Raw genomic sequence first — 57,671 nt, 5'->3', positions numbered from 1 at the left:
GGACATTGGACATTGAAAAAATCCCTGCCTTTTGCCTTGAATACGAGAAAAAAATTACTGAGCTGGGTGGTCTAGACCTCCAAATTCTTGGTATTGGACGTACCGGCCACATTGGTTTCAACGAACCGGGTTCCGCCCCTAACTCGGGTACCCGTCTTGTAACTCTTGATGATCTAACCCGCAGAGATGCTTCCAGAGATTTCGGAGGTAAAGAAAACGTTCCAACAAAAGCGATTACAATGGGTATCGGTACGATATTCAAAGCTCGCGAAATTATTCTGATGGCATGGAACAGGAAAAAAGCTTCCATCATTAAAAAAGCAGTTGAGGGCGAGATCTCCTCTGATGTTCCAGCGACATATCTTCAGCTTTCAGAAAATGTTGAATTCGTTCTTGACCAGGATGCTGCATCTGAGCTTACACGGTTTAACACCCCGTGGCTTGTTAAGGATTGCGTTTGGGACGGGCCGCTGATCAAAAAGGCTGTTATTTGGCTCGCAAATCATCTGGAAAAACCTATTCTAAAACTGACTGAAGAAGATTATAATAATAATGGTATGGCAGAGCTGGCAACTGAAAAAGGCCCTGTATACAATATCAATATCGACATCTTCAATAAGATACAACATACTATTACAGGCTGGCCGGGAGGGAAACCCAATGCAGACGACAGCCAACGGCCAGAACGAGCTACTCCCGATAAAAAACGGGTTATCATTTTTTCCCCGCATCCAGACGATGATGTTATCTCTATGGGTGGGACTTTTATCCGTCTAGTAGATCAGGGTCATGATGTGCATGTTGCATACCAGACATCCGGCAATACGGCTGTTTGGGACGATGATGCACTTCGCTTCGTGGAGTTTGCGCGTGATTTCAGCAAGTCTATTAACCTTGATACCGCGAAATTAGACGACCTATACCTATCCATGCGTAAATTCCTGGAAACTAAGCAGCCAAATCAGGCTGATACTAGTGAGATTCAAACGCTAAAAGGTTTAATTCGTAAGGGAGAAGCAATCAGCGGCGCACGCTTTGCGGGATTGCCTGATGATCATATACACTTTATGGCGCTGCCATTCTATGACCGTGGAAAAACCGAGCGAAATCCAGTGTCTGAGGACGACGTAGAGATCACTATGGAGCTTCTCCAAAAAGTGAAACCCCACCAGATTTTTGCTGCCGGAGATTTTGCTGATCCTCACGGAACACACAAAGTTTGTTTTGATATTATTGTTGCTGCACTTGACCGTTTGAAAAATGAATCATGGGTGAAAGACTGCTGGCTTTGGATGTATCGGGGTGCATGGCATGAATTTGAAACTCACGAAATTCAGATGGCGGTACCACTTTCTCCTCAGGAGGTTGAAAGAAAAAGGTTTGCCATATTCAAACATCAGTCTCAGAAAGATCGGCCGGTATTTCCAGGTGACGATGCGCGAGAATTCTGGGTTCGTGCAGAAGATCGCACCAGAGAAACTGCAAAATCTTACGACAAACTAGGTCTGGCTGAATACGAGGCGATGGAAGCATTTGTTCGCTGGATTTATTAGACGATCAGTTCTGTTCAATACGTCAGACTTCGAAAAGACACCGGAATAGCCTAACATAATAATCAGTTTGATTTATTTCGCTGCCAAAGCAATCGTCAACAGCAAAAAATATTAACAACGATGAAAAAAGCGCTGTCTTTTTTAATACTTTTTGTTCTGGGGCTGAATGTCCTGGCTCAGCATAACAGTAAACCGAATATTATTGTCATTCTTACTGATGACCATGCAGTGCAGTCTATCGGTGCATATGGCTCAAAGTACGGTGCAACTCCAAATTTGGACCGACTGGCCAAACAGGGGGCTGTCTTCAATAAGGCTTTCGTTGCAAATTCCATTTGTGGCCCAAGCAGGGCAATTCTGTTAACAGGTAAATACAGCCACATAAATGGTTTTAAAGACAATCACGATAAGTTTGATGCTTCACAGGATGTATTTCCAAAAAGATTGCAGGCAGCCGGTTTTCAAACCGCATGGGTAGGAAAGTGGCACCTTTTGTCGTATCCTCAAGGGTTTGATTATTGGAACATCTTGCCTGGACAGGGCCAGTATTACAACCCTTCTTTCATAAGTATGAAAGGTGACACTAGTCGTGTCGAGGGGTATTGTACCGATGTTACCACCGACATCGCATTGAGTTGGCTGAGCAAGCGTGACGAGTCCCGGCCGTTCTTTATGGTCGTAGGTGAAAAAGCACCCCACCGGACGTGGATGCCAGATATCCAGGACCTGGGAAAGTTCGATGATGTGAATTTTCCACTTCCCGCCAATTTTTATGACAGCTATAATAATCGCATTGCAGCGGCCATGCAGGATATGTCGGTAGAAAAAACCATGAAGATTGGATACGATTTGAAAATGAAAAGTGATCCTGACAATCTTGCATCAGCATTTCTGGCAAGGATGAATCCGGATCAAAAGCAGAAATGGAATGCATATTATGATCGCATCGAGGAAGATTTTTTGAAACAAAAACTTACTGGAAAAGCGCTGACAGAATGGAAATTTCAGCGTTATATGAGGGATTATTACAGTACCACACTTTCGCTCGACCGTAATATTGGAAAAATTCTTGATTTTCTTGATCAAAACAACCTGGCGAAAAACACAATCGTTGTTTATACCTCAGACCAAGGCTTTTATTTAGGTGAGCATGGCTGGTTCGACAAACGATTTATGTATGAAGAATCAATGCGAACTCCCTTTATAATTAGATACCCGGGAGTTATTAAGCCGGGTACGGTTTCTAATCAGATGGTATCAAATGTAGATTTCGCACCTACCTTCCTGGAAGCAGCCGGCGTAGCTATCCCTACGCCCATTCAGGGTAGGTCTATGATGCCATTACTGAAAAATCCGAAGGCCATCATCAGAAGTTCGGCATACTATCATTTTTATGAATATCCTGGCGAGCATAGTGTATTGAAGCATTTCGGAATTCGAACCAGCCGTTATAAACTCATACGTTTCTATGATCATAAAAACTTTTGGGAGCTTTATGATCTCCAAACAGATCCTCATGAGATGAAAAATCTGTATGGACAACAAAAATATCAAGCCATCACGCTCGACCTGAAGAAACAGCTGAAACAGTTATGTGTGGACAACAAGGATGAAGAAGCGTTGAAGTGGTTGGAATAATCGGGCAATGAGCTGCGAGAAATGAGCCTTGAGCAGCAAACGAGAACGGGTTATACCAATTAGATCTAAATAGTCTTTCTTTTAATGCTTTCGTGTGCCGAAAATTCAAGGCTCATGACACAAAGTTCTTAGCCAAATATTTAACTCCCCCCTTTTTTATTCGCCAAAAAAAATGCAGATTTAGTATTCAATTAGCGCGACCAAAATGGCGAAACCTGCAATTTTACAAACTTCACCTCCAAGATTATTATCTCTGGATTTTTTTCGTGGATTGACCGTAGCTGCGATGATCCTGGTAAATAACCCGGGAAGCTGGGGCCATATTTATGCCCCCCTTGAGCACGCCGAATGGCATGGCTGTACACCTACAGACCTTATCTTTCCTTTTTTCCTGTTCATCGTCGGAGTTTCGATAAGCTTTGCTCTGGGGTCAAAAAAAGAGCAGGTAAAACATTCTACCCTTATCGTTACCGCATTGAAAAGAGCATTGATCTTATTTGCTCTGGGCCTGTTTCTCTCCCTTTTTCCACGCGTATTTACTGAACCTATTGAAGCCCTGAAAGTCGTCCGCATTCCTGGTGTATTGCAAAGAATCGCGGTGGTATTTTTTGTGTCAGCTGTAATATTCATCAAAACATCCCAAAAAACTCAATTAAGAACCTTCATTATTTTGCTTGTTGGCTACTGGTTGCTAATGACGGTAATCCCAGTTCCAGGAGTTGGTTATGCCAATTTAGAAAAGGAGACTAATCTTGGAGCATGGCTGGACAGAACGCTTTTAACAGAAGCGCATCTCTGGCGTTCAGCGAGAACCTGGGATCCCGAAGGAATATTAAGCACCCTTCCAGCAATTGCAACCGGGTTATTTGGTGTTATGATTGGATCATGGCTTAGGAGGAAAGATAAACCCGACGCAGTAAAAATATCATGGATGTTTTCAATTGGTTTACTCGCAGTTATCATGGGGCTAATTTGGGATCTTTTCTTTCCTATAAATAAAGCCCTGTGGACCAGCTCATTTGTTTTATATACCGGCGGCCTGGCGACACTTGGACTGGCATTATCCTACTGGCTTATAGACGTTCAGGGTTATAAGAAAGGTACTACTCCCTTCGTTGTGTATGGTGTAAATGCAATTACAGTATTCTTCTTATCCGGATTAATACCAAGGATTCTTAATATGATTAAAGTTGAAATGCCTGACGGATCGCAGGCGGGGGCTAAAGAATGGATGTATCAGACATTTTTCACACCTTACTTTTCTCCAATAAATGCATCATTGGCAGGAGCAATTACGTTCATTTTGATTTGGCTTGGTATCCTTTGGTGGATGTACAGCAAAAAAATTATTATTAAAGTTTAAAAGAAAACATCCAATTATTTAAAAAATGAGAAATATATTCAAAATCTATATTAGCGCTGTCGCGATATTGATTTCAATTGAGAGTAGTGTTACTGCTCAAACTACTTCTAAGACAGTCCAACAAACTGCAAGTGAAATCATACCTCTCGATCCTGCGATCAAAGTGGGAAAACTTCCAAATGGTTTTACGTACTATATCCGCAAAAACGTAGAGCCAAAGAATCGGGTCCAGCTTTATTTGGCCAATAAAGTTGGGTCTATATTGGAGAATGACGATCAGCAGGGTCTTGCGCATTTTATGGAACACATGGGATTCAACGGCACGAAGAATTTTCCCAAAAATGATCTTGTGAACTACCTTCAAAAAGCCGGAGTGAGATTTGGAGCAGATTTGAATGCATACACTAGTTTTGATGAAACGGTTTACCAGCTCCCAATTCCTTCTGATGATCCGGAAGTTTTGAAGAATGGCATACAGATTATGCGCGACTGGGCTCAGGATGCGACGCTTGATCCAGCAGAAATTGATAAAGAAAGAGGTGTTGTTCTTGAAGAAAAGAGGTTGGGTAAAGGTGCACAACAGCGCCTGCAGGACAAATACCTTCCGATGATATTCAATAATTCCAGATATTCGAACCGCTTACCAATAGGTACTGAAGAAGTTTTGAAAAACTTTACTCCCGCTACCATTCAGCAATTTTACAAGGACTGGTACCGACCGGATATGCAGGCACTTATTGTCGTCGGAGACATTGATGTAAACGCAATGGAAGCGATGATAAAAGCCAAATTCTCAGATCTGAAGAACCCTGCGAAGCCCAGAGCGAGAACAAACTACGCCATTCCGCTGATCAACAAAAATCAGTTCATGGTTGTAACGGACAATGAGTTCCCTGTAACAGTAGCACAAATCCTGATCAAGCACCCGGAGTCCAAATTAATTACTAAAACAGACTACAGAAATAGTATTGTAAGATCACTTTTTAATCAAATGATTGGTGCCCGCTTTGGTGAGCTGACTAAGCAGGCCGATCCTCCTTTCCTGCAAGCCGGTGCAAATATTGGCGGTTTTTTGGCCGGCCTCGATGTTTACAACGCTTTTGTAGTGGCTAAACCAGGCGAATTGGAGCGTGGATTCAAAGCGGTGCTCACCGAGACAGAGCGGGTTCAAAAATTCGGCTTTACCCAAACGGAATTAGACCGTGCGAAACAATCCTACATGACCAATATGGAGTCATCATTGAAGGAGAAAGATAAAACATCATCAGATCAACTTGTAAATGAGTATGTCAGGAATTTCCTCGAACAGGAGGCAAGTCCGGGGATAGCATATGAATACGAATTAGCAAAAACCTTTACGTCAGGCATTACTCTTCAGGATGTAAATCAATTATCGAAGCAGTACATCACGGATGTAAATCGTGATGTTATAATCATGGGGCCTGAGAAAGACAAAGCAACTCTACCTGGTGAAGCCACTGTTAATGGTTGGATCAATAATGTAAAACAGGAGAAAATTACTGCCTTTGTGGATCAGGTTTCCGATAAGCCATTGCTGGGCACCCAACTTGCTGGTGGGAAGATAACCTCTGAAAAGAAGATCGCCGAGTTAGGGATAACGGAATTAAAATTGAGCAACGGGGTTCGGGTATTTTTAAAACCAACGGATTTTAAGAATGATGAGATCAATTTCACAGCATTCAGTCCGGGCGGGAGCTCCCTATATAGCGACGCTGATTACCAATCGGCTAGTGCTGCGACAGCAATTGTCAGAAGCGGCGGAATTGCTGAATTCAATTCAGTGCAACTACCGAAAATGCTTACTGGGAAAATCGTGTCTGTAAGTCCTTACATAGGTGAACGGTTTGAAGGAATTTCCGGATCTGCCGCACCAAAAGATTTGGAAACTGCTCTCCAACTAACTTACCTGTACTTCACACAGCCGCGCAAGGACGCGGAGATTTTTAAAGGTCTTATTACCCAAAGTAAAGGCGGTCTTGCGAACCGTGAGAATGATCCCAATTTAGTTTTTGCTGATTCTGTTTCTGCGATTTTAGGTGGGTATAATGTTCGACGGACCGGCCCTTCCATTGAAAAAGTAGACCAAATAAATCTTGACCGCGCAATTGAAATTTATAAAGACCGCTTTGCGGATGCTAGCGATTTTACATTCACATTCGTCGGAAATTTCGAAACTGAAAAAATAAAGCCAATGCTTGAGCAGTATCTGGGATCACTTCCGTCAACAAACAGAAAAGAAAGTGCAAAGGATTTGGGAATAAAAATCCCAGCTGGAAAATTAGATAAGAAGGTCTATAAAGGAAAAGAACCTAAAGCGAGTGTAAGACTTGTGTTTAGCGGAGACCATGTTTACAATGAGAAAAACAACAATCAGCTTGAGGCACTTGCAGAAGTATTGTCTATAAAGCTCATCGAACGCCTGAGAGAAGATGAGGGCGGCGTTTATGGTGTTGGTGCACGGGCATCATATTCAAAGCTTCCACAGGGAAGATATACTATGACGATAACATTTGGCAGCGCCCCGGAAAATGTCGAAAAACTTATTGCATCAACACTTGATGAAATCAACAAGATCAGACAAAATGGTGCACAGCCAATAGATCTGGAGAAATTCATAGCAGAAGAAACAAGAACTACCGAAACTCAATTAAAAGAGAATGGCTTCTGGCTTAACTATATCAGCAGTCAGCTACAAAATGAGGAAGACCCAAAACAGGTATTGACATATCTGAATTCATTAAAGGAACTAACACCAGCAGCCTTAAAAACAGCTGCGAATACCTATCTAAGCGGTAATAACTTTATTCGCCTGGTTTTACTTCCTGAAAGCAAATAACTTTTTTCCATGGCCCGGCACCCAAAATGCCGGGCTTTTTTTTAACCAGTTCGGACTAGCATTGACCTTACATATTCGGATCCGCACCCATTTCCCAACTAATGGCTTACCACGTAGAAAAATTCCATTGATATGTAATATCTTTAAATCGTTAATGTGAGTATCAAACTCGCTAATGAATCATTTTACAAGCTATGTTCTTAAATAAAATTAAATCCGAAGAATCTGGAATTTTGCTTTACGGTATAACCCCTCCTAAATCAGAGACTTCACCCGAGCGGATTGCGGAAATTGCTGAAAAAACGCTTACGAGGCTTGTTCCTTTAGATCTAGACGCCCTTGTAGTATATGATGTGCAGGATGAATCCGCCCGTACTTCCGAGGAAAGACCCTTTCCGTTCCTCAAAGCCCTGGATCCATTAACCTTTGCCAAAGAATTCCTGCAGGATCTTCATATACCGAAAATAATATATCGGCCTGCCGGGAAATTTTCTGGCGAGGAATTATCCGAATGGCTTGAAGATCTTCACAACCACAACTTCTACCCCGTTTTTGTGGGGATTCCCGCTCCTGATTATCCTGTAAAAACAAGTTTGCCCGAAGCATATAAAATCTGGAGTAGGCATGCCGATACTTCCGTAATTGGGGCGGTCACGATTCCTGAACGACATGAACTTTTAAAAGATGAGGATAAGCGCATCCTCGACAAAGTAAATTGCGGAGTGTCCTATTTCATCTCCCAATGTGTGTTTAATGTTGGATACGCAAAACAGATTATCGAAGACCTAAGCTGTACTTGCAAAAACGAGAACAGGAAGCTTCCAACTATTATTTTTACTTTAACAGCGTGCGGTTCGGCTAAAACACTTCATTTTATGGAATGGCTTGGGATCCACCTCCCTGAAGAGTTGAAGGAAGACCTTAAAACCTCAGAAAATATTCTGGAAAAATCTGTCAATATTTGTCTGGAGATCGCATCAGAACTCGCTAACTTTTGTGCAGAAAGGGATATCCCATTTGGATTCAACATTGAAAGCGTTGCGATAAGAAAGGAAGAAATCGAAGCGTCTGTCGACATGGTCAATAAAATTTCCGAAATGCTGAAGGAAAGAGGCCTGCGTTCGTCGAAACAAATACAGGCGGAAATAGCTGAGTGACAGACTTTACAGGCTGGAAATTACTGGGCAACTCTTGCTTCTGCAGTATTGGATACCGCGCTCTCATTCTTTAAACGGTCTAAAGTAGTTACTGCATATACATAAATGTTGTTCGCACTGACTGAGTTGTCGGTAAAGGTTGTTTGAGCACCATTAAAGCTGATATTCACGATATTCGCTGGATTATTTATATCTAACGTTTGCCCCTTCTTTATTCTGTATACTACAAACCCGTACGCTTTTTCTCCATCCTCAGAAATAGTTCCTGGTTTCCAGCTTAGCTGCACTCCTTTTGCAACTGTTTTTGCTGTGAGTTCAAAGGGCGGATTTGGAGACACTACGTCCAACCAAAGCATTACAGGTTGAAGAGCGGGGTACCGGTAAAAGTCATTACGCAAGGAATCTTTAACTCCTGCCATATTATTGGTAACAGATTTCGAGCTAAAGAATACACTACCCTGAGCTCTGGGATTACTTCGAAGATAACGGATCTGATCAGGGATTTGCCTGCGGTCACTCCACCCCTGACGATTTTCCATCGAGCGGTAAACACCCTGCCCAATGTAAACATGTTTGCCAAATGAATTTGCTGTCCACCAGTCTACAAGCTTATCATAGGGAGCTACTTTGTACCCAAACGGGAAATAAATCTGCGGATTTATATAGTCGAGCCAGCCTTCTTGTACCCATTTTCTTGCGTCTGCATACAACTTTCCATACCCGTCAAAACCATTGCTTTCAGAACCCTCAGGATCCTGGCTGAGATTTCTCCAGATACCAAAAGGGCTAATACCGAATTTCACATATTTCTTCGTGGCGTGAATGCTGTCTGACAATACATGGATTAATGTATCAACATTATTTCGACGCCAGTCAGCAACATTCTTGAATTTTGAGCCATACTTATAATATGCTTCGCTATCGCGAATTACCTGGTTGTCTTCCGGATATGGATAGAAATAGTCATCGAAGTGCACACCGTCAATATCATAGTTCTTCACAACATCCAACACTACCTGGACAATGTACTCTCTTACTTCGGGCAAGCCTGGATTAAATAGCTTTTTCCCTCCATAGGTGAAAAACCATTGTGGTTTTTGCTTTGTGATATGATTCGGACTTGTATGTGAATCAACGAGATTTAAGGTAGCTCTATATGGATTAAACCAGGCATGCAACTCCATACCTCGTTTATGAGCTTCAACAATAGCGAACTCCAGCGGATCATAATAAGGTGCAGGAGCCTTTCCCTGAACACCGTTTAAATAGCGGCTCCACATTTCCCGTCCTTTACCATAAAATGCGTCGGCTGCAGGTCTGATTTGAAACATAATTGCATTTATCCCCGTCTTTTTATGATCGTCGAGAATCCGGATCAATTCATCTTTTTGGATCTCTGTGCTTAGTCCAGGTTTTGATGGCCAGTCTATGTTTGCTACAGTTGCAACCCATGCACCCCTGAACTCACGTTTAGGAGCATAATTTCCATCGGTTTTAACAGTTTTGACTTGGGAACACACGGATAATGAAAAACTACAGAGCAGTAGCAGGAAAAAGATGGGCTTTTGAATCATAAAATTGGCCAGGAATGAATGTCAAAGATAATTAAACTGATTATGGCTATCCGGATTTTTCTAAACTAATACATCTCATACGCACTTTCATGAAAAAAATTGCGCCAGCCAGCTCTAAATTAACATCAGCAAATAATGACAATCAATTCAGGAATGTTAACTTCGTGTTCATTAGGACAATAAATTTGCCCTTTGTAAAGTTTAAATAGTAACGATTTTACATGGACATTTAATTAATAGACAGACGATTGAACATGGAGAACCAAAACCAGGAACAACCTATCCGTAAAGACTCAAATAAGATATATTTCTTAGTCGTAGTAATACTTGCCCTTCTCGGAACCAACGCATATCTTTTTTTCAAAGACAAAAAAGCGAACGACCGCATAGTCACAATAAGCGACGAGAAATCGGTAATGCAAACCGAAATTGATAAAATTGAAGCGGAACTGGATAATGCCTCAGCAAACAATATTAAGCTTTCTGAACAAATGCAGAATGATCAGTCCTTAGCGCGAGAAAAAATTCAGGAGCTTCGTACGGCATTAAGGAAAGGGGAACTGACTCAGGGGCAGCTGGAGAAGGCTCAAACAGATATAAAGCAATTGCGCTACTTCGTCACTAAGTATACTGCGGATATTGAGGTTCTCAGAAAACAGAATATCACACTTACCAGTGAGCGGGATGTACTTAAAAGTGCTGTCGATTCGGTCAGTTCAAAAGCGAGTGATTTAGAGCGTCAAAATCAGGAACTAAATACAAAAGTTCTGGCCGCGGCAGCGTTAAAAACGGGGAACGTGTCTGTCAGCGCCTTCGAAATTAGAAATAATGGCAAGGAAAACGGCGTTACCCGCGCAAACACCGCCGAGAAGATAAGAATTAATTTCTCTGCCGTAAATAATTCAATTGCGGAAAAAGGCCTTCATGATATTTACATCAGGGTTATCGACCCAAGTGGCAACCTGATCATATCAAATTCGGGTGGAATGTTTACAGCCGATGACGAAGAACTTCAATATACCTATAAAACTGCAATTGAATTTGCAAACGACGGGAAAGCCTATTCGATAGACTGGGCAAACCCTGGAAAATTCACTAAAGGGACTTACACAGTCATGCTTTATGCAGATGGGTATACTATGGGTAAGGGTGCAGTTACCTTGAGGTAAGTGGTAATTATTTGAATTAAGACAGAACTGTAAGATATTTTGAATTTCAACAGCACTATAAAACTATCGCTGAGTGTGATTGTATTATAGCTGATCAATACATTATTATATGACTTTATCAGATCAGCAGTTCCGGGAAGAATTTAAACCGATAGTTATTCCATCATCTTACGACCTAAGCGATTCGCTCGAAAACAGGGCAATATTTGCACTGGCAAGCCTTGGCGAAGCAAATGGAGATGAAGTCTTTGAAAAAATCCGTGAATACGAACCTGGGATTAAGGAGGTCACGATCAAATTTATTAAGCAGTATTTATTTACTCTCTATGAAAAAGGCCTGTTAAAAGGTAATAAAGAAGGCAGCAGTATTAAATATAACCTTAGCAAAATCACTGATCCCAACAAAGGTTATGTAGACCCCGATTTGTTAGCTCCCGGCCTGGACTGATACTTGTTTTTACAGGGCGCCTCCAGGTATAAGATCCGCATAGCAAAATTGGATAGTTACAATCAGTTTACCAGGTACTATCTTGAACTAGGCCTGCACATCAACCATGGGAATTCGAATAAAGAATGTCGTTCCCTTTCCTGGGAAAGTGTTGAAGGTAATCACTCCATCTATATTCTCAATGGCTTGCTTAACGAATGCAAGACCCAGACCGGTTCCTGAGCTTTTGGTAGTGAAATTAGGAGTAAATATACTTTGTCCAAGTGCTTCAGGGATACCCGAACCGTTATCGCGGATCTCCACGAGAACCAGATTTTCTTTACAATACATTACTACATCAACAATGCTATCGACATTATCCAACCGTGCCTCGATTGCATTTTTTATCAGATTGTTAAAGCATCGTAGCAACTGATCCCGGTCTGCCCGCACGTTCACCTCGCGTTCACAATTATCTTCAAATTTTATCGTAGTATGTTCTGATTGAACATATAGTTCAACAGACTGGGCAAGTACCTCTTTCAAATCAACATTGTTGAGAACGATTTCGGGCATTTTCGCGAAGTTTGAAAACTCTGAGGCGATGTGTGAAAGACTCTCAATTTGCTCAATAAATGATTTACTAAACTTCTCAAATTTCGCGTCGAAATTTGGATCCTTTTCCTTCCAGGATCTGTCAAGCAATTGAACTCCCAGCTTAAGTGGCGTTAAAGGGTTTTTGATTTCGTGAGCGACCTGCTTAGCCATTTCTCTCCAGGCATTCTCCCGTTCAGACCTGGCAAGCTTTTGAGCGCTTTCTTCCAGGGCAGCGATCATCGTATTATACTCCTTAATCAGGTTTCCGATTTCATCGTTTCTCTTCCAGGAAATGGGTTCATTCTTACGGCCTATCTTAGTTTCACTCAAACTCTGCTGAATCATTGTAAGCGGCGTAGTAATCCGATTGGCCACGAATACAGCGAAGAAACCTATGGCCACAAACACAAGCGCATAAACATTCAGCAGCGCATTTAAAAATAGTCCGATTCTGTCCTCATAATCTTTGACATTAGAAAAATAAGGAAGTCCAAGGTAGGCTATCGGCTCGTTCTTGCTATTTTTTAGAGGTACATATGCTGCGAGGAATGAAAGGTCACCGATTTGCTCCGTATTAATGTATTCCGATTTTTGCAACCTATTGAGATATAAATAAGACAGGGAGTTCATTTTTCTGGCTATCAGGCCATTTTCATAGATTTTAGGTTGTGTAGAATGAATCAATTTTCCTTCGAGATCGAAGAGATTTAGATCGGCGCCATTAATGTCCGCATAGGTATTAAAAGCTAATTCTGCCTGCTCACTTCCGGCTAGGATATCATTGTCGATAAGTTGCTTATTAAAACCTGCGGAAATTTTAGTAATCTTATCTAAAACGGTTTCTTCCTGTTGCTGCCGGTATTGCTTACTTATATTATAATAGGTTATAAGTCCTGTAATGAGCAAAGTAATAACTACCGCAGACACCATAGAGAACTGAATCCTGGTCTTGTAAAGCATTCTGTTTGTAGTTATCAGGTAATTCCAGCGGAAGTTTCTAAACCTGATATCGTAATTTTGCACACTGTACCATAGCCATTGAAGAAGGTATACAAGCATGGCAAAAAATAGCAGTACCAAAAAGATGAAAGATGCTGATGCAAGCTGAGCAAGGAGGTTGTTTACTTCCCGGCTTATCACAATTAGTTTGCGTTGATTCGCCTGATAAATCAAATGATTATACCTCTTCCCATCATCAACATTGTTTACAAATACAAAGTCCTTCACCTTTCCTTTGAAGTCGGAACTTTTAAGGTTGTAAACATATTTACCATGCTGATTCAACAACAATCCATCATTATAATAGGCGTAGGAATAATCTTTAAGTTGCAGATCCTCTTTAATTTTACCGTCGACCAATAATTCCGGAAAAGCACCCATTTGATCGTGACGCTTTGAGGTCAATTCGAGCACGAGTGTCCCCAAAACGCTCGTACTATCCCGAACAGGTAGGAGAGCAAAATAATGCTGAAATCCGAACGTGTTGTTCTTGCGATAAAAATATTCAGATACTTTTACAGAACCTTTAAGCACCAGATTTTTAAAGCTTGACAACGCAATACCCCCATCACCTTTAAAAAACATATCACGTTCGTCGTACTCGTACGCTGCGAAATCATATCGTGATAAATATCCCGCCATATACAATTTTACCAAACGGTTATTTAATGCACCCTGACTGGCAAGCGGATTTTTAAAGTAATCGATCACAAACTTATCCTCAAGGATCTCTTTTTCAATATTGAAAAAAAGCAGAACCGCATTAGGATCTCCTGATGATTCGAGTTTTGTGGCCAAAAGTTTACGACTTTCGCGTTCCTTCAGAAACTGAAACCGTGACAGTTTCAACGAACCGATAACTGCAAATATGAGCAGGCAAATTACGAAGGCACCAGGATTGAACTTACCATTGTATCGGTAATAGGACCACCCGGAAATGAGCAGTATCAGTGCAAAAAGGAAAAAGAAGATATTGAAATTTGAGAAGAAAACACGGTCGATCAACACCAGTAAAAATCCACCCATGAAGATCAACAAACGCTCTTTATTGGATAATGGAAGTGAATCTGACAAGGCAAGAGCTGAATCAATTAAGAGATAGAGATTCAAGCTAGAGAAGCAGAAAATTAAAATTCCGATCCAACTCAGCCAGTTTGAATTTAAGACGTTTGTTACATCGAAACTGATATTGGAATTTGTGACAAGTCCATAAAACAGATCATTTGTAGCAAAGCCGACGGTGCACACCAGAAAACCTAACAGAATGAATATTATGCAGCTTAACAGTTTTCCAAATGGCTTTTTCGTTTGAAGAATCTGGAAACGATAGGAATGTATAAAGGCCAATATCCAGGTGAATGACAACACATTTACAAGGAATTCTCCTAGTGAGGGGAAAAAATAGTTTGAAGCATAATATTTCGGATCTAATATTTCAATGTCAAAGTGATTAGCAAACCATCTGAACTCCAGATCCATCAGCCGGAAGGAAAGAATAAAAACTGCTAGTATTAAAGTCGCAACCCGTGCTTGTCCCCTATTTGCAATACCCGTACACAGGTGAGTCACAAATATGAACGAAAATAGCATTGACAAAATCCACATCCACAGCTCAAGCGATGTATAGAATGTATCTTTTACAATTGGTTTTAACTTAACTGAGAAAAGGTATTTACCCTCAATATTCCGTATATTAAATACGTCTTTATCATTCAAACCGGCTATATCCAGATTGTCCGAAGAGATAAGCTCCTTTGCAAATTCATTTTTGAGATATTCGTTTTGGTAAGGATATCTTGCCTTAATTGGAATAAAACAAATGACTGAAAATTTTCCCTCAGACTTCTTTATCGCTTCATAATAGCCGTTTTCCCAGGGAATAAATGTTGAACCTTCTTTTAGCTGGACGTCGCTTTCAAGGATGATTTTAATCCCGCTCCAAAATTTCTGCTTTCCATCTTCAAAGGTTTGTACATAAATGTTTCTTTTTTCGCTTAATTCCTTAATCAGATATTGTGACCAGACCTCATTATTGGTTATTTTCCGAAGTGAATCAAGGTTCGCAGGATTGTTCAGAAATTCCCTGACGAACACTTCTTTTCGATGGAGGCGTCGCTCAATCTTCTGACCATCAAGATGGAGAACTTCCAGCTTATTAATAGTAAGATTGATCGTCAAAGCGGTGCATGCAAAGCCAATGGCAAGCATCAATAAGAGTAACCGAATCTTAAAATTTCCGCTCAAAAATGATAGTTTAGGTAATGCTATAAAAAGCCGAAAATGCACAAAGATTATGCCCTTTCGGTATTTTGGCTTATCTAACTCAGAGAAGCACTGCTGGTTTCAACAGCACGGTTGACTTTCTTTACAAGCCCTTGTAAAACACTTCCGGGGCCGACTTCTGTAAAAGAGTCCGCACCATGTTCTAACATCTTTTCAATGGTTTGAGTCCAGCGTACTGCACCTGTCAGCTGTGCAATAAGATTATGTTTTATACTTGAAACATCTTTGTAAGGCTTAGCATCAATATTCTGATACACAGGGCAAATCGGCTCTTTCAACTCAGTGGCTTCGATTGCTGCCTGAAGTTCCACCCGAGCTGCTTCCATCAGCGGTGAATGAAAGGCCCCACCAACATTAAGTTTTAACGCACGTTTCGCTCCAGCCGCAGTTAGCAATTCGCAAGCCTTATCGATGCCCTCAATTGTTCCGGAAATTACCAACTGGCCAGGGCAGTTATAATTAGCAGGAACCACAATGTCGCTTATCCTCTGACAGACATCTTCAACGGTAAAATCGTCCAGGCCAAGTATTGCGGCCATGGTAGACGGCCTTATTTCGCAGGCCTTTTGCATTGCATTCGCCCGGGCACTTACCAGGCGCAACCCATCCTCAAAAGTGATAGCATTTGCGGCTACGAGCGCGGAAAATTCACCTAATGAATGTCCGGCAACCATATCCGGCTGAAAATCGTTTCCAAGTTCCTTGGCCAGGATCACAGAATGTAGAAAGATTGCAGGCTGGGTAACATTGGTTTGCTTCAGATCCTCTTCAGTTCCAGAAAACATTATGTCTGTAATCCTGAAGCCTAGTATCTCATTAGCATTTTCAAATAAACTTTTTGCTCTTTGTGAATGGTCGTAAAGATCTTTTCCCATTCCCACAAACTGGGCTCCCTGTCCCGGAAACAAATATGATTTCATATAGCAGAATTACTGATTAGCTGAGATTTGATGTGATAAGTTTCAAAAATTCACCGCGCGTGGTTTCGTTGGCAAACTCGCCTGTAAACGCGGACGTTGTGGTCACTGAATTTTGCTTCTGCACCCCCCGCATTGACATACACAGGTGCTTACATTCAATCACGACTGCAACACCAGCAGGGTTCAAAGTATCCTGAATGCAATCGCGGATCTCATTAGTTAGCCGCTCCTGAACCTGGAGGCGGCGGGCAAAAGAATCTACTACCCGGGGAATCTTGCTCAAACCAACAATATACCCGTTTGGGATATACGCAATATGCGCCTTACCGAAAAAGGGAAGCATATGGTGCTCACACATCGAGAATACCTCTATATCCTTAACTACAACCATCTGGCTATAATCCTCTTTAAACATCGCAGAACGTAGAATCTCATCAGGCTTGGAATCATAGCCGTGGGTAAGGTACTGCAAAGCTTTTGCAACCCGTTCAGGAGTTTTTAAAAGACCTTCGCGCGATGGATCTTCTCCGAGGTCGGCCAAAATTGCTTCGTAGTGAGATGCAATACGATCAATTCTTGCCTGATCATATCTGTCGATCTTAACGTATCCGTCGATCTGTTCTTCATTGATGTCTTGTTTCTGATCCATAGTCTTAAGCTTATGATCCAAAGTATTCTACAGAATTGTTTTCTGTCTCAAAAAGTTTAACACTATGCAATTGTGCACCCTGTTCTTCGATATATGGTTTAAGCCTTTCAAATATTGTTACTGCCAGTATTTCGGTTGAGGCTAATTTTCCCTTCATGAAGTCTACATCAAGGTTTATATTCTTATGATCCAGCTCGCTCGTTACATAGGATGTAATTATAGCCTTTAACTCTTTCAAATCGACTACAAAACCTGTTTCAGGGTTAATTTCCCCCTTTACGGTCACAAATAATTCGTAATTGTGCCCATGCCAATTCGGATTCGAGCATTTTCCAAATGTTTCTAAATTTTTTTCGTCACTCCACTCTTCACGAAACAGCTTGTGGGCTGCATTAAATCTCTCTCTCCTGGTAATATAAATCATGTTAAAAAATTAAAATGCAAATATACTTAAAGTAAAACTTGCCTTAAGTACAAATTAACTCATTTGCGTAACTTTGCTTAATGAAGCTACTCCTTGTTGCCGCTACTCTTCCGGAGATTCAGCCCTTTCTTTCTGCATATTCTATTGAAGGCAGCTCTGAGGAACATTACATTGGCCTTCATTCAGTGAAAGTATTGGTAACGGGTGCCGGGATGGTTCCAACGGCTTATTCATTGGGCAGGCATTTTGCTAAATCTTCTTGCGACCTGGCAATAAATGCGGGCATCGCTGGTAGCTTTGACTTTGATATAGAGCTCGGTGAAGTGTGTTTAGTGAAAGAGGATACGTTTGCAGAACTTGGAGCAGAAGACGGAGACGAATTTTTATCTCTTGATTCCCTGGGATTAGGTTTGACATCACTTTCACATCGTCCGAATCCGGCATTTCGGACTAATCAATTAAAAGAAGTAAGCGCAATAACGGTGAACAAGGTTCATGGACATGAACTATCCATCGCAAATGCCATTGCCCGGTTCAATCCCCAGATTGAAAGCATGGAAGGCGCAGCGTTTTTTTATGCATGTAATCAGGCTGCTGTACCATACATTCAAATTCGTGCTATTTCAAATTATGTCGAGCGCAGAAACCGTGAGAAATGGGATATCGAACTCGCAGTGAAGAACCTAAACAAAACTCTTATTAATCTGCTTGAAGAATGAAATTGAGCCTGGGCTTCTCACCATGTCCGAATGACACCTTTATTTTCGATGCTATGATCCATCAGAAAGTAGATACCGAAGGGTTGACCTTTGATGTTTCATATCAGGATGTGGAAACTCTTAATCAAAGGGCGTTTAACGCTGATCTGGATATTACAAAGCTGAGTTACCACGCCTATGCTTATCTAACAGAAAATTATGTCTTATTGCACTCGGGTAGTGCACTTGGCTTCGGTGTCGGACCCTTATTGATTTGCAACGACCCTTCAATCCTCCGTGAAGGAATTGAAAGTCTTACCTCACGCATCGGTAATCTCAAAGTTGGAATACCCGGCAAAAATACTACAGCAAATTTCCTTTTATCTCTTGCTTTCCCCGAAGCTGAAAATAAGGTTGAAATGAAATTTTCGGAAATCGAGCCTGCATTGCTAAACAATCGCATCGATCTTGGAGTAATAATCCACGAAAATCGTTTTACATACGAAGATAAGGGCCTGTTGAAAGTTATGGACCTTGGTGAATATTGGGAGAAACTTACATCTTGTCCGATTCCATTGGGTGGAATTATGATAAAGCGTAGTCTGCCGGAAGAAGTCAAACAAAAAGTAAATCGCATAATTCAACGCAGTGTGATGTTTGCAATCAAAAACCCACTTTCTGGCTTGGATTTTATAAGGTCCCATGCCCAGGAGATGAGTACGGACGTGATGTATAAACATATAGAACTATATGTCAATAAGTATTCTGTTGATCTTGGCGATGAGGGCCGCAGAGCAGTGAATATATTTTTCGATGAAGCTTTGAAAAAGGGGATAATACCTGACATTAAACAAAACCTATTTTTATAATCAAACCAAATTATAAGAGATGATCATTATAACGGGCGCAGCGGGATTTATTGGAAGTTGTTTGGTCCAGAAGCTAAATGACGAAGGGTTTTACGACCTGGTATTAGTAGATCATTTTTCGAATGACCAAAAAAACAAAAACTTCGAAGGTAAGCGTTTTTCACAGCAGGTGGAACGTGACATCTTTCCGGAATGGCTAAGAGAGAACCAGCTGCTTGTGCAATTTGTATTCCACCTCGGAGCGCGAACAGATACCACAGAATTTGATCGTGATATTTTCGACCGCCTCAACCTCGATTACACTAAAAACATATGGAATATATGCGTCGAGTTTGGGCTGCCGCTTGTATATGCTTCTTCTGCCGCTACCTACGGACTTGGTGAAAACGGTTACGAAGATGATGAGTCGAAAATCCCTTTGCTTCAGCCTTTAAATCCTTATGGCGATTCGAAAAATGATTTCGACAAATGGGCTTTAGCTCAGGAAAGAGCACCTTACTTTTGGGCAGGCTTAAAATTCTTTAACGTTTACGGTCCTAATGAATATCATAAAGGAAGAATGGCTTCCGTGATATTTCACACATACAATCAGATAAAGAAGACTGGAGAAATGAAGCTTTTTCAATCTCACCATCCGGACTTCCGGGATGGGGAGCAAATGCGGGACTTCGTTTATGTTAAGGATGTAATTGACGTTTTATATTTTTTGATGCATCATCGGAAGGATTCCGGGATCTATAATCTGGGCTCAGGCAAGGCAAGAACTTTCCTTGATCTCGCGACAAATACCTTCAAAGCTTTGGGAGAGCCGATTAATATTCAATTTGTTCCAACCCCGGAAGATATCCGGGATAAATACCAATACTTCACAGAAGCGACCATGGAAAAGTTGAAATCTTTAGGTTATCCAAAAGACTTTTATACCCTTGAAGATGGAGTTGAGGATTATGTAAAAAACTACCTCTCTAAAAATGCTTATTTTTAAATGAAGATTGTACTGAGAAAGCTAGAGTTCTTCGCGAAGACTTCCGGTATTTTTTACACTTAGTCTTGAAGAGATCGCTGATGCAACCAGGGAGACGAGTAGTACCGTTCCAAAGACAAGGATGAAATCGGTACCTTTTATCCCAACGGGGTATGAATCAATCAACAGGCTGGCGCCGGCCATTTTGATGAAACCAAAGTGCTGCTGAAGCAGGCAGAACATAAGGCCTGCAAACATGCCAAGACCGCAGCCAACCATGGAGATCATCATTCCCTCAATGAAAAAAATACCACGAATTAGTCCATTATCAGCGCCCAGGCTACTAAGAATAGCTATATCTTTTTTCTTATCAATAACCAGCATGGTCAAGGAACCGATAATGTTAAAAATGGCGATGATCAGGACGAACGTAAGGATCATGAAGATTGCCCACTTTTCTGAGTTTAAAATTTTATAAAGTAGTTGGTTTTGCTGGCTTCTGTTTTTTACTACAAAATCCTTCCCAAGATTTTCGGAAATCTCCTCCTGCAGGTCATCCACAGATACGTCATCTCTGGTGTTAATTTCTATTAAAGAGACCTTGCTTTCCTCTCCTAGTAATTCTCGGGCAAATCCGATTGGCACGATCATCATATTATCGAACTCTTGTTGCACAGAAAACACTCCTGATGGATGAATTGACATTACATTAAATTCGTCGGCCGGATTCAATGAATTAGCAGCATTTTTTCTCGGAGAATAAATGTCGAGGTGTCTGAAATCATCATTTAAATTTACCGAAAGATAGTTCTGTATGGCAGAACCAATTACCGCAAAATTTTCTCCTTTCTCCTTCAGGATGAAACTGCCGCTGGAGATCGCTGAATCCAGGCTAACCTGCCCATTCATATACTCATCGCTCACACCTTTTACTAAGGCAATCGATTGACTTTTCCCATAGCGTACAAGAGCTTTTTCCTGCAGCACCTCGGTGTAGTTTATGATACGTCCGTCATTTTTAAATTTCGAAAAGCGTGGGTCGGATGGCTCAAATGCTTTGCCTTCTGCAAGTTCAATCCTTAGTTCGGGGCTAAAGGTATTGTACATGGAAAGAACAATGTTTTCAAATCCATTAAACACTGATAGAATGATGATAAGAGCGGCACTCCCGACAAAAACCCCGAGCATCGAAATGCCCGATATAAAATTTATCGCATTGACCGATTTTTTTGAAAAAAGGTATCGCTTTGCTATGTAATAGGATGTGTTCAATTTCGCGAAGATCTTAATCCTTAGGTTAAAAAAGGATTAAACTGCTTTTCATATCCTATCATGGTCGATTGTCCGTGGCCTGGATAAACACGGCAGTCATCTGCAAGTGTGAAAATTTTCTCACGAATATTGCTGATCAGTTGGTTATAATTTCCACCCGGAAGATCTGTTCGCCCAATACTTTGATAAAATAATACATCACCCCCTATCAGAATTTTGTGCTCCTTATTGTGGAAACATAAATGTGCAGGTGAGTGGCCAGGGCAAAATAATATTTCAAGTTCGCTCTCACCAAAACTTATAGTACCACTTTCTGGTAAGTATTTTTCGGGCAATGGTGAAACCTCATATCGAATCCCCATTTGAGGTGCATATGCTACTACAGCATTCAATACGGCTTGTTCTCCCTTATGAAACTGTGGAAGTAAACCAAATGTGTCATAAATAAATTTATTGCCCAGAACATGATCTATGTGACAATGGGTATTTAAAAGCATCACCGGTTTTAGTTTATGCTCCGCGATGAATTTTAGAATTCTATTCTGCTCGTCGCCATCGTACATTCCCGGATCAATAATTATGCACTCCAGGCTGTCGTCGTACAGCAAGTATGTATTTTCCTGGTAAGGATTACAAACGAAGACTTTAATATTGATCATTACTATAAAAGTACCAAATTTCAGTCGAATTGTTTTACCCCATCATTTTGCTAATTGACTGTTGCTCCTTGCCTGGTAAGTCGGTAAATCATGATCGCGGCCCGCTGAATGAGGTAGGGAAATTCCTTCAGATTGATTGTTTCCCCAGGCTTATGCGATCCTGAACCAGAAGCGCCCATACCATCTAGCGAATCTACATATTTTGCGATATCGGATATATCACCTGCACCTCTCGAACCCGGATCACCTGCTACGGTTTCTCCCAGGCCCATATCCCTTGTAACATCATCAAGAAACTTCACCAGTCGGTAATTTCCTTCTGTAGGTTCCATCGCTGGCAATCCATCTGAAAATGAAATGCGGGATTTCGTACCGTTCAGACTCTGCGCAACAATTGATCTCATCTTTTCTCTTGCACTTTCACGCTGTGCTTCGGAAATATAACGCAAATCCCCTGCTGCGTATGCTGCCGGTGAAATGATATTGGTCTTGCCCACGGCTTCTAATTTTGCGGCAGCACGGTCCACTTTTATCTCGGAACCTCCGCTTATTAAACCTGGATTGAAGGTTAAATACTTCTCATTTGCAAGTTGCGTACGAAATTCGTTAATGATCCTTGCTGCTTCATAGATCGCACCATAGCCTGCCCCTTCGCTGAAAACTCCCGCAGAATGTCCGGTTTTTGCCTCAACATTAAGTACCCAGCCTCCAATGCCCCGGCGTGCTACGGCAACCGTGTGAAGCCCTTGCGCACCTTCAAAACCTAAAGCAATGTCTGTAGTTTTTGCCCTTTCAATAAAATCTTGCCTGGCTACATGGTGTGGTGAACCTGAGCTCTCCTCATCACCAGTGAAATAAGCGACGATTTGTGTATTTTTAAGTAATCCTAACTCAGAAAGTGCTCTCAAGGCACCAATCATTACCACGTTACCACCTTTCATATCATTAACCCCCTGGCCGGTTGCCGTTGAATCATTCAACTTTGTATAAGGGGCAAAAGCCATATCCAACTCGAATACGGTATCAAGGTGGCCGATCAGAAATAATTTCTTACCCTGATTTCCTTTTACGGTTGCAACCAAATGGCCCGCCCGTCTTAAGGAGTCGGGTAAAACTACCCATTCGGTAGTGAACCCGATCTTATCAAGCTCTTTCCGATAAATCGCTCCAACTTTCTTCACGCCTTCGACGTTCAATGTGCCGCTGTTAACATTTACCGACTCAATAAGCAGTTGCTCTGAATCTTTTAGATGAGCGTTAATAAATTCGACAATCTTCTTCTCATCAGAATTAAGTTGAGCCATTGTCGAGCTGGCGATGAAACACAACAGAATGAGCAATTTTATTGATTTTTCCATTTGAAAGATTTAATCATTACATCAATATCCTTTTTAATAAACTCTAGTACTGGCTGGATGGAATCTAAACGAGGCTGTTCATTAAAGTATAATGCACCCCTAAGGTAGTTTTTGGTACTGTCTGTAAGAAAAAATTGTACAGATGATGCCGTATTTCCGTCAATGGAATAATATATCCCATAAACATTTTTCTCAGGATATGAGATAAGCCCCTCGTCTATCGCCGTAGCCTTTACAGTATGTTTGAAAGCAAAAGTACGCGCATCCTCTACAAGTTGGTTAAATTCTGAAGGTGAATGAACAGGTTGGTAACTTAGATGAATTCTTCCATTGAAATCTGGGTAGGAAACATCCAGCCAGCAGGGTTTTGCATCTTTTTTAGAATCGGGTATTACTTTGGCATATACAGGAAACTCAAAGCTATATGGACAGTCAGAAGTAAACGACTGGTATTTCTTTTCAGGGAATTTAATATTAAAATATCCCCGGGGCTTGGGAGAATAATCTTGTGAGCAACTCAGAAAGAACAGAAATACAATTACAAAACTATAGATCCCTCGCTTTCTCATTTTCTATTTATTCCAAATCTCCCAGGACTTTTCAGCTTGCAGGTGCAGCATTTCGAGTCCGTTCTTGATAGCAGCTCCTTTTTCTCTACCACGCTTCAAAAATTCTGTTTCTTCCGGATTGTATACCAGATCGTACAGCAAATGCTTTGCGGTCAACAGCTCGTATGGAATCTCCGGGCATTCTTCGATATTAGGTGCGGTGCCTAAAGGGGTCGTGTTAATAATGAGCAGGCGCTCCTTCATAACGTTCGCCGTTAATTGCTCATATTTAAGTTGTTTTCCAATAGCTCTCCGTGAAACAAGCTTATACGAAATGTCAAGCTTATTCAGAACATAAGCAACTGCTCGCGCCGCTCCCCCATTTCCCAGAACTAATGCCTTTTGATGATGTTTTTTAAGCAGTGGTTTTAATGATTCTTCAAATGCAAAGGCATCGGTATTATAACCTTCGAGGCGAACTTTCATTGAGGAAAGCTCCCCGCTAAAAAAGGCTTCTACAGGCTGATGATTAACAATCTTTATGCAATTAACAGCATCTATTTCGCGCGCCGCCGGGTCAATTTTATCCAAATAAAACATTACGCCGATCTTGTGTGGAACCGTGACATTCAGTCCGCACAAATCATGAGTGTCATTGATCAAACCGGGAAGATCGCTTAAATTCTGGAGTGGATAAAGTTCATACTCACGATCCTCATAACCCTCTTTTGTAAATTTCTCGGAAAAGTATTTTTTTGAAAAAGAGTGTGTTAGAGGATACCCGATCAGTCCGTATTTCTTCATTGGGGGTTGTTATGTTACGTTATATTAACGCGGGAGGGACTATACTGTTTATAGATTCAAAAAGTGATCGAAAGTATCACTTCTAAGTCCTAGTCTTAGTGTTTCTACAGGAATAACGTCTGATGGGGCAATGTTGCCCAGATTTATATTCGAACCTATCAGTTTTATAAACCAAACTTGCTGTGCTTTTTGCGGAGCTTCCCAAATTATTGTTTCGGCTGGAATTTGAGTCAATATCTCATCAATCAAACCTTGCCTTACCTCACCTGAATCACGGAAGATACCAACATTTCCTGCTTCCCTTGCTTCTGCTATAACTTTCCATGCACCGGCTTGAATTTCGGCCTGCATGAGGTTTATCCATTTGTATGGAGCCAGAATTTTAGCTGCATCCTTTGACCCTACTTCTGATATTACCGTAACCTGCTCGCTTAGTTTCCTGATATATTCACATTTTTCCTCATGTCCGATCTCGATAGATCCATCAGACACTTCAGCAAGTTCCATTCCGTATTTATCAAGTATACGCCTATAATCGTCAAACTGGTTCCTGATAATAAAGGCTTCAAATAAAGTACCACCGAAATAAACAGGGATACCTGCATCTTTATATACCTTTAATTTGCGTTCAAGGTTAGGTGTTACGTATGATGTAGACCATCCCAGTTTAATTATATCGGCATGCGGACCAGCAACTTCAAGAAAATCTTCAACTTCACGCACACTTAAACCTTTATCCATTACCATCGTAAGACCGTTTACACGGGGCTTTTGCGTACGTTCAGGAATATTCTTTAATATGTAATTCATTTATCTTGGTTTGGATTGCTAAATGAGACCTGCATTGTAATTAAATTCTAAAGAATCACTGCTCATTTAATTAACTGCAAATCTCCAAAAAAAAATCAAAACCTAAAGCCTGAATATTTTTATTGCTTTTTAACGGGTGTAACGATTTATTATGTCCACGATAACCTTGTTCTCGTGAAGCTGAGGAAGATATTCGAACAGAATATGGTGTTTCTCAGGATCAGTGTTCAAAGCCGTCTCGAGGTAAATCAGCGCTTCACTGTATTCGCTGGCCGCAAAAAGGTAAGCCACCATCCTGTAGTACAGTTCTGCAGCGTCAGGATTATTTTTTATTCCTTCAGATATAATCTCTATTGCTGACGTAAGTTTATCCTGCTCAAAAAGAATCGATGAATAATCCAACCATGCTTCAATATCAACCGGATTTAATTCCAGGACCTTCTCATAGGCCTTTTCTGACTCATCAAGTTGTTTAAGCTTATATTGCGCATCTGCAATCGCAAACCAGTAATCAGCATTTTTGTCGTCCAGATCCAGTGCCTTCTTATAAAAATAAAGTGATTCGAAGTATCTCTCTTCAAAATCGAGCGTTACTCCAATACCGAACCAGGCATCTGACTGGGCGGGATCAAGCTTTACCGCCTTTTTGTAATAAGATCGTGCTTCGTCCATACGTTCAAGCTTTTCGTAACATTCGCCGATTGCGCAGTAGGTGTCGCCGCTTGGTGGCTCATATTCGAAAGTCTGCTTGTATACCTCGATTGCTTCGTTATAGCGATCCAAATGAACCAATGCATTTCCCTTATTAAAATACGCGGACGCGAAATTGTCCTTAATAAGGATAGCGTAATCGTAGGCATCAATAGACTTTTCGTACAGATCCATCTTGTTGAATGCGTTGCCTAAATTATACCAGGCAGCATACGAATATGGCTCGTTGTCGATGTACTGCTCATAAAACTTGATGCTCTCTTCTTGTTTATCAAGCACATCGTAACAAAATGCAAGTTCATAAAGTGCATCCTGATTTTCCATGTTTTGCTGTAAACATTGCTTGAGGTAATTCACAGAGCTCTCGTAATCGCCCATGCTCTGGTAGACGTAAGCAATATGAAGTAGAATTTCGTCCGTTGTTTCTGCCAGACCTAGAGCTTTCTCATAGTTTTCGAGGGCTTCTTCGTGGCGCTCCAGCCCTTCAAAAATATTACCCCGGATAGTATATATATCTGCTTCGGAAGGCTCAAGTGTTTCGGCTTTGCTCAGCGATTCAAACGCAAGATCAAATTGGTTTGTAGCTACATACAACTGGGCCTGTTTAATCGAGAAAATTGCCGCGAAAGGGTGTTGGCTAATCGCATACTCGGTAACCTGTAATGCTTTTATGGGATCGTTTTTCTCAATATAGTATTCAATTATATTTTCAAATGCCTGAGCATCGAAAAAATACTGATCCTGGTTACGGATCATCTCTTCATATCTTTCTACCGAAAATCTGGGATCTTCGGAAAAATCAAACTCAAAATCTTCTTCCATCCTAAAATAGTACGATTAAGAACGTTCACCGGATATTCTGCTAAAAATAGCCCCGGATTTATTCAATCAATTTAAAGCTAATCACTAATTCTTCTGGTTATTATTTTTCCACATCCTGACACCCGCAGCTTTAATCGTCTGAAAATAAAATACTAAGCCTGGAAAGGGCAGTGAAAACCATCACCGGTTTATCTGCCTAGATAGAAATGCTTAACTTTGACAAAAATACGAAATTTTATGCAAATAGACATCAAAAAGCTGCTGCAGAACCTTGGAATAGAGCAAATTAATCACTCAAGCAGTACGGGAAAGGCCTGGAGCAGCAGTCCTAAGGCTGAAGCTAAAGTGATTTACTCTCCTGTGGATGGAAAAGAGATTGCATCTGTGAAATTTGCTGACGCTGATGTTTACAATGCAACCATACAAAAAGCTGAAGAGGCATTTAAGACTTGGCGGACCTGGCCGTCGCCTAAGCGTGGTGAGGTGATTCGCCAATTTGGCGATGCCCTTCGCGGGAAGAAGGAGGAATTAGGCCAGCTCGTGAGTTACGAAATGGGAAAGAGCCTGCAGGAGGGTTACGGAGAAGTTCAGGAAATGATCGACATCTGTGATTTTGCTGTTGGTTTATCACGCCAGCTTTATGGCCTTACCATGCACTCCGAACGACCGGCTCATAGGATGTATGAACAATGGCATCCGCTGGGTGTAGTTGGGATTATCTCAGCCTTTAATTTTCCGGTGGCAGTATGGGCATGGAACGCATCACTTGCGATGGTTTGCGGTAACGTTTGTGTTTGGAAGCCGTCAGAAAAGACGCCTTTGACTGCTATCGCGTGTCAGCATATCATTCAAAAAGTATTTGAAAAAAACGACGTTCCTGAAGGCGTTTCCTGCCTCGTAGTAGGCGACCGGAGCATTGGTGAAAGTATGAGTAATGATAAACGAATTCCTTTAGTCTCTGCTACGGGCTCAACTCGTATGGGTAAAGCCGTTGGCGCTGCACTTGGAGCAAGACTCGGTCGTAGTTTATTAGAGCTGGGCGGGAATAACGCTATAATAATATCCAAAGACGCAGATCTGGAGATGTCACTTGTTGGAGCAGTTTTTGGTGCGGTGGGCACGGCAGGGCAACGATGTACTTCAACACGCCGGCTAATAATCCACGAAAGTGTTTATGATAATTTCCGCGACAAGTTAGTTAAGGCCTACAAACAACTAAAGATTGGGAATCCCCTGGATGAAAATAATCATGTAGGGCCCCTAATTGACAAAGATGCTGTTAACGGATATCTGGAGTCGATTGAAAAATGTAAAAAAGAAGGTGGCAAATTTGTAGTTGAAGGTGGAGTGATGGAAGGTGCGGGCTATGAGTCCGGTTGCTATGTCCGACCCTGCATTGCGGAAGCAAAGAATGAATTTGAAATTGTTCAACATGAAACATTTGCACCAATCTTGTACCTGATGAAATATAACACTCTGGATGAAGCAATTGCCATGCAGAACGGTGTGCCGCAGGGGCTGTCATCGGCAATAATGACTATAAATCTTCGTGAGGCTGAGCAATTCTTGTCGTATGGTGGGTCCGACTGCGGAATCGCCAATGTCAATATTGGAACTTCGGGAGCAGAAATTGGTGGTGCATTTGGAGGGGAGAAAGAAACTGGAGGTGGAAGAGAATCAGGTTCTGATGCATGGAGAGCTTACATGCGCAGACAGACAAATACGATCAATTATTCGGATAAATTGCCCCTGGCGCAAGGGATTAAATTTGATCTGTAGGGTTATAAGTTTTACTTTATACGCTGTAAGTTTTCTTTCTAGCGTACCAAACGGAAAGGTTTTCATTGTAAGCCAAGGCCTTTTACGCTGAGATTGCCGCTCAGACATATAACGTAAAACATACACCGTATAACTTTCAATTGACGAGCAGCTTATACCCTTTCCCGTGCACATTGATGATCTCCACCTTAGGATCTTCTTTTAAATACTTCCGAAGTTTACTCAGGAATACATCCATGCTCCTACCATTGAAGTAATTATCATCATGCCAGATGCTGATCAAAGCTTCTTCTCTTGTTAAAACCTCGTTCTTTTTCAGGCAAAGCAGGCGCAGAAGTTCTGCTTCTTTTGTTGACACTTTTTGTTGATCGGTGCCATTATTGATCATTTGGGCGGTATAGTCAAATTTATATTTACCAATGTCAAATTTTGTCGGCTGGTCAGACACGTCATTCTTGTCAGAACCTGACATCCGTTTAAGAAGTGCATTTATGCGCAACAATAGCTCCTCGATTCTAAATGGCTTGGTTATATAATCATCACCACCCAGGTTGTAAGCTTCCGACTTATCTTCGATCATGGTCTTCGCCGTGGCGAAAATTATTGGCACATTAGGATTGATTTTTCTAATTTCCTTGCCCAGCGTAAATCCGTCTTTTTTTGGCATCATGACATCGAAAATACAGACGTCAAAATGTTCTTTTGTAAAAGCACGTAAAGCCTCGTCTCCATCCTGAGCCAGAACTACTTCAAATTTACCCTTTAACTGAAGGTAATCCTGTAACAGCATTCCCAAATTCGGATCGTCCTCGGCAAGTAGAATTTTTTTCATTTAAAGTATCATTTATACCGCACTGGGCGGACTCTCTTAAGGATTGCTTGTGATTTATATTTTTAATAACCGGCGATACTGCATTAACTATTCTTAAGCGGCAAGCTAATCTCAAACTCCGAGCCTTTGTCTTTTTCGCTTCGAACTTTTATCGTCCCGTGTAATTTTTTTACAATATTAGCGACGTAGCTTAAGCCAAGACCAAAGCCTTTTACGTCATGAACATTCCCAGTAGGAATGCGGTAAAACTGATCAAATATTTTACCCAGCTGATCGCGATTCATCCCGATACCTTTATCTGCAACTCTTATAATCAGGTTTCGTCCCGAATTTAACGTACTGATCTTGATTTCCGGATCTTTCGGACTATACTTATTAGCGTTGTCCAGCAGATTGAAAATTATATTTGACAGGTGAAGTTCATCGCCCATAATAGTAGACTGCCCTGCATCCAGTTGCAAGTCGATGGTAGCATTTCTTTTTTGAAGTTGTAGTGCCATACTATCTACGATTGCCGAAAGCAAATCATTCATCTCCACATCTTTGTGCTCAAGCTTCAAATCACCCTTATCAATTTTAGCAATGTTTAGCACCCGTTCAATGTGGCTTCCAAGCCGAACATTCTCATCATAAATAATATTAGCCAGCCGGTCAATGCGTTTCTTATCAGTAGTGAGGTCAGGATCACGAAGAGCCTCGCTTGCAATCATGATCGTTGCAACCGGGGTCTTAAATTCATGAGTCATATTATTGATGAAATCTGTTTTCATTTCCGATAGCTTCTTCTGCATCAGGATAGTGTGAATGGTATATCCAAAACAGAATATAAGGATCAGTAATAAACCTCCTGACAAGCTCATCATCGCCGTTAGATTCGCAAGAATTATTGTATTCTTATCGGGGAAGGTAATTGTGAGCATTCCCGAATCCATGATGATATCTTTTGGGAAAAGCGGAATCTCATAGCTATTATTCGGCAGAAATTTGGTTTGATTCGATGCTCTTCTAAAAATCAGAGAATCCCTTTCTGCTGAGGTGACTTTATATTCATAATTACTATTAATCGACCTATTGATGAGTTCCAGTCTAAGCATGGAGTCAAGAGTTTGAGGATGTATTCTCTCATTTAAGCTAAGCCTCACCTTACCATACTCTTCGGCAAGGTTTTTAAATACGTCACCTTTTTTTGTCTCTGATGCGAAAAGCTCCTGTACCTTCTCGACTTTGTTTTTCCTTTTTGGCTCTGGCGGCTCTGGGGGTGGGTTATGCCTTAATTTTGGTTTAGGAATAGTACGCAACGAAGTCCCATAAACCGGGTCAAAAACAATGTACTGACGCACAGAGTCTCTGAGGGATGCAGTGGCGGCAGCGATCTGGCCTCCAGCAGCCATTGCCAATGCTGGTACTTTGTTATTTGTTATCTCACGCAGAGTTCGCAACTGCCCGAATGCGTCTATATATTCGGTAATATCAACACGCAAATCGAATTGCTGATCCTTCAGCTCCTCCGGGGATAAGGCATCATCGAATACCAGAACATTTGGATTTCTGGCCTTGAATAAACTATCACGTATTCGAAATATGCTGTCCTCTTTTCTCTTCTCGTTCAGCATGTGATTCATAGCAGATAGCCTTCCCGATGTCCTGTTGCGGGAATTGCTTACTGATCGTTTTACAATGAGTGGTTTTTGAGTGACCGTTTCAGTTGCTGGCAGGCCAATATTTTCTGCTTTCTTTTCCAGGAAATTATTCGCGTCCCGTTTCTCGATTCTTTCAACTACACGGGTAAGTGCCTCGTGCACCGACTGATCGAAAAGCTTTTCTTGCAATTGGTATGACTCCCTGAAGAAATACAGCTGCATTGCCATTACCCCGGTAAGTGCAATGGCCATCAAACCTATTATTAAACTGATACTCTTTTTCTTCATGTAATCACAAAAATACGTAACCGGCTCTAAGCCAACTGAGTTTTAACACTTTTTAACAAAGCATTAACATTATATGGATATGCGGTGCTATATTTTTGTTCAGCTTAAATGTAATTAAATGAAAAAGAGTCTACTTAAAAGCCTTTTATGCCTGTTTGCTGTAGCAGCCGTTGCACCAGATTATGCTTCATACGCTCAGGATTCCAAGGGGCTAACACGCAGCATTATTATAAATAATGGCGACACCACGGTTAATGGCAAAAAATTTAGTGAGCTTGACAAGTCCGAAAAAGCTAAACTTCGGGAAGAATTTAAGGAGATGGAAAAAAATTTTGGAACAGGTCCTGGAAAACGCTCCGAAGAACGGCGGGTTGTAGTTGGGCGGGGTGGTGACAACAGTAAGGATATAATCGTTACGAGGGATGGGAAAGAACCGCATGTACTTTATTGGAATGATGACATCGCTTCTATTGGAGCAAATGTCAGGAGCTTCAAGTTCGATGGAAAAGCTCCCGGCGAAATCAGGATTTTAAAAAATGGTGATGACAGTGTATTAATCAACCGAGATTTTCAAGTTTTCACCTTTGGAGGTGATAGTACCACTAGGTTTAACCTGAATACCGATAGTCTATTGAAACGGTTCAATTTCAATGTCGACGGCCTGGATAGCAACATCAGAAAACGAGTTATTGCAATGAATCGCAATATGGTTCCAGGAAGACCGGGTAGGGTTTTAGAAGGAAACCGCACACCTATGATTTTTGAACATGGAGATTTTAGTACGTTTGGGACCAGAAATAATTCGTCGTCCTTTAATTACAGTCACACTGACAAGGATGGCATCTCAAGCCGCATGAATATCCGCATCAGCGATGCAAATAAAGACCAGTTGAAAAAAATAACAGGCACTGAATCTATACCTAAAATTCTGGACGTTAGCGACCTGACCTTATTCCCAAATTTTTCCAGTGGCAAAATGACCCTTTCATTCAATATAGCAAGTAAAGGAAATACCAAAATCAGCGTATTGAACAGTGACATGAAATCAATTTTTGCTGATGAGGTCGTAAACCTCAACGGCAATTATGTAAAACAGCTAACTCTTCCAAAGAATGGGGTTTATTATGTAAACATATCCCAGAATGGGAGTTGGTTTGTAAAAAAGCTTGTTAAAGAATAGTTTTGTTTATGTGAGTAGTAAAAAGCCCCTTCCGGTTTCCGGATAGGGGCTTTTGAATTCTTATAATGACCGAAAGTAGGGTCCTTAAAAATGAAATTGGTTCTTAGAACGGTAAATCGTCATCGTCGGGAGCCGATGTAATGTCTACAGGTGGAGCATATTCCGGAGCGGATGATGAGGATGTCTCTGCGCCAAGCGGATTCAAGCGCCATACAGACAGCGTGTTAAAATACGATGTTTTACCAGTTTTATCGGTCCAAGGTCGGCCCCGAAGATTGAAGAACAACTCTACCTGATCACCCACTTTAACATTGTCAAATAAATTAACTTTATCCTGCACAGCTTCAAACTTTACATACTCCGGGTAAGTTGGGTTTTCAGCATATTCCAATATTAGTTCACGCTTCTTGAACTTATCACTCACGGTAATTACCTGTGAGATTTCATGTACTTTTCCTTTAATGTCCATGGTTATTTTGTATTTAATGATCTTCTCTATCGTAAAATAATGCAGTATTATCGTCCATTGGGGTGGGACAAAATTTCCACTGCATGATTTGTAAAAGTATAAAATTCAGGCTTGTTTTAATTGTTAACTTTGTAAATTATTATGCAAGTTTTCCACAATAAGAGCAAAATCATCATCACCTGCAATAACCGTTTATCGCCTTATTTGCAGCGTGAAGTAGAAGCACTAGGCTATAAAATAGTGCGGGCGTTCAGCACAGGAGTTGAGCTGGAAGGGTCAATTAACGACTGTATACCGCTAAATCTTCACCTGAGATGTGCGAGTCAGGTACTCTACTCAATTAAAACTTTTACCGCCGAAAACCCAGCTCGTCTTTATAAGGAACTGATGGAAATCGAGTGGGAAGAATTGATTGATTTTACCGGTTACTTTTCCGTTAGCTCAACGGTTGATAACGAAACGATAACAACTCCACTGTTCGCAAACCTAAAAGTAAAAGATGCAATCGTTGATCGTATCAAGGATAAAAAGGGTATCCGTCCCAACACCGGCCCGGCTGGCGACAAAACCATGATTCACCTTTATTGGAAAGAAAATGACGCGGAAATCTTCATTGATACATCTGGTGAAACTTTAGCTAAACACGGGTATAGGAAAATCCCTGGCAAGGCTCCAATGCTCGAAGCTCTTGCTGCAGGTGTGATTATGGCAACTGAATGGGATAAAAAAACACCGTTTATCGTACCGATGTGTGGTTCTGGTACACTAGCAATTGAGGCTGCTTTGCTCGCAACTGATAAAACACCTGGCTTGTTTCGCATGAATTATGGGTTTATGCACATCATGGGCTACGAGGAAGAAGTATTTTTTCAGGAGAGGCGAAAGCTAAAAGATCAGTCAAAAAAGGAAATGCCGGCACGGATTATTGCTACGGATCTTTCCGCCGATGCTATTGACGTTTCACAGCGCAATGCCAAAACTGCCGGTGTAGACCACCTTATTGATTTTGCTGTATGCGACTTTGCCGATACTGAAGTTCCGGCAGGACCTGGGGTGGTAATCTTCAACCCTGAATATGGTGAACGCCTTGGTGTGCACTCCAAACTTGAAGCAACATATAAACGAATCGGTGACTTCATGAAGCAGAAATGTAAGGGGTACAAGGGTTACATTTTTACCGGTAATCCCGATCTTGCTAAAAAGATAGGTCTTCGCGCATCGCGAAGAATTGAGTTCTATAATGGAAAGCTTGACTGCAGGCTTTTGGAGTATGAACTATACGAAGGCAGCAAGCGTGAACCCAAACAAGAAGAATAAAAATATTATCGCTCTAACAGAGCAATTTGTCAAAGATACTCTGGCTGGTGCTGAAGCCGGCCATGATTGGTGGCATATTCGCAGGGTACTTAATAATGCCAAACTCATCCTCGAAACAGAACAGGCAGATCAGCTAGTTGTGGAGCTGGCTGCCCTGCTGCATGATATCGCCGACAGTAAATTTAATGATGGAAATGAGGAAATCGGCCCTCAAAAAGCTGGCGATTTTCTAAGATCAATACATGTTGATGAAGATACTGTTCAGCATGTTCAACAGATCATTCGGAACATGTCCTTCCGCTCTGGACTAGGGACCATCACATTTCATTCTAATGAGCTCGAAATAGTTCAGGACGCAGATCGCTTAGACGCCATTGGAGCTATAGGTGTCGCAAGAACATTCAGTTATGGCGGTTTTAAAAATCGCGAACTTTATAATCCCGAAATTCTGCCACAATTAAACATGAGTAAAGAAGAATATAAAGACTCAACCTCACCTTCAATCAATCATTTTTACGAGAAATTACTGCTTTTAAAAGATAAAATGAATACTGCCACGGGCAGGAAGATTGCCCTTGGACGGCATACTTTCATGTTGGACTATCTCGAACAGTTTGAAAAAGAATGGAATGGAGAGCGTTAAATAAAGTTTAACAGCCCAAAATAAATCGCCATCATCCCGCCGCTAAACAGAGTCATGCGACTCATGTTTCTGAAATTCGCCTCATCAGGATCCCTGTGTACTTTCATTAGCCAGTTGCAGAAAAATACGATCACAGGAATTACAAATACTAAAAATAACCAGAAGTTATTCATCTGTTCCAGGCGATACCAATAAAACCAGAGCAGAACGATAGAAATTAAAAAGAGAAAGGCTGAGAAATAAAATGATCCATTTATTCCAAGCAGAATGCTTAAAGTATTATCTCCTCGCTTCCGATCTTCTTCATGCTGGTAAACCTGAGTAAGGGGATATGTCGCTCCTATCAAAAAGGAACATATCAACCCTGCTACAAAAAAGTTTAAGTTCCAGCCTGAAGACAATTCCAGGCCAGAAATAGCGGCATAACTGCTCCAATAGACACAGGCTCCCTGGAAAATAAACACAATTAAAAAACTCACGACCGGAAACTTTTTTAACCTTACCGATGGATGACTATAAAGCTTTGAAAAAACTCCATAAATCACCACAGCTATTAATAAGCCCCAATTTACGAATGCAGCAAGCATAAGTCCCGCCAGATCAAGAATCAAGGAAAAATGATAAAGGCTTTTATCAACCTTGGGTGGTTTTTCTATTAGCGCGATGCTTCCCTCATCTTTATCAAAATAACTGTTATAGCCGTTGCTTGCGGGATAGACAAACAGGTGCCAAACAACAAAAGTCAGAAATGCATTTAGAAAAAGGACTTGAGGAGCCTGGCTCATCGCGAAAAGAAAAACCGGCAACAGAAAAAAAGAGAATCCAAACCTCATGTGCAGGATTGCAGATCGGCTGGGCAAAAGTTTCCATTGAGAATCCATTTCACTAAATTACTATATATGCCGAGAAACATTGATTTAAAAACATGAGGCCAGAAATGATGTTAAGAAGAAAACCAATGGTGCGATAATTTAGTATTTTACGATAAATGAGCAGTTGTATAAGCGCAATTGGTACCGCTAATCCGGAATACCGTACTTCCCAGAAAGATATATACCAGTTTATGGTCGAAGCATTTGATCTCGATCAAAATAACGCCTCGCGACTTAAGCTGATCTATGATAATTCCGGAATCGAACATCGCTTCTCCGTCCTTCCTGATTTTGGAAAGAAAGTTAACCGAGAGCGCAAACTGTTTCAAAGCTTTCAGGATGATAAACCATTCCCCGGTACGGCTAGCAGAATGGATCAATACCAGGAGAAGGCAGCAGGAATAGCAGCAGCAGCAGCAAAAAAATGCTTAGAGGGTTTTGACAATAATATTTACTCAAAAATCACCCACCTGATAACGGTAAGTTGCACTGGAATGTATGCCCCGGGAATTGACATTAATCTAGTTGAACTATTGGGATTAAATCACAGTGTTGAGCGAACTTGCATTAATTTTATGGGATGTTACGGAGCTCTGAATGCTCTTAAAACCGCAGATTACATATGCCGGGCTCAGGAAAATGCAAAAGTCCTGATTGTTTGTATTGAACTATGCACTCTACATTTCCAAAAAGAAAACACCCTGGATAATTGGGTGGCAAATTCCCTATTCTCCGATGGTGCAGCGGCCGCTTTGGTTGAAAGTTCATGTCAGCGTTATGGTACAGGAAATATTCTCTCACTCGACACTTTCTATTCTGAATTTATCCCGGCAGCAAAAAACGAAATGGGCTGGAATATTGGCGATAATGGGTTCGAAATGAAATTAACGTCGAAAGTTTCCAAACTCATCCTGAAACATATCCCAGCGATAGTATCAAAAACCCTTGAAAAAGCTGGCATGAACGTAGATGATGTAAATACTTACGCCATTCATCCGGGAGGAAGGAAGATTCTCGAGGCAGCTGAAACAGCTTTAGGATTTTCCAAAGAAAAGAATGATTATAGCTATCAGGTTCTACGGGATTTTGGAAATATGTCATCAGCCAGCATCCTCTTTGTACTCGAGAAAATTCTGACGGAGAAAACAAGCGAGGAAAAAACCATTCTTGGATGTGCCTTTGGACCGGGGCTGACTGTTGAATCCATGATCTTAAAGAGAGATTCAGATGCCAGACTTTAGCCGCCGCAGTACCGAAGATGAAATGATGGACGATTTCGCGCTCGGTCCTGAAGTTATTGATCCAATTATGGACGAGCTGGAAGTCGTTAATAAACTCCTTGGGGGCTACAAGGTCTTTTTTAATGCTTTCAGACAAATAAAAATTAAAGATGGAATGTCAATCAGCGACTGGGGTTGCGGCGGCGGCGACTCACTACGGCAAATTGCGATTTGGGCCAGAAAAAAGGGCCTTAAAATTAAATTAATAGGAATTGACGCAACCCCAGCGGCTATAGAATATGCACGGATTAAGTCCTTCGATTTCCCTGAAATTTCCTACATACTGGCAGATGTAACCAGCAATGACTTACATACAAATCAATTTGACATAGTTTTATCCAGCCTATTTACTCATCATTTTAAAGACGCGCAATGGATAAAGCTGATTCAGAAAATGAGTGATTGCGCACGAATTGCAGTGATTGTAAATGATCTTCACCGGCATTGGTTTGCTTTCCATTCAATTGGGGTTCTTACATCTTTATTTTCCAGGTCAGAGATGGTTAAACACGATTCCAAAATATCTGTTATGAGAAGCTTTAAAAAAGCTGACATTGTGAAAATGCTCCAGGAAGCGGGGATCAAAAATTATAAACTTAAATGGATGTGGGCATTCAGGTGGCAGCTGATAATCAACTCTTTAAAAACATTGTGAAATGACCGATAAAAAGGTTATAATCATTGGTGGAGGACTCAGTGGACTCACTTGCTCCATACTTTTACAAAAAGCTGGATTTGAAGTTACCGTGTTCGAGAAAAAGAAATATCCATTTCATCGTGTCTGCGGTGAATATATTTCTAATGAAGCCTGGCCTTTTCTCCAATCTCTTGAAATAAACATTTCAGATCTTCAACCCTCGCGCATCTCCCAACTTGAACTAACTACTGTTCGTGGTAGACGGGTTTCATCGCAGCTTGATTTGGGTGGTTTTGGCTTAAGTCGCTACAAACTTGATCAGCATTTATTTCAAGAAGCAAAAAATCTTGGTGTATCCTTTTGTTTCGAAAAAGTCCTTGGCGTACAGCTCAAAGATGACCTTTTCGAGGTGAGTGCAGAAAACCGGATTTCTATTGCCCCAATAGCAATTGCAGCATATGGAAAACGGTCAAACCTTGATCAAAAATTAAAACGGAATTTCTTTTATTACCGAAGTCCTTACCTGGGAGTAAAGTACCACATCAAAACAGATCTGCCCGATAATCTGATTAGGCTAGATAATTTTAACGGTGGGTATTCAGGCGTTTGCAAAATCGAGGATCAAAAATTCAATCTATGTTACCTCTCAGAAACAGTTAACCTGAAACGGTTTCACTCAATACCTGATATGGAAAAACATGTACTCTATAAAAATCCTTTCCTGAAACATTTGCTTGAGAACTCAGATTTCCTGTATGACAAACCAGAAGTGATCAATGAAATATCATTTGAACCAAAAACGCTCGTTGAAAATCACCTTTTATTTTGTGGAGATTCGGCCGGAATGATTACGCCACTATGTGGAAACGGAATGGCAATGGCGTTTCATTCAGCAAAGATTCTAGCGGAATCCATAATTCAGTTTTCGTCAAATGTTCCCTTGAACAGGTTAGGCCTGGAGCAAACATACAAGTGCCGATGGAACCGAGAATTTTCTATGAGGCTGAAGTCTGGCCGTTATATACAGCGCTTGTTTGGATCCCCATTTCTCGCTGAAATGACGATAGCTGCAATGAAGAATTTACCTGCACTTAATCAAATGATTGTGAAAAAGACACATGGCAAAGTGTTTTAAGTAGTAAATTAGCCTTATGAAACTATGGGTACTCGTTTTTATTAACGCTTTAGCCGTTGCATTATCCCTGTCGATCATCAACTTCTATTTCCAGCAGAAATGGGTCGATTTTATAATAACCTTTTCGGTATCGCTCATCATAACATATGCTGTATTTTACTACCTCATTGAACGTTTCGTTTACAGTAAGATTAAGCTAATTTACAAGCTAATTCATAATCTTAAGCTCGGCAAAGACCTTAAAGATGCCTTGGGCGAATATGTGAGCACTGATCCGATTCACGACGTAGAACATGAAGTGAAAGAATGGGCCAAAGACAAAAAAATTGAAATTGACCAGCTCAAAGAACAAGAAAAGTTCAGGCGGGAATTTCTGTCAAATATTTCGCACGAACTTAAAACACCTCTCTTTGCTATTCAGGGTTATATTGAGGCCATTCAGGAAGACGAAGAAAATGATCCAGAACTTGCAAGGCAGTTCCTGGATAAAGCATCCAAAAATGTCGACCGCCTGGCATTCTTTATAAAGGATCTGGATTCTATCTCAAAACTCGAAAGTGGCGAAATACCTGTCCAATACAGCAAATTCGACCTGGCCGAGCTTATCATGGAAGTGATGGAATCCCTGGAGCTTAAGGCAAAGAAATACAACATCACCATGGAATTCAAGGAGAAATACAATTACGTCTCCTGGGTAAATGCTGATAGGGAAAAAATCAGGCAAGTTCTGGTAAATCTTATTGACAATTCTTTCAAGTATGGAAACAGTCCCGGCACGACGTCGATCAAAACATTCGAACTCCACGACCAGATTCTGGTAGAAATTACTGATGATGGAATAGGAATAGAAGAAAAGTATCTTACAAGGCTTTTCGAGAGATTTTACCGCACAGATAAAAGCCGTTCAAGGCAGATCGGCGGCTCGGGCTTAGGACTTGCCATCGTTAAACATATCATCGAAGCACACCAGCAAACAATAACGGTCAGGAGTACTGAAAACATTGGCTCTACTTTCGGGTTTACGTTAGAACGAAGCAAGTAACAGTTAAAGCTTTAAATGTTAACATTAACTTAACATTGGTGTGGTACTTTTGCTTATTCTTTAAAACCTCACGAGATGTCATTGAACAGTATCTTTCAGTACTTCATTCCAAAAGACAAAAAATTCTTCCCACTTTTTGAAAAAGATAGCGCAAACCTGATCAGTCTGGGTGAAAAGCTTGTGGAAGCACTCAATACCGAAGACCTTACTCGTCGTAAGGAGCTTTTTAAAGATATTGAGGATCTCGAGCATACCGGCGATGAGATTACTCACCAGATTCATCTGGAATTAAGTAAAAACTTTATCACTCCGTTTGACCGGGAAGATATCCACAGGTTGGCAAGTGCATTAGATGATATAGCAGACTATATTCATGGATCTGCAAGCCGCATCGACTTATATCAGGTTACCGAAATTACCCCACCAATTAAAGAATTGGCCAGCTTGATCCTTCAAGCTTGTCAGGATCTCAATAAAGCGATCCACGAACTGCGTGACCTAAAAAATGTCAGGATCATCGCTGACTCGTGTGTTCGTATTAATAGCATAGAAAACCAGGCTGATTATGTTTTCGACAAAGCTGTTAGCGAGCTATTTATGTATGAAAAAGATGCTGTAAAGCTTATCAAGTATAAAGAGATCTTATCAGCCCTTGAGGATGCAACTGATATGTGCGAGGATGCGGCGAATGTGCTGGAATCAATTCTTGTAAAAAACGCTTAAAAATTATACGATACCTCAGCGAAGTCCATGGGTTTTACATTACTAATAATCGTCATAATTCTAGCATTACTGTTTGATTACATCAACGGTTTTCATGACGCTGCAAATTCTATTGCAACTGTAGTTTCAACCAAAGTACTTACACCATTCCAGGCTGTCGTTTGGGCAGCATTCTTTAATTTTCTTGCCTACTTCCTGTTCAATCTCAACATTGCGGATACAGTCGCTAAGACGGCTGATACAATGAATATCAACCTTGTTGTAATCCTGGCAGGAGTTGTTGCTGCTATCTGCTGGAATCTTTTTACCTGGTGGTTTGGTATTCCCTCCAGCTCATCCCACACGCTAATCGGAGGTTTTGCCGGAGCTGCAGTTGCGCATGGGGGTCTTGATGTTATTAATTTAGGCGTTATCGGGAAAATTGCAGCATTCATCGTCCTTGCACCGATCATCGGTATGATCATGGCTTACACTATTACAGTAATAATCATAAATATCTGCCGATATGCCAATCCATCAAGAGCAGAATGGTGGTTTAAAAAACTACAGCTTGCATCATCTGCACTCTTCAGCCTTGGCCACGGTGCTAACGATGCACAAAAGGTTATGGGTATTATTGCTGCTGCAGTAATAGTTTACTTAAAAGATGAAAATCTTAGTGTCGACACAATGTCGCACTGGCTGCACGTGGGATACACGGTAATTGACGGTAAAGTAAAAATTAATCACATTCCAGAGTGGATTCCAATTGCCTGCTACACGGCAATTGCAGCTGGTACAATGAGTGGTGGCTGGAAGATCGTTAAGACGATGGGAACTAAAATTACCAAAGTTACTCCTCTCGAAGGTGTAGCAGCAGAAACTGCCGGTGCTGTGACTTTATTTTTTACAGAATACTTTAAAATTCCGGTTTCCACAACACATACAATTACCGGTGCAATTATCGGCGTAGGGTTAAGTAAACGTGTCTCAGCGGTACGATGGGGTGTTACCATCAGTCTGATGTGGGCATGGGTGCTTACTATACCAGTATCGGCCGCACTTGCCGCACTCATTTACACCATATTGAGTTTCTTTCTCTAAGATTGGAGCATTCAAATTGTCCAATAGCTATCGCTATCAGATAACAAAACACCGGCGGTATTTAGAGGAAATCCCGGATCAGAAACGAGGATCTGAGCACTATATAAGCAGTTGAACTTTCAGGTTCGCAGACCCGCATCCCTGATCGTTGTTCTTTGCTCCTTATTCTATTTCAATAATTCATCAATCGAATTGTAAGCCACTGAATGATAATTCGGCCGAGCTTTCGCATAGATTTTCTTTGCCCATTCCTTTCCTTCAGCAGTTTTAACCATCTCTTTGTAGAGAGGCATTAAAAATTTGCGCCTTCCAACTTCCGTCAGGAAATTTTCAATATTTGTGTAGGCTGGTTGATATTTCATCCTTACAGCTAACGTATACCACGCCGCCTGGATCTCAGAGTTTCCAGACGCCGTGAACCTGAACATCTTATCCAGATCAGCCATCTGATTGAGAGTAATATTAGCCGGCAGGTGGCTAATCAGATACAAGGCTTCATTTGTCGACATTTTTTTATTCAGTGCCGCGATATTACCCGACTTTTGCCATTGGCTTATAAGACTATCTAATGATTTAAACTTGTCCGATCCTACTGCTGGACTATTATTCGGCAGGCCGGGCTGATAAACCCACGCATCAACATTAATTTTATCTTTTAATACCTTATCTCCCTTAATCAGATTCTCGTCTAAATAAGCCAGGAATTCTTCAGTAGTTACTGACCGAAAGGCATGTGAATCAAAATATCCCCGAAGGAATTTGTCAAACCTTTCACGGCCAACTGCTTCTTCAATAGTTCTTATAAAGGAATAGCCTTTTTCGTAAGCAATATCGCTCACGCCCTCATCTGGATCACGGCCTTCATAATCACCCTTCAGTTTAGTATCTGCATTTGTTGCTCCCATCTCTGTGGCGAGTTCCTGCAATCCTTGATAACCTAATAATTCCTGCATTTTTGCTTCATCTTTACCATATACATCCTCGACAATACGTCGTTCAAAATATGTGGTAAAACCTTCGTTGAGCCAGAAGTCGTTCCAGTTGGCGTTGGTCACCAGGTTACCGCTCCAGCTATGTGCAAGCTCGTGTGCTATCAAGCTGACAAGTGAACGGTCTCCAGCAATGATTGTTGGGGTTGCAAAAGTCAGCATTGGATTTTCCATGCCGCCGAATGGGAAACTTGGCGGGAGGACCAGTACGTCATATCGTCCCCATTTATAAGGACCGTAAATTTTTTCAGCTGCTGTTGTCATTTTACCCATATCTGCGAGTTCATACGCGGCTTTTTCGAGAGTAAGGGGCTCGGCATAAACGCCCGTGCGGTTATCCACGGATTTAAACGCCATATCCCCTACGGCTAGAGCCATAAGGTAAGAAGGAATTGGATTCGGCTGTTTGAAAGTATATACTCCGTCAGCATTCTTTTCCTGTGGATTTTCTGCACTCATCAAAGCCAGTAATTCCCTGGGTACAGTAACCTTAGCGTTATAAGTAAATCGTATTCCCGGGCTATCCTGGCAGGGAATCCAGGTGCGCGCAAGAATAGCCTGAGATTGGGTGAACATAAATGGATATTTCTTGCCCGCGGTTTGTTGTGGATTTAACCACTGAACTGCCGCAGCATCCGCCGAATTGGTATAATAAATATTAACTTTGGTTGTTGCATCTTCAATTTTAACCTTAAGAGCCTGCCCCAGAAACTTAGTGTCATCACCAAGGCTGAATGTTGTCTCTTTCTCGTCATCCCCTAAAGTAATTTTACTGATCTTGAGGTTTCTTGAATCAAAAATGATCTCGTCTCCTTTAGATGGATTCTCTATCGTCCAGGAGGCTTTTCCTGAAATCAATTTGCTATCGAAATCAACCTTAATGTCAAGATCAAGGTGTTTTACAACCGCTCTTGACGGGTTTGCATAAGAATGCACATCTTCATGTTTTGTTGCCGTTTCATTTGAATTTTCACTGTTTTTAGGCTTACATGCAAAAGCAAATAACATGGCTGCAAGAATCAATAATTTGTTCATGGGGTTGAGCTTAAATATCAAATTTAACGAAAAGAAAAGGAATGCAGTGTCCTATGAGGACGACTAACGCGGAAAATTAACTTCTACACGAGCGTCATACGGCTTACCTTCAGGGGATGGAGTCCATTCAGAACCATTGCGTACGATACGTAAGGCCTCCTTGTCGTAGGCTTCATTTAGCGATTTCACAACTTTTAAGGAATTCAGTTTACCGTCTATACCGACCTGGAAGGAAATGATTACTACTCCTGAGACCTGCGGCTCTGTATTGAAATTGCTGGCCGTAACCGTAAGGTAATGGTTGTAAGCAGCCCATCCAGATTTAGGAGCATTATTCACAGGAGCTGTCGCCTGATTCATCGCGGCATTCTCTTCCACTCTCGACATTTTTGCCTGTCGGGTTGCAGCAACACTGCGGGTCTGTGATTCAGTTACACTCGCTGCAGCCGATTTCGATGCAATTGCACCCTCAACCTCAGGCGAGATTACAGCCTTTTTATCGATAGCGCTCCCCGGCTTCGATGCCGAAATTACAGGGCGCTCAGATTTAATTTCTTTCTTTTCCAGGGAGGCAACTACTGCCTGATCTTTTGATTGAATAACAGCTTCCACAGAATCGCGGTCAATAACGTTTACTTCAACCGGTTTATGAGCTTCCGAAGCCAGCTGTTCAGGTGCTTTATGGCTATTCATCCAAAATAAAATTCCTGCAGAGACGAACATTACCGCTGCTGCAGCCGCTATACTAAGACGCTGCCAGCTCAGGTCAAATACTTTTTTATTCTCCTGCAAATGAACAATCCGCTCATGCAGTTGTCTTTGCAAAATGCTCAGATCAGCCGCAGGATCTCTGTACACTGAATAGCCTTCCAGTGCATCCCAAAGAAACGGATCATCAAGGGCCTGTTTTTCAAGCTGATGTGCCACCTCAGGATCCAGTTTACCTTCAAGGTATTGCTGAATGGTCAGACTATCGGGATAATTAGTTTTCACTATTTTTTTCTATACAAATTTTGAGATTCCGTTTCCCATTCTGGATATAGCTCTTTACTTTGTTAAGATCATATCCTGTAATATCGGAAACTTCCTTATAACATTTCTGCTCAAGGTAAAAAAGGCTGATTGTATCTTTTTGCTCAGCAGGAAGTTTCTCAATGCATTTCTCCATCACGTGAAGTTTGCTTTCACGGGTCTCATCTATATCTAGATGCACAAAGGCTTCATTTTCCATAACATTTTCCTCAATCGGCACAAATTCGTGCTTTGAAGAAGACCTGATACTCATCAGGCAATGGTTTCGTGATAAAGTATATAGCCAGCTTTTGAAATTGCTTACGTCATGGACCTTTAACTTCTTTACCAGTTCTTCGAAGATTTGCATCACCGCATCTTTGCTCTTCTCTTCGTCCTTAAAATATTTTAAGCAAAGTCCGTAAACCAGTGGCATATACTTCTCATAAAGTTTGCCGAGCACCTCGAGGTTTCCGGAATTCCTATATTCCTGTAACATTCCCTGCTCGTCAAATTCGCTGTTTCCAGAAGTATTTCTAAGGAATTTCAATATATCTCGCGCCAATAATTCTATCAAGTATAAAAAATATTCTGTGGATTTATGGAAAATATCCTCATTGACCATCCCCTAAATAAAACCGAACGTAATGAACAACAGATATATTTTAATGCTATGTGCGCTTACCACTCTAACACTTTCATGTAATAAAAACATTCAAAAGAGTGAAGATGAAAATAAAGAACAAGTGAGTGAAGTAATCGCAGACGCACCTGATCAGACCAATATTGCCGGGCGTATCGCTGCAGCGGAAGCCCGGCAGCTTTCGTCCAAGACCAGGCACTATAGCCCTGCAGATTTTAACACCGAATCTTATAATGCTATTACTGAAAATCGCTTCCACGAAGCACGGCAAAATCCTTTATCGACCTTTGGGATAGATGTTGATGCAGCCTCTTACAGTAATATTCGCCGGTTCATTAACGGGGGGCAATTGCCACCTGTCGATGCAGTTCGAATTGAAGAAATGATCAATTATTTTGATTACGAATATCCGCAGCCGCAAAATAATGCTCCTGTGGCGATAATGACAGAGGTTTCTACCGCACCTTGGAACCAAAAACATCAGCTGGTAAAAATCGGTCTGCAGGCCAAAACGATAACATATGACAAGCTTCCTGCATCAAACTTTGTTTTTCTGATCGATGTGTCGGGATCAATGAATAGTGCCAATAAACTTCCCCTAGTTAAATCTTCTATCCGCCTGCTTGTTGATCAGTTAAGAGATAAGGATAGAGTTTCCATTGTGGTATATGCGGGTGCAGCTGGAGAGATTCTAAAGCCAACATCAGGTGAAAGCAAACAAACTATCAAAGATGCGTTAAATAGGCTGGAAGCAGGCGGATCTACAGCGGGGGGAGCGGGCATCGCGTTGGCTTACAAACTTGCACGGGAAAATTTCATTAAAGATGGAAATAACCGCGTAATTCTTGCAACAGATGGCGATTTCAATGTTGGTGCTTCAAGTGATGCCGAAATGCAGCGCCTTATTGAGAATGAAAAGAAATCAGGGGTTTACCTTACTGTCCTTGGCTATGGCATGGGAAACTACAAGGACAGCAAAATGGAAACACTCGCCGACAAAGGAAATGGAAATTTTGCTTACATCGATAATATTAGTGAGGCTAGAAAAACCCTTATTACAGAATTTGGTGGAACCCTTTTTACCGTCGCCAAAGATGTCAAATTGCAAGTAGAATTTAATCCGGCTAAGGTTAGCGCTTACCGGCTTATAGGATATGAAAACAGAATGCTGAATAAAGAAGATTTCAATAATGATCAAAAGGATGCCGGGGACATGGGTTCGGGTCACACCGTAACTGCACTATATGAAATCATACCTATTGGGGTTAAAAGCAGCTTTATCGAAAGTGTTGATGACCTCAAATATCAGAAGATGCCAGAGCCGAAGCCGACAGGGCAGGCTGCCGAGTTGTTGACCATCAAACTCCGTTATAAAGCCCCGGACAAAGACCAAAGTCTCCTGATTAGCAAATCAATTCCGACAAAATCAATTGCCTGGGAAAATACGAGTCCTGATTTTCGATTCAGTGCGGCAGTAGCCGGGTATGGAATGTTATTGCGAAATTCAGAATTCAAACAAAATACAAATTACAAATCGGTGCTGAACTGGGCGGAATCAGGCTTGGGAAAAGATAAAGAGGGGTATCGTGCTGAATTTCTCACTTTAGTGAGATCCAGCGGATTAATGGCAAAGGATTTGCTATCTATTAAAGACAAACTGATTATGGATTCCTCAAGGTAATGGCCAGTGGTTTCCATTTTAAACTCTGTAGTATGAAAACCCTTAAAATTACCCTGTCGGCATTTGTTCTTCTGTTTTTTGCAAGCTGCGACACGTTGAACCAGGCAGCGCAGGTTTTAGGCCAGACTGGCCTTGGAAATCCAACAACATCTGAAATTTCTATGGGTCTAAAGCAGGCACTTGAATTTGGAACATCCTCCAGCGCCGATAGATTATCTGCAACTGATGGATTCTTTGCCAATGCTGCCATCAAAATACTTTTCCCTGAAGAAGCTCAGAAAGTTGAACGGACGCTGAGAAGTGTAGGCTTGAACAAACTTGCTGACAATGTTATTCTAAGTATTAATCGTGCTGCCGAAGCAGCTGCTATAGAAGCTAAACCTATCTTCATCTCAGCAGTAAAAGGAATGACCTTTTCGGATGCGTCGAATATACTTCTCAGTGGTCAGCAGGATGCTGCTACATTATATTTCAAAAGAGTTACCAGTCAGCAGCTGGCAGACCGTTTCAGGCCGATAATAGAAAGCAGCCTTCAGAAAGTTGGAGCAACCCGCTACTGGGCTGATGCAATTAACGCTTACAATAAAATACCTCTTGTTGGAAAGGTCAATCCTGATCTTAGCTCTTTCGTAACAGCTAAAGCCATTGATGGTATTTTCTTTGAAATAGCCCAGGAGGAGCTTAAAATTAGAACCAGGATTTCCGCCAGAAGCACACCACTCTTACAAAAGGTATTTGCGTACGCGGACAGGAACAGGGTATAATAAAGACCTATAGAGTTCATCATACTACCAAGTAATGAGATCCTTCGTTCAGGTAGTAGTTTGAACGAAGGATCTCATTACTTGGTCGCTATTTGGCCCTAAGTATTATCAAAAGATTTTAAGCCTTTTCTGGAATTACACGACTATCCCCTCCTTAATCAGTTATCATATTATTTCGTATATATGCTAAACTTATACTTCGATTAAGTATAAGACGTTAATCCGTGAAACTCAGCATATGACACTCAGAATAACATATCTTTTCCTCGCAGCAATCTTAATCGCCAACAGTTCAAACGCCCAGATCAAAATACCGGGCGCCCTCAAACAAGCGGCGCAATCTCTTGGTCAGGGTGGTGCTCCAAGCCAGCTTGAAATAGGATCAGCTTTGAAAGAAGCCTTAGAAATTGGTGTAACTGCCGGTACCGCAAGGCTTTCCGTGCAGAATGGATTTCTGGGTAATGCTGCGGTTAAGTTACTTTTCCCGCCAGAAGCTCAGAAAGTTGAGAAAACACTCCGCGGACTTGGCCTTAATAAGCCATGTGATGATTTTATTGTGAGTATTAACCGCGCTGCTGAACTTGCTGTTCAGGAGGCCAAACCTATTTTCATTTCCGCATTAAAGCAAATGACTTTGCAGGATGCGACTAATATTTTGTTAAGCAAGGAAAAAAATACTGCTACGACATACTTTCAGCGCGTAACGAGCGACGCCTTAAATGCAAAATTTCAACCTATCATAAATGATGCTCTAGGCAAAACTGATGCTACCCGTTACTGGACTGATTTGAGTACCAGATACAATAAAATTCCATTGGTAACAAAGGTCCAAACTGACCTTACTGCTTACGCTACTCAGAAAGCAATGGACGGTTTGTTCTATGAAGTGGCACAGGAAGAATTAAAGATTCGATCGAATTCAGGGTACAGAAACACAGCGTTGCTGCAGAAGGTGTTTGGGTATGCTGATGGGAAGAAATAGAGTAGGATAGGTTTCAGCTGTCAGGTACCAGGCTTCATGTCGCATAAAATCTTGGGTAATAAAAAACTCCTTCAGTAGAAGGAGTTTTTTATTCAAGCATATTTTCTTATTTCGAAGGCTCGAAGCTCAAACCTGATACCTCATACCTGAATCCTATTACACTAAAAGTCTCACTGGTTCTTCCAGCAACGATTTTAACGTTTGTAAGAATGCAGAGCCTGTCGCTCCGTCAACCACACGGTGATCACAGCTTAAGGTTACTTTCATGACATTGCCTGGAACAACCTGTCCGTTTTTAACGACAGGAACCTGAGAGATACCACCTACTGCTAATATGCATGCATCAGGCGGATTAATGATTGCTGTAAACTCATCAATTCCAAACATTCCTAAGTTCGAAATAGTGAAAGTTGATCCTTCCCAATCAGATGGCTGCAGCTTTTTAGCTTTAGCACGCTGAGCAAAGTCCTTCACTTCCGCAGAAATATGTGATAAAGATTTCCCGTCAGCAAAGCGAACAACCGGTACCAAAAGCCCGTCTTCAACCGCAACTGCCACACCAATATTAACATGCTCATTGTAGCGGATCTTATCACCCAGCCATGAAGAATTCACATTCGGATGTTGTTTCAGGGCAATAGCTACAGCTTTTAATACGATATCATTAAAAGATATTTTAACTGAAGCAAATTCGTTGATTTTGTTTCTCGCTTGGATTGCACTGTCCATGTCAATAGCCATGGTAAGATAGAAATGCGGAGCAGTAAACAAGCTTTCTGAAAGGCGTTTTGCAATAACCTTACGCATCTGAGAAACTGGCTTCTCGCTATATTTTTCCTCACCGATAAACTGAGGAATGGTAACCGCAGTCGCACCTGTAGAAGCAGGCTTGTCTCCCGATGGAGCAACAGCAACCGGTGCAGCTTCAGCAACCTGTTTGGTTGATGGAGTGAACCCTTCAATATCTTTCTTAACTATTCTTCCGCCTTCTGCACTTCCCTTAACCTGTTCTATATCGATTCCCTTGTCTTTTGCGATTTTACGCGCAAGCGGCGAAGCTTTCACCCGCGAGGATGAATCACTATGAACCTCCTGCTTTTCCTCCCCCTTTGCGGGAGCAGCTGCAGTTACTTCAGCGGCTTTTGGCTCAGCCGAAGTCTCGGCCGGTTTCGTGGCTGCTTTAGGACCAGTTCCACCTTTCAGGAAAGGTGTAACGTCGGTGCCTTCTTTACCAACGATTGCGATTATACCATTTACTTTTGCTGCCTGCCCTTTTTCTACGCCAATGTACAACAACGTACCTTCTGCATAGCCGATAACTTCCATCGTTGCCTTGTCAGTTTCTACATCTGCAAGTGCATCATCACTTTTAACTTTATCACCAACTTTTTTATGCCATTCAGCAATAACACCTTCAGTCATTGTATCACTCAAAAGGGGCATTCGGATCACTGTTGCACCTACCGCAGCAGCGGCAGCATCTGGATCGCCCCCGTCGGCTGAAGCTTCTTCAGCTTTTGCCGGAGTTTCGGCTTTTTCGGCCGAAGCACCTAATGCTTTTTCAGCTTCTTCTGGTTTTTCAGATTGTTTGGCAGGCTCTTCAGACTTTGCAGCCGGCGCATCAGCTGCGCCATCAAGAGCAGATTTATAGTCTTCTCCCTCAGCACCAATAACAGCAATAACGGAGTCGACAGGTGCGGCTGAGCCTTCTTCCGCTCCAATATATAATAAAGTACCTTCCTGGTAAGATTCAAAGTCCATGGTAGCTTTATCGGTTTCGATCTCAGCCATCAGATCACCGGATTTCACTTTATCACCAACTTTTTTATGCCATTTCGCGATAACACCTTCCGTCATCGTATCGCTCATTTTGGGCATTTTAACTACTTCAGCCATCTTTATTCCAGATTAGTATTTGAATATCATTAATAATTAGTCGCGGATATATGGATAATCCGTCTGCACGTAAACATCCTTATAAAGTTCGGCCGGCTCAGGCCAAGGAGACTCTTCAGAAAATTTCACTGACTCGTCAACTATAGCCTTAATTTTTTCATTTATTTCTTCAAACCATGCCTCATCAGCATATTTCTTTTCTTCAATTGCAAGTTTTACTACTTCAATCGGGTCTTTTGCTTTGTAACCTTCTAATTCCTCTTTGGTTCTGTACTTTGCAGGATCAGACATTGAATGGCCCTTGTAGCGATAAGTTCTGATTTCCAGGAAAGTTGGTCCGTCACCGCGACGTGCACGCTGAACAGCTTCGTCCATTGCATTATGAACTGCTACAGGATCCATACCATCTACAGGTGCACATGGCATATCGAAGCCTAACCCAATTTTATAAATATCAATCATATTGGTTGTACGGGCAACCGACGTTCCCATAGCATACCCATTATTTTCACAAACAAAAACTACCGGCAGCTTCCATAACATAGCCATATTGAATGTCTCGTTCAGCGCTCCCTGGCGAACCGCTCCATCACCCATATAAGTAACACAAACTGCGTCTGTACCATTATATTTTTCAGCAAACGCAATACCAGCTCCTAAAGGAATCTGACCACCGACAATTCCATGTCCACCGAAAAATTTCTTTTCCTTGCTGAACATGTGCATCGATCCACCTTTTCCTTTTGAACAACCGGTAGCTTTACCGTATAACTCAGCCATCACTTCATTCGCTCCCATACCTTTAGCGAGAGCGTGTGCATGGTCACGATAAGCCGTGATCATAGAATCGTCAGGACGTAATACAGACATTGCCCCAGCCATGACGGCTTCCTGGCCTATATACAAGTGGCAAAAGCCTCTAATTTTTTGTTGTCCGTAAAGTTGTCCGGCTTTTTCTTCGAATTTCCGCATCAATAGCATTGATTCGTACCATTGAAGGTAGGTGTCTTTGGTTATTTCTATTGCACTCATTCCTGATGATGTCTGTTTTGTTTATCCCTGACAAGGGACGACAAATCTAACCATATCTTCCTAAAAAAAGAATAGCATTATGGGTTTGTTACTCTGTATTCCGTACTTTTCAAGTGTAAAAAAGTGTTAAAATCTAATTTTCTGGTTGCATTTTAAAACTAATTGTCCTACTATTGTAACATTCTGAGAATTTAGGAGTAAAAGAGGCGTTAGTAGTCTTATTGTTTAACTATAACGAAGAGGGATAAAATGGGGAAAAAAGTAATTGTAGCTATGCTACTTATTCTTTCTATTGTGTCAGGTCAGGCACAAACCAATAATAAAGATCAGAAACCAGGGCAAAAGATCGAGGACCCGGATAACCTGGCAACAGAATACTTCTCTCAGATCATGGGAGTTGCACTTTCCGCAACATCAAATCTAAAACTTTATCAATTTGTGTACGATTGGATCGGAACACCTTACCGTTTGGGAGGAGTTTCTAAAAAAGGAATCGATTGTTCAGGATTTGCATTCGAATTATACAATAAAGTATTCAGTACGTTAATCGGAAATAATTCAAGAAACATTTTCAGCATGGTCAACCCAATCAATAAAGATCAGCTGAAAGAAGGAGATCTCGTATTTTTCAAAATAGGAAGCCGTTCTATCACCCATGTAGGTGTGTATATGGGAAATAACAAATTTGCACATGCGTCAAGCAGCAAAGGAGTTATGATCAGTGATCTTGATGAAAGCTACTGGAGAAGATATTATTACAAAGGCGGACGTCTTCTTGCTTCCTTAAGAGATTAATCCGGAATACATAATGATAAAAGCAAAAGCACCGTACTTTTTTTAGTACGGTGCTTTTTTTATTTAGCTACGTCGGTAGTATTTTTTACGAGTCCTATTCCTGTGAAGAAGAAAATTATTCCAAGAACAGCAAACACGATCAATGATTTGGCTCCCTCAGAGTTCTGTACAAACCCAACGGCAGCATAGATTAGTCCTATAATACCTAAGATGGTAAGTATAGTCCCGAAAGTTCTTTTTACATTCATGGTTTCTATTTTAGACTTTTATAGCAATTTACCTGCCACCGGAAAACATTTTACTCCTAAGTGGTATTGTAATGTTTTGTTAACACAATTATTTTGGAAATATCTAAAAGCCTGATTATCGGCGTAGGCTACCTTGTCATCATTGTTTCGCTCGTTCCATTGGTTAGAAAAGATCACTGGGCGTTTAGGGTATGCGAGTATCCAAGGCTTCAGAAGCTTTTTATCAATCTTCTTATCCTCGTTACGCTGCCCTTAGTTTTTGGGGTCGATACCTTATCTGATCAGATTATTTGTGTGCTACTTGTGCTGAACGCCGGGTATCTCTTTTCTCAGGTATTTCCGTTTACTCCACTAGCCAAAAAGCAATTACTAAACGTTGGGAAACGCCAGGTTGACAGACAAATTGGTTTATTTATCGGAAATGTTTACCAATATAACAGGAAAGCAAGCGAATACTTGAATACTATTAAGACTAAGAACCCAGATGTTATAATGTTGGTTGAAACGGATAAATGGTGGGCGTCGGAACTGGAGTCGTTACAAAAAAAATATCCCCATCAGTTACTTGTACCTTTGGAAAATACCTATGGTATGATGTTATTTTCAAAGCTTAAATTACATGACGGAAAGGTTAAATATCTTGTTGAGGATGGGATTCCTTCCGTGCACACAAAGATCGAACTGCCATCCGGTGAAATGATAAGTTTCCACGGCCTGCATCCCACGCCTCCTGTTCCACAGGAGAACCCAAGGTCGACGGAACGCGACAAAGAGATTTTGCTCGTTGGAAAAGAAGCTAAAAAAAGTAAACTGCCGGTGATTGTCGCCGGCGACCTGAATGATGTTGCCTGGAGCTATACTACCGATTTATTTTCAAAGATTAGCGGACTCCTCGACCCGCGAAAGGGGCGTGGATTTTTCAATACCTTTCATGCAAAGTATTTCTTCCTCAAATTCCCTCTGGATCATGTATTTTGTTCAAACGACTTTACACTTGTCGACATTAAAAGAATGCCAAATTGTGGATCTGACCACCATCCCATGTACATTAAACTGCAGTATACTCCTGAGGTTGAAGCTAAACAGGAGGAGCCAGAAGCAACTGCTGATGAAAAGCAATTGGCAAGCAAGAAGATAAACAAGGCCACTTAGATCGGACCTAAGCCAATCAAATAATTCGGATTTTCTCTATTCATGTTACAGGGCGGCTAGTCAGGGAGTTCCTGCATGCATCCTGTAACATTCGATCCTCTAATAGGTCTATGTAATATCAATTACTGGCCACTTAATTAAATCTTGCGTATATTCAGTAAATTTTATCACCATGTATACTAACTATATCCTTGTCTTTATTGCCCTTGTCATTCTGTTTAGCTCCTTCGTAACTGTGCGACAAGGTACAATTGCGGTGGTCACAATTTTTGGCAAATACCGCAGGCTATTGAAACCGGGACTGAATATGAAGATTCCTCTGATCGAGGTAATTCATTCGCGGGTTTCTATCCAGAACCGTTCTGTTGAATTGGAATTTCAAGCTGTTACCATTGACCAGGCGAATGTGTATTTTAAATCAATGGTGCTTTATTCGGTGAATAATCCTGATGAAGAGACTATCAAGAATGTAGCCTTCAAATTTATAAATGAGCAAAATTTTATGCAGGCGCTCATCCGCACAATTGAGGGAACCATCCGGTCATTCGTTGCGAGTAAAAAACAATCTGAGGTATTGAGCTTAAGAAAGGATATTGTAGATCATGTAAAAGATCAAATTGATACGGTATTGGAAAGTTGGGGTTATCACCTGCAGGATCTTCAAATTAATGACATTACGTTTGATGAAGTTATCCTAACCTCAATGAGTCGCGTCGTGGCGTCTAATAACCTAAAGGCTGCCGCAGAAAATGAGGGACAGGCTTTGTTGATCACGAAAACCAAAGCCGCAGAAGCGGATGGTAATGCTATAAAAATTGCCGCCAACGCAGAGCGTGAAGCTGCACAATTACGTGGGCAGGGAATTGCCTTGTTCAGAGAGGAAGTTGCAAAAGGTATGACCCATGCTGCAAAAGAAATGCAGACTGCGGATCTGGATACTTCTGTAATCTTATTTACTATGTGGACTGAGGCTATTAAGCATTTCGCTGAAAACGGAAACGGAAACGTCATCTTCCTTGATGGCTCTTCCGATGGCATGAAGCGCACCATGGAGCAGATGATGAGCATTAACGTGATGGATACTATTACTGATAAGAAGAAAAAATCTTAGTCCTTCTCGTACATAAGGGTCATCTTTGCAACACGTTCTTCCAGAGTTTCAGTAATTAACTTTTCCCTACCAAGGCTATCAACAAGAATTGGGAATGCAAAAGGGGTAGGACGTTTACTTTCTGTTATGACGACCTTCAATTTTTGCAGTCGCTGCAATGCTGCGCGAAGCCGAAACTCTTCGAGTTGGAATTGCATCGCTTCATGATAAGCTTGTCTGACCAATACGTTATCGCTTTCATATTCGCTAAAAACCTCGAATAAGAGAGATGTAGATGCCTGGAGATGCTTGCTTTTCATGGATTTCCCTGGAAATCCAGTAAAAACAAGACCGGCAATGTGAGCAATATCGCGAAAGCGCCTGCGTGCCATTTCGTTAGAATTCAGACTCTTTTGAATATCTTCAAGAAGATTCTCGATAGAAAACAATCCATTCTCCAATGCTTCATCAAGTCGAATTTCATCATCCGTTAGAAGTTCAAACCCATAATCATTCATCGCTATCGAGAAATTCGCCTTTTTGATCTTTGAAATTCGGTAGGCAAAAAGTGAAGCCATCCCTTCATGCACCAAGCGACCTTCAAACGGATAAAAAAATAAATGGTGCCCGTCTCTGGAGTTGAACTTCTCAATTAGAAACTCTGAGCTAAGAGGAACTTTGGATAGTTTTGCCTGAAGTTCAAATAATGGTTTTAATGCCTTCACCTCAATATCCAATCCTCTGGAGCTTTTCATTTTCCCATCTTTCCCAGCATTGATAAGGGTCCCCACTTCATCCAGTTTATCCCGAAGCTTGGCCGATAATTGAGAAGATAAAGGCATCCTGCCGCCCATCCAGCTTGGGATTACACCTTTTTTCTTTGAGGACTTTCTGACGAAGGCAGTCATGTCTTTAATTTTGACCAGTTCCAGACTTCGGCCGGCAAACCAGAATGTATCACCAATCTTTAACTTTGATATAAAATATTCTTCGATAGATCCCAAGTAACCACCAGTTAGAAATTTGACACGTATACTCACATCACCAACAATGGTTCCCATACTTAATCTATGATGCATAGCCACTTTTCTGCTGTTAACCTTATACAGACCGTTTTCAATTTCAACTTTTAAAAATTCATCATACTGCGATAATGTTTTACCACCTTTTGTGATGAATTCCAGCATCTGACCAAAATCTTTGTACTCTATGTCTGTGTATGAATAGCTGGTTTTTATTTCGCGAAATATTTCCTCAGGCCGGAAACCGTCTGAAACAGCAAGCGTAACAAGATATTGCATCAGGACATCCATGGCAAGCAGAATTGGATCACGACTTTCGAAGATTTCGTCGGTGATTGCCTGTTTCAATGCCGCTCCTTCCAACAGTTCCATCGAATGAGTTGGTACAAACCACGCTTTTGATGTGGCGCCCGGATGGTGCCCGCTGCGACCTGCACGCTGCATAAACCTCGCAACTCCCTTTGGGCTTCCTATTTGAACAACAGAATCGACTGGCCGAAAATCTACTCCCAAATCAAGACTGGAGGTGCAAACAACAAGACGAAGCATTTCATTATGCAATGCATTTTCTACCCAGTTTCGGAGTTCGTTATCCAAGGAACCATGATGCATGGCCATAACTCCAGCGTATTCCGGATATTTATCCAAAATTGCCATATACCATATCTCAGATTGAGAACGTGTATTAGTAAAGATTAGTGTCGTTTTACTATTAGCGACAATCTCCATTACCTGAGGCAAGAGTTTTATTCCAAGATGTCCGGCCCAGGAGAATTCTTCAATATTCTCAGGAATTACCGATTCGATTACAATTTTTTTGTCTTGCTTCGCTCGAACGAGCTTGACTTTTGAGGGGTCGAAGTCGGTGCCCAACAAAACTTCGGCTGCTTGTTCGAGGTTACCAATAGTGGCCGAAATGCCCCATATTTTAAGTTTCGAAGGTTCGGGATAATTAAGGTTTTTCAGTCTCGACAAAGCAAGTTCAATCTGCACCCCCCGCTTACTGCCGAGCAGCTCATGCCATTCGTCGATAACAATAGCCTGCAAATTTTCAAACAACTTAGGATATTCTTTTTGAGCGATCATAAGATGAAGGCTTTCCGGAGTTGTCAGTAATATCTCTGGTTGTTTTCGTCTTAATTCCTGCTTTTCCTTTGCCGAAGTATCACCGGTGCGGCTGCCAACTTTCCAGGGCAGATCAAGATCATCAACCACTGACTGCATTGCTTTACGGATATCATTCGTCAGAGCCCTTAGCGGCGTGATCCACAAAAGTTGAAGGCCGT

The 57,671-nt window shown here is 41.4% G+C and carries 49 protein-coding genes (2 of these 49 only partly in view); 26 read left to right on the top strand and 23 right to left on the bottom strand.

The window, feature by feature from the left end; genetic code table 11:
- From nagB to B5X60_RS13145, 5 genes are all read left to right on the top strand, one after another.
- A protein-coding gene (gene nagB / locus B5X60_RS13165) for a glucosamine-6-phosphate deaminase (protein ID WP_079703144.1) crosses the window boundary here: on the top strand, positions 1-1,553 show its 3' portion. Its footprint begins 364 nt before the window's first position; only the last 1,553 of its 1,917 coding nucleotides appear in the window; its start codon lies off the left edge, out of view; the stop codon is at positions 1,551-1,553.
- Positions 1,554-1,673: 120 nt separating this feature from the next.
- Positions 1,674-3,191: a sulfatase family protein gene (locus B5X60_RS13160; RefSeq protein ID WP_079703143.1), complete on the top strand. Its 1,518-nt coding sequence runs from the start codon at positions 1,674-1,676 to the stop codon at positions 3,189-3,191.
- Positions 3,192-3,396: 205 nt separating this feature from the next.
- Complete coding sequence (locus B5X60_RS13155) at positions 3,397-4,554, top strand: acyltransferase family protein (RefSeq protein WP_079703142.1); 1,158 nt, start codon at positions 3,397-3,399, stop codon at positions 4,552-4,554.
- A gap of 25 nt (positions 4,555-4,579) precedes the next feature.
- Positions 4,580-7,411, top strand: coding sequence for a M16 family metallopeptidase (locus tag B5X60_RS13150; protein WP_079703141.1), 2,832 nt, complete (start codon positions 4,580-4,582; stop codon positions 7,409-7,411).
- Positions 7,412-7,605: 194 nt separating this feature from the next.
- Complete coding sequence (locus B5X60_RS13145; RefSeq protein ID WP_079703140.1) at positions 7,606-8,568, top strand: methylenetetrahydrofolate reductase; 963 nt, start codon at positions 7,606-7,608, stop codon at positions 8,566-8,568.
- Between the two features lie 20 nt (positions 8,569-8,588).
- Here B5X60_RS13145 and B5X60_RS13140 read toward each other — a convergent pair whose 3' ends face one another.
- Positions 8,589-10,142: a glycoside hydrolase family 10 protein gene (locus B5X60_RS13140; protein WP_079703139.1), complete on the bottom strand. Its 1,554-nt coding sequence runs from the start codon at positions 10,140-10,142 to the stop codon at positions 8,589-8,591.
- A gap of 254 nt (positions 10,143-10,396) precedes the next feature.
- Between B5X60_RS13140 and B5X60_RS13135 the strand changes: the two genes are divergently transcribed.
- Together B5X60_RS13135 and B5X60_RS13130 are read left to right on the top strand one after the other, a co-directional pair.
- A complete protein-coding gene (locus B5X60_RS13135; protein WP_079703138.1) occupies positions 10,397-11,311 on the top strand; it encodes a hypothetical protein in 915 nt (304 codons plus the stop codon).
- A gap of 109 nt (positions 11,312-11,420) precedes the next feature.
- Positions 11,421-11,759 carry a hypothetical protein gene (locus tag B5X60_RS13130; RefSeq protein ID WP_079703137.1) on the top strand — a complete coding sequence of 113 codons (339 nt, stop codon included), beginning with the start codon at positions 11,421-11,423 and terminating at the stop codon, positions 11,757-11,759.
- 87 nt (positions 11,760-11,846) lie between these two features.
- On the opposite strand, the gene B5X60_RS13125 is transcribed toward B5X60_RS13130, so the two are convergent.
- The 4 genes from B5X60_RS13125 to B5X60_RS13110 form a co-directional block, all read right to left on the bottom strand.
- Positions 11,847-15,578 carry a sensor histidine kinase gene (locus B5X60_RS13125; RefSeq protein WP_139377468.1) on the bottom strand — a complete coding sequence of 1,244 codons (3,732 nt, stop codon included), beginning with the start codon at positions 15,576-15,578 and terminating at the stop codon, positions 11,847-11,849.
- Positions 15,579-15,652: 74 nt separating this feature from the next.
- Entirely contained in the window at positions 15,653-16,537 is an 885-nt protein-coding gene (fabD, locus tag B5X60_RS13120; protein ID WP_079703135.1) for an ACP S-malonyltransferase, read from the bottom strand.
- A 16-nt stretch (positions 16,538-16,553) separates the two neighbouring features.
- Complete coding sequence (gene folE / locus B5X60_RS13115) at positions 16,554-17,186, bottom strand: GTP cyclohydrolase I FolE (RefSeq protein ID WP_079703134.1); 633 nt, start codon at positions 17,184-17,186, stop codon at positions 16,554-16,556.
- Between the two features lie 10 nt (positions 17,187-17,196).
- Positions 17,197-17,610: a 6-pyruvoyl trahydropterin synthase family protein gene (locus B5X60_RS13110; protein WP_079703133.1), complete on the bottom strand. Its 414-nt coding sequence runs from the start codon at positions 17,608-17,610 to the stop codon at positions 17,197-17,199.
- 80 nt (positions 17,611-17,690) lie between these two features.
- Between B5X60_RS13110 and mqnB the strand changes: the two genes are divergently transcribed.
- Genes mqnB through rfaD form a run of 3 tightly spaced genes read left to right on the top strand, consistent with a single transcriptional unit; the run spans position 17,691 to position 20,162 of the window.
- Complete coding sequence (gene mqnB, locus B5X60_RS13105; RefSeq protein ID WP_079703132.1) at positions 17,691-18,329, top strand: futalosine hydrolase; 639 nt, start codon at positions 17,691-17,693, stop codon at positions 18,327-18,329.
- Positions 18,326-19,177 carry a menaquinone biosynthesis family protein gene (locus B5X60_RS13100; RefSeq protein WP_079703131.1) on the top strand — a complete coding sequence of 284 codons (852 nt, stop codon included), beginning with the start codon at positions 18,326-18,328 and terminating at the stop codon, positions 19,175-19,177. The genes mqnB and B5X60_RS13100 overlap by 4 nt, the downstream gene beginning before the upstream one ends.
- 19 nt (positions 19,178-19,196) lie before the next feature.
- Positions 19,197-20,162, top strand: a complete 966-nt coding sequence (gene rfaD, locus B5X60_RS13095) for an ADP-glyceromanno-heptose 6-epimerase (RefSeq protein WP_079703130.1) — start codon at positions 19,197-19,199, stop codon at positions 20,160-20,162.
- 21 nt (positions 20,163-20,183) lie between these two features.
- Here the strand turns inward: rfaD and B5X60_RS13090 are convergent, their stop codons facing one another.
- The 7 genes from B5X60_RS13090 to B5X60_RS13060 all read right to left on the bottom strand — a co-directional run bounded on the left by B5X60_RS13090 (position 20,184) and on the right by B5X60_RS13060 (position 27,125).
- Positions 20,184-21,413, bottom strand: a complete 1,230-nt coding sequence (locus B5X60_RS13090; RefSeq protein WP_079703129.1) for an FtsX-like permease family protein — start codon at positions 21,411-21,413, stop codon at positions 20,184-20,186.
- Between the two features lie 20 nt (positions 21,414-21,433).
- Positions 21,434-22,072 (bottom strand): MBL fold metallo-hydrolase, encoded by a 639-nt coding sequence (locus tag B5X60_RS13085; protein ID WP_079703128.1) that lies wholly within the window; start codon positions 22,070-22,072, stop codon positions 21,434-21,436.
- 50 nt (positions 22,073-22,122) lie between these two features.
- The gene (locus B5X60_RS13080; RefSeq protein ID WP_079703127.1) at positions 22,123-23,430 is read right to left on the bottom strand and encodes a M20/M25/M40 family metallo-hydrolase; all 1,308 of its coding nucleotides are present in this window, start codon (positions 23,428-23,430) and stop codon (positions 22,123-22,125) included.
- On the bottom strand, positions 23,415-23,999 hold the full coding sequence (gene gldD, locus B5X60_RS13075; protein WP_079703126.1) for a gliding motility lipoprotein GldD: 585 nt from the start codon (positions 23,997-23,999) through the stop codon (positions 23,415-23,417). Before gldD ends, B5X60_RS13080 begins: the two co-directional genes overlap by 16 nt.
- 3 nt (positions 24,000-24,002) lie before the next feature.
- Positions 24,003-24,782, bottom strand: coding sequence for a shikimate dehydrogenase family protein (locus B5X60_RS13070; protein WP_079703125.1), 780 nt, complete (start codon positions 24,780-24,782; stop codon positions 24,003-24,005).
- A gap of 48 nt (positions 24,783-24,830) precedes the next feature.
- A complete protein-coding gene (locus tag B5X60_RS13065) occupies positions 24,831-25,592 on the bottom strand; it encodes a phosphosulfolactate synthase (protein ID WP_079703124.1) in 762 nt (253 codons plus the stop codon).
- A 129-nt stretch (positions 25,593-25,721) separates the two neighbouring features.
- Complete coding sequence (locus B5X60_RS13060) at positions 25,722-27,125, bottom strand: tetratricopeptide repeat protein (RefSeq protein WP_079703123.1); 1,404 nt, start codon at positions 27,123-27,125, stop codon at positions 25,722-25,724.
- Between the two features lie 237 nt (positions 27,126-27,362).
- Here B5X60_RS13060 and amaB point away from each other — a divergent pair, with 237 nt between their 5' ends.
- Complete coding sequence (gene amaB, locus B5X60_RS13055) at positions 27,363-28,904, top strand: L-piperidine-6-carboxylate dehydrogenase (RefSeq protein ID WP_079703122.1); 1,542 nt, start codon at positions 27,363-27,365, stop codon at positions 28,902-28,904.
- A gap of 136 nt (positions 28,905-29,040) precedes the next feature.
- On the opposite strand, the gene B5X60_RS13050 is transcribed toward amaB, so the two are convergent.
- Positions 29,041-29,736, bottom strand: a complete 696-nt coding sequence (locus B5X60_RS13050; protein ID WP_079703121.1) for a response regulator transcription factor — start codon at positions 29,734-29,736, stop codon at positions 29,041-29,043.
- Between the two features lie 83 nt (positions 29,737-29,819).
- Positions 29,820-31,664 (bottom strand): sensor histidine kinase, encoded by a 1,845-nt coding sequence (locus B5X60_RS13045; RefSeq protein ID WP_245803520.1) that lies wholly within the window; start codon positions 31,662-31,664, stop codon positions 29,820-29,822.
- Positions 31,665-31,782: 118 nt separating this feature from the next.
- Here B5X60_RS13045 and B5X60_RS13040 point away from each other — a divergent pair, with 118 nt between their 5' ends.
- Positions 31,783-32,844 (top strand): T9SS type A sorting domain-containing protein, encoded by a 1,062-nt coding sequence (locus B5X60_RS13040; protein ID WP_079703120.1) that lies wholly within the window; start codon positions 31,783-31,785, stop codon positions 32,842-32,844.
- Between the two features lie 103 nt (positions 32,845-32,947).
- On the opposite strand, the gene B5X60_RS13035 is transcribed toward B5X60_RS13040, so the two are convergent.
- Entirely contained in the window at positions 32,948-33,313 is a 366-nt protein-coding gene (locus tag B5X60_RS13035) for a DUF3127 domain-containing protein (RefSeq protein ID WP_079703119.1), read from the bottom strand.
- Between the two features lie 141 nt (positions 33,314-33,454).
- Between B5X60_RS13035 and B5X60_RS13030 the strand changes: the two genes are divergently transcribed.
- Together B5X60_RS13030 and B5X60_RS13025 are read left to right on the top strand one after the other, a co-directional pair.
- On the top strand, positions 33,455-34,630 hold the full coding sequence (locus B5X60_RS13030) for a THUMP domain-containing class I SAM-dependent RNA methyltransferase (protein WP_079703118.1): 1,176 nt from the start codon (positions 33,455-33,457) through the stop codon (positions 34,628-34,630).
- Positions 34,584-35,273: an HD domain-containing protein gene (locus B5X60_RS13025; protein ID WP_079703117.1), complete on the top strand. Its 690-nt coding sequence runs from the start codon at positions 34,584-34,586 to the stop codon at positions 35,271-35,273. Before B5X60_RS13030 ends, B5X60_RS13025 begins: the two co-directional genes overlap by 47 nt.
- Here the strand turns inward: B5X60_RS13025 and B5X60_RS13020 are convergent.
- Complete coding sequence (locus B5X60_RS13020; RefSeq protein ID WP_245803519.1) at positions 35,270-36,106, bottom strand: UbiA family prenyltransferase; 837 nt, start codon at positions 36,104-36,106, stop codon at positions 35,270-35,272. The genes B5X60_RS13025 and B5X60_RS13020 overlap by 4 nt on opposite strands.
- A gap of 155 nt (positions 36,107-36,261) precedes the next feature.
- Between B5X60_RS13020 and B5X60_RS13015 the strand changes: the two genes are divergently transcribed.
- From B5X60_RS13015 to B5X60_RS12990, 6 genes are all read left to right on the top strand, one after another.
- Entirely contained in the window at positions 36,262-37,386 is a 1,125-nt protein-coding gene (locus B5X60_RS13015) for a type III polyketide synthase (protein ID WP_079703115.1), read from the top strand.
- A complete protein-coding gene (locus B5X60_RS13010) occupies positions 37,373-38,080 on the top strand; it encodes a methyltransferase domain-containing protein (RefSeq protein ID WP_079703114.1) in 708 nt (235 codons plus the stop codon). Before B5X60_RS13015 ends, B5X60_RS13010 begins: the two co-directional genes overlap by 14 nt.
- A 1-nt stretch (position 38,081) precedes the next feature.
- A complete protein-coding gene (locus B5X60_RS13005; protein ID WP_079703113.1) occupies positions 38,082-39,197 on the top strand; it encodes an NAD(P)/FAD-dependent oxidoreductase in 1,116 nt (371 codons plus the stop codon).
- Between the two features lie 16 nt (positions 39,198-39,213).
- Entirely contained in the window at positions 39,214-40,239 is a 1,026-nt protein-coding gene (locus B5X60_RS13000) for a sensor histidine kinase (protein ID WP_079703112.1), read from the top strand.
- A gap of 75 nt (positions 40,240-40,314) precedes the next feature.
- Positions 40,315-40,962, top strand: a complete 648-nt coding sequence (locus tag B5X60_RS12995; protein ID WP_079703111.1) for a DUF47 domain-containing protein — start codon at positions 40,315-40,317, stop codon at positions 40,960-40,962.
- Positions 40,963-40,989: 27 nt separating this feature from the next.
- Positions 40,990-42,045 carry an inorganic phosphate transporter gene (locus tag B5X60_RS12990; RefSeq protein WP_079703110.1) on the top strand — a complete coding sequence of 352 codons (1,056 nt, stop codon included), beginning with the start codon at positions 40,990-40,992 and terminating at the stop codon, positions 42,043-42,045.
- Positions 42,046-42,212: 167 nt separating this feature from the next.
- Here B5X60_RS12990 and B5X60_RS12985 read toward each other — a convergent pair whose 3' ends face one another.
- From B5X60_RS12985 to B5X60_RS12975, 3 genes are all read right to left on the bottom strand, one after another.
- Positions 42,213-44,069 (bottom strand): M1 family metallopeptidase, encoded by a 1,857-nt coding sequence (locus B5X60_RS12985; protein ID WP_079703109.1) that lies wholly within the window; start codon positions 44,067-44,069, stop codon positions 42,213-42,215.
- A gap of 63 nt (positions 44,070-44,132) precedes the next feature.
- Complete coding sequence (locus tag B5X60_RS12980) at positions 44,133-45,062, bottom strand: TonB family protein (RefSeq protein ID WP_079703108.1); 930 nt, start codon at positions 45,060-45,062, stop codon at positions 44,133-44,135.
- The gene (locus B5X60_RS12975; protein WP_079703270.1) at positions 45,052-45,630 is read right to left on the bottom strand and encodes an RNA polymerase sigma factor; all 579 of its coding nucleotides are present in this window, start codon (positions 45,628-45,630) and stop codon (positions 45,052-45,054) included. The genes B5X60_RS12980 and B5X60_RS12975 overlap by 11 nt, the downstream gene beginning before the upstream one ends.
- Positions 45,631-45,727: 97 nt before the next feature.
- Between B5X60_RS12975 and B5X60_RS12970 the strand changes: the two genes are divergently transcribed.
- From B5X60_RS12970 to B5X60_RS12960, 3 genes are all read left to right on the top strand, one after another.
- Positions 45,728-47,404 carry a vWA domain-containing protein gene (locus tag B5X60_RS12970; protein WP_079703107.1) on the top strand — a complete coding sequence of 559 codons (1,677 nt, stop codon included), beginning with the start codon at positions 45,728-45,730 and terminating at the stop codon, positions 47,402-47,404.
- Positions 47,405-47,436: 32 nt separating this feature from the next.
- A complete protein-coding gene (locus tag B5X60_RS12965; RefSeq protein ID WP_079703269.1) occupies positions 47,437-48,168 on the top strand; it encodes a DUF4197 domain-containing protein in 732 nt (243 codons plus the stop codon).
- A 238-nt stretch (positions 48,169-48,406) separates the two neighbouring features.
- Positions 48,407-49,150, top strand: a complete 744-nt coding sequence (locus tag B5X60_RS12960) for a DUF4197 domain-containing protein (protein WP_079703106.1) — start codon at positions 48,407-48,409, stop codon at positions 49,148-49,150.
- 156 nt (positions 49,151-49,306) lie between these two features.
- Here the strand turns inward: B5X60_RS12960 and B5X60_RS12955 are convergent, their stop codons facing one another.
- Both B5X60_RS12955 and pdhA read right to left on the bottom strand, forming a co-directional pair.
- The gene (locus B5X60_RS12955; RefSeq protein WP_079703105.1) at positions 49,307-51,046 is read right to left on the bottom strand and encodes a pyruvate dehydrogenase complex dihydrolipoamide acetyltransferase; all 1,740 of its coding nucleotides are present in this window, start codon (positions 51,044-51,046) and stop codon (positions 49,307-49,309) included.
- A 36-nt stretch (positions 51,047-51,082) separates the two neighbouring features.
- On the bottom strand, positions 51,083-52,078 hold the full coding sequence (gene pdhA, locus B5X60_RS12950) for a pyruvate dehydrogenase (acetyl-transferring) E1 component subunit alpha (protein WP_079703104.1): 996 nt from the start codon (positions 52,076-52,078) through the stop codon (positions 51,083-51,085).
- A 249-nt stretch (positions 52,079-52,327) separates the two neighbouring features.
- Between pdhA and B5X60_RS12945 the strand changes: the two genes are divergently transcribed.
- Complete coding sequence (locus B5X60_RS12945; protein WP_079703103.1) at positions 52,328-52,873, top strand: C40 family peptidase; 546 nt, start codon at positions 52,328-52,330, stop codon at positions 52,871-52,873.
- A 59-nt stretch (positions 52,874-52,932) separates the two neighbouring features.
- Here B5X60_RS12945 and B5X60_RS12940 read toward each other — a convergent pair whose 3' ends face one another.
- Positions 52,933-53,121, bottom strand: a complete 189-nt coding sequence (locus B5X60_RS12940) for a hypothetical protein (protein WP_079703102.1) — start codon at positions 53,119-53,121, stop codon at positions 52,933-52,935.
- 93 nt (positions 53,122-53,214) lie between these two features.
- Here B5X60_RS12940 and B5X60_RS12935 point away from each other — a divergent pair, with 93 nt between their 5' ends.
- Positions 53,215-54,273, top strand: a complete 1,059-nt coding sequence (locus B5X60_RS12935; RefSeq protein ID WP_170878449.1) for an endonuclease/exonuclease/phosphatase family protein — start codon at positions 53,215-53,217, stop codon at positions 54,271-54,273.
- Between the two features lie 172 nt (positions 54,274-54,445).
- The gene (locus tag B5X60_RS12930; RefSeq protein WP_079703101.1) at positions 54,446-55,384 is read left to right on the top strand and encodes an SPFH domain-containing protein; all 939 of its coding nucleotides are present in this window, start codon (positions 54,446-54,448) and stop codon (positions 55,382-55,384) included.
- Here the strand turns inward: B5X60_RS12930 and B5X60_RS12925 are convergent.
- Positions 55,381-57,671: the 3' portion of a ligase-associated DNA damage response DEXH box helicase gene (locus B5X60_RS12925; protein ID WP_079703100.1), read on the bottom strand. It continues 214 nt past the right edge of the window; 2,291 of the gene's 2,505 nt are visible here — the last part of the coding sequence; its start codon lies beyond the right edge, outside the window; it ends in the stop codon at positions 55,381-55,383. The two genes, B5X60_RS12930 and B5X60_RS12925, sit on opposite strands and share 4 nt — an antisense overlap.

The sequence above is a fragment of the Daejeonella lutea genome (genome assembly GCF_900168015.1).
Lineage (GTDB): Bacteria > Bacteroidota > Bacteroidia > Sphingobacteriales > Sphingobacteriaceae > Daejeonella > Daejeonella lutea.
The sequence above is the reverse complement of the archived record's forward strand: the minus strand, read 5'-3'. Positions and strand labels throughout refer to the sequence as shown.

Bases quoted from the DNA above. Each gene is read 5' to 3' on its own strand.
- gldD (WP_079703126.1), bottom strand. From the start codon at position 23,999: ATGAGAAAGCGAGGGATCTATAGTTTTGTAATTGTATTTCTGTTCTTT.
- B5X60_RS13135 (WP_079703138.1), top strand. From the start codon at position 10,397: ATGGAGAACCAAAACCAGGAACAACCTATCCGTAAAGACTCAAATAAG.
- fabD (WP_079703135.1), bottom strand. From the start codon at position 16,537: ATGAAATCATATTTGTTTCCGGGACAGGGAGCCCAGTTTGTGGGAATG.
- amaB (WP_079703122.1), top strand. From the start codon at position 27,363: ATGCAAATAGACATCAAAAAGCTGCTGCAGAACCTTGGAATAGAGCAA.
- B5X60_RS13080 (WP_079703127.1), bottom strand. From the start codon at position 23,430: ATGGAAAAATCAATAAAATTGCTCATTCTGTTGTGTTTCATCGCCAGC.
- B5X60_RS13060 (WP_079703123.1), bottom strand. From the start codon at position 27,125: ATGGAAGAAGATTTTGAGTTTGATTTTTCCGAAGATCCCAGATTTTCG.
- B5X60_RS13035 (WP_079703119.1), bottom strand. From the start codon at position 33,313: ATGGACATTAAAGGAAAAGTACATGAAATCTCACAGGTAATTACCGTG.
- B5X60_RS13110 (WP_079703133.1), bottom strand. From the start codon at position 17,610: ATGATTTATATTACCAGGAGAGAGAGATTTAATGCAGCCCACAAGCTG.
- B5X60_RS12955 (WP_079703105.1), bottom strand. From the start codon at position 51,046: ATGGCTGAAGTAGTTAAAATGCCCAAAATGAGCGATACGATGACGGAA.
- B5X60_RS13000 (WP_079703112.1), top strand. From the start codon at position 39,214: ATGAAACTATGGGTACTCGTTTTTATTAACGCTTTAGCCGTTGCATTA.
- B5X60_RS13145 (WP_079703140.1), top strand. From the start codon at position 7,606: ATGTTCTTAAATAAAATTAAATCCGAAGAATCTGGAATTTTGCTTTAC.
- B5X60_RS13140 (WP_079703139.1), bottom strand. From the start codon at position 10,142: ATGATTCAAAAGCCCATCTTTTTCCTGCTACTGCTCTGTAGTTTTTCA.
- B5X60_RS13025 (WP_079703117.1), top strand. From the start codon at position 34,584: ATGAACTATACGAAGGCAGCAAGCGTGAACCCAAACAAGAAGAATAAA.
- B5X60_RS12985 (WP_079703109.1), bottom strand. From the start codon at position 44,069: ATGAACAAATTATTGATTCTTGCAGCCATGTTATTTGCTTTTGCATGT.
- rfaD (WP_079703130.1), top strand. From the start codon at position 19,197: ATGATCATTATAACGGGCGCAGCGGGATTTATTGGAAGTTGTTTGGTC.
- B5X60_RS12940 (WP_079703102.1), bottom strand. From the start codon at position 53,121: ATGAATGTAAAAAGAACTTTCGGGACTATACTTACCATCTTAGGTATT.
- B5X60_RS13015 (WP_079703115.1), top strand. From the start codon at position 36,262: ATGAGCAGTTGTATAAGCGCAATTGGTACCGCTAATCCGGAATACCGT.
- B5X60_RS13155 (WP_079703142.1), top strand. From the start codon at position 3,397: ATGGCGAAACCTGCAATTTTACAAACTTCACCTCCAAGATTATTATCT.
- B5X60_RS13045 (WP_245803520.1), bottom strand. From the start codon at position 31,664: ATGAAGAAAAAGAGTATCAGTTTAATAATAGGTTTGATGGCCATTGCA.
- mqnB (WP_079703132.1), top strand. From the start codon at position 17,691: ATGAAGCTACTCCTTGTTGCCGCTACTCTTCCGGAGATTCAGCCCTTT.
- B5X60_RS12930 (WP_079703101.1), top strand. From the start codon at position 54,446: ATGTATACTAACTATATCCTTGTCTTTATTGCCCTTGTCATTCTGTTT.
- B5X60_RS13100 (WP_079703131.1), top strand. From the start codon at position 18,326: ATGAAATTGAGCCTGGGCTTCTCACCATGTCCGAATGACACCTTTATT.
- B5X60_RS13040 (WP_079703120.1), top strand. From the start codon at position 31,783: ATGAAAAAGAGTCTACTTAAAAGCCTTTTATGCCTGTTTGCTGTAGCA.
- B5X60_RS13085 (WP_079703128.1), bottom strand. From the start codon at position 22,072: ATGATCAATATTAAAGTCTTCGTTTGTAATCCTTACCAGGAAAATACA.
- B5X60_RS13050 (WP_079703121.1), bottom strand. From the start codon at position 29,736: ATGAAAAAAATTCTACTTGCCGAGGACGATCCGAATTTGGGAATGCTG.
- B5X60_RS12995 (WP_079703111.1), top strand. From the start codon at position 40,315: ATGTCATTGAACAGTATCTTTCAGTACTTCATTCCAAAAGACAAAAAA.
- B5X60_RS12960 (WP_079703106.1), top strand. From the start codon at position 48,407: ATGACACTCAGAATAACATATCTTTTCCTCGCAGCAATCTTAATCGCC.
- folE (WP_079703134.1), bottom strand. From the start codon at position 17,186: ATGGATCAGAAACAAGACATCAATGAAGAACAGATCGACGGATACGTT.
- B5X60_RS13065 (WP_079703124.1), bottom strand. From the start codon at position 25,592: ATGAATTACATATTAAAGAATATTCCTGAACGTACGCAAAAGCCCCGT.
- B5X60_RS13020 (WP_245803519.1), bottom strand. From the start codon at position 36,106: ATGAGGTTTGGATTCTCTTTTTTTCTGTTGCCGGTTTTTCTTTTCGCG.
- B5X60_RS12970 (WP_079703107.1), top strand. From the start codon at position 45,728: ATGAACAACAGATATATTTTAATGCTATGTGCGCTTACCACTCTAACA.
- B5X60_RS13030 (WP_079703118.1), top strand. From the start codon at position 33,455: ATGCAAGTTTTCCACAATAAGAGCAAAATCATCATCACCTGCAATAAC.
- B5X60_RS13010 (WP_079703114.1), top strand. From the start codon at position 37,373: ATGCCAGACTTTAGCCGCCGCAGTACCGAAGATGAAATGATGGACGAT.
- B5X60_RS13005 (WP_079703113.1), top strand. From the start codon at position 38,082: ATGACCGATAAAAAGGTTATAATCATTGGTGGAGGACTCAGTGGACTC.
- B5X60_RS13160 (WP_079703143.1), top strand. From the start codon at position 1,674: ATGAAAAAAGCGCTGTCTTTTTTAATACTTTTTGTTCTGGGGCTGAAT.
- B5X60_RS12965 (WP_079703269.1), top strand. From the start codon at position 47,437: ATGAAAACCCTTAAAATTACCCTGTCGGCATTTGTTCTTCTGTTTTTT.
- B5X60_RS13130 (WP_079703137.1), top strand. From the start codon at position 11,421: ATGACTTTATCAGATCAGCAGTTCCGGGAAGAATTTAAACCGATAGTT.
- B5X60_RS13070 (WP_079703125.1), bottom strand. From the start codon at position 24,782: ATGAAGAAATACGGACTGATCGGGTATCCTCTAACACACTCTTTTTCA.
- B5X60_RS13150 (WP_079703141.1), top strand. From the start codon at position 4,580: ATGAGAAATATATTCAAAATCTATATTAGCGCTGTCGCGATATTGATT.
- B5X60_RS12990 (WP_079703110.1), top strand. From the start codon at position 40,990: ATGGGTTTTACATTACTAATAATCGTCATAATTCTAGCATTACTGTTT.
- B5X60_RS12945 (WP_079703103.1), top strand. From the start codon at position 52,328: ATGGGGAAAAAAGTAATTGTAGCTATGCTACTTATTCTTTCTATTGTG.
- pdhA (WP_079703104.1), bottom strand. From the start codon at position 52,078: ATGAGTGCAATAGAAATAACCAAAGACACCTACCTTCAATGGTACGAA.